This is a genomic window from Marinibaculum pumilum (assembly GCF_042646425.1).
Lineage (GTDB): Bacteria > Pseudomonadota > Alphaproteobacteria > Ferrovibrionales > Ferrovibrionaceae > Marinibaculum > Marinibaculum pumilum.
Window position 1 is genome coordinate 860,944 of record NZ_JBHRTR010000028.1, and the last position, 52,918, is coordinate 913,861.

Here is a 52,918-nt window from a genome sequence, read left to right on the forward strand (position 1 = left end):
TGTTCAGGGCGGTGCCCACCGACACCTGGTTGGCGTTCGCTGCCGGGGCGGCGAAGTTGCGCACGAAGCTCGTCTGCAGGCTGGTCCCGGTATTGACGAAATCGGCCTCCAGGAAGGGCGACAGGCCGATCACCTCATCGAAGGCGCCGGTCACCCGTGTGGCGGTGATCAGGCTGAAGCTCTGGCCGCCCAGCTTCGTCCCGTCGGGCACGTCGAGTTCCAGGCTGCCGTCCAGGCTGGCCGTGCCGTTGACGATCAGCTGGTCGGCCGAACTCTGGTCGATCTCCATCGACAGCAGGCTGTTGTCGGTCATCAGGAAATCGCCGTTGACGGTCAGGGTGCCGATCGAGGCGCCGGGCGCCACGGTGCCGGCATTGCTGACCGTGCCCGTGATGCTGCCAGTGCCGCCCAGGGTGGCCCCGGCGCCGACCGCGACATTGCCGGTCAGGCTGCCGTCGACCTGAAGCAGGCCGGCGGCAATCGTGGCGCCGCCGCTATTGGCCGCATTGCCCGTCAGGCGCAGGGTCGAGGCACCGGTCTTGGTGAAGGTGCCGGCACCGGACAGGGTGCCGCTGAGGGTCGTCAGGCCCAGGGTGTTGATGGTGCCGCCGCCGGCATTGACGGTGATCGCACGCGCCGAGGCGAAGGGGGCGGTCGTCAGGAGGGTGCCGCCGTTGAACACCAGACCGCCGGAAGAGGCGCCCAGGGCCGCGTCGTCGCTGACGCTGATCGTGCCGCCGTCCAGGTAGGTGCCGCCGGAATAGCTGGCGGCGCCGCTGAGGGTGAGGGTGCCGGAGCCCGATTTGCGCAGCAGCCGGGCGGCGCCGGTCGAGCCGTCGGTGAGGATCGACGCCGAGGGCGCGGAGTCGTTGTCCGCCATGCCGAAGCGGAGTTCCGCGACCTGGGTCGGGAACAGGGTCGTGCTGGCGTCATAGAGGGCGAAGGCACCGCGGCCCAGGGTGCCGATCAGCAGGACGTCGTCGGCGTCGGCATATTCCAGGCTCCAGATCGGCGCGTTCGGCAGTGTGCCGTTGATCGCCGACCAGGCGGTGCTGGCCCAGGTGCCGGTGCTGTCGTCCAGCACGGCATAGAGGTTGGAACCGCCGTCGACCGGCGCGGCTGCGCTGAAGCCGCCGGCCAGCAGGGCGCGGACGCCGTTGGCATCGACCACTTCCAGGGATCGCGGATCGCGAAAACTGTCCGGCAGTCCGTCGGCCATGTCCGACGGCGAGCAGCTCGCCCCGCCGACCGGGCAGTTCGCCGCGGTGAAGCGGTAGATCGAATTGTCGCTGGCGGCGAAGAACTGGTTGTCGACGCCGGGGTCGAGCTCCACCGCCTTCACCGCCTCGATCGACTGGGTCAGCGGCAGGCGGATCAGCCGGTCGTCGGGATCGGTGGCATCGGCGATGTAGTAGAGGCCGCCGGAGGAATCCGGGTCGATGCGGTCGCCATAGGTGCCGATCAGCAGGGTGTTGGTGCCGGCGGCCGTCGTCGTGCCGAAGTCCATCGCCGCCGCGACGCCGGAAAAGGTGACGCCGCTCTCCGAGGTCAGGGTGCGGTAGTCGTCGCTCTCCAGGACGCCGACATAGGCGTCCAGCTGAGGCACATATTCGCCCGGATCGTTCGGATCGTCGGTGAAGACGTAGACACCGGTCGTGCCGACAGCGATCCGCGTGGGATCGCTCCGGTTGAGGGTGATCGGCGAGTCGAAGGGAATCGACCGGCTGTTGTCGATCGTGATCCCGTCCAGGTCGATCAGGGTGGTGACACCCACCTGCGCATTGCCGCTGTCGAAGATCTGCCGGCGGATGTCGGTGTCGAGATTGCCGCTGCCCAGCGACTGCGTGGTGGAATAGACGATCGCCTGCCCGGCGGCGGCCTTGGTCAGGCCGTTGACGGCGACATTGACGCCGTCGCCCAGGTCGTTGATGCCGCTCCAGACCGCATTGCCCGGGCTGTCCTGCAGGAAGACGCCATTGTCCTGGGCGGCGCCGGCCGCCGTATGGCTGATCGGGTTCCAGGCGACCCGGTAGAATTCCGCGGTGCCGAACCCCCGGTCCAGGGAATACCAGGCGGCGGTCTCGGTCGGGCTGTCGGTGGCGTAGACGCCGCCATCGGTGCCGACGATCATCCGGCCCGCCGCATCGAAGACGATGCTGCGATAGTCCACATGCGGCTGCCCCAGCTGGGCGGAGATTCCGGAGACCCAGGTGATTTCGCCCGTCGCCGGGTCGCGGGTGCCGCGCCAGAAGCTGTCCGGGTCGCCGGCGGCATAGAGGATGTCCGGATCGTCGGGATTGACCGCGATCGCCATGTGCGGGTCGGCCTGGTTGGTGCTGGCGAACTGCTCCGGGATGTCGATTTCCGTCCAGGTGCCGGTGGCCGGGTCCCGGCGCAGGCCCAGCGAGATCCGCTCGCCGCGGCCGCCCGGGATCGCGATCAGGGCATAGGCTGCGCCGTCCGGCCCGACGGTCACCCGGGTATTGGCGGCCTGGTGGACGATGCCGGACAGGGTGCTTTCGGGCAGAGTGTCGGTCTCGCGGGTCCAGGTCGCGCCGGCGTCGGTGGAGCGGTAGATGCCGTTCAGCGTGCCGCCGTTGTTCACGCCGGCATAGACGGTGCTGCTGGTCACCGGGTCGACCGCCAGGGAGGAGACGGGCGCCACCCGGGCCAGGGGCTTGGACGGGTCGGTGCGTGCCGTTTCCAGGTCGACGCCGACCGGGGCGAAGCTGCCGCCCTCGGTCCGCCGGAAAAGCCCGCCGGTCGCCGAATAGGCGGTACCGTCGGTGGTCTGGTAGACGCCGCCGGCCAGCACGGTGGAGCCGGAGAAGACGACCGACGAGATGCCGGTCTCCTGGGCGGCGGACAGCCCCAGCTCCTGCAGCGGGATGCCGCTCCAGCTGGCGCCGCCGTCGCGCGTTTCCAGCAGGCCGGTCAGCGCGCCGCCCTGGCCGCCCGCGGTGCTGAAGCGGCCGATGCCGGCGACCAGGTGATCGGGGTCCGAGCCATTCATGGCAAGGCCGCCGATGGACAGCGATGACTGGCGGTCGGTGAGCGGGGTCCAGCTGTTGCCGCCGGTATCGGAGCGCCAGATGCCGCCATTGGCGGCGCCGGCATAGAGGATCGTGGAATCGGTGGGATGCGGCACGACGATCCGTGCCGCGCCTGCGGATTCCGTCCAGCCTTGCGACGCCCGGGTCTCAGCGCTGGTGGAGAAGGGGGCCGGCCCCAGCTCCTGGAAACTCTGGGCCCGCGCGGTCCCGGTCCCGGCGGCGCCCTGGCCCAGGCCGGCCAGCATGAAGGCGGCACAAGCCGCCGCCGATGCCCGCCGGACGGGCCGAATCCGAAATGTCATCCTGTTGCCCCCCTGGCGCACGGTCGAGAAAGATGCCGGCGGGGGGCCGTTCAGCGTTCGGCCACCGCGCGCCGCCTGTCGGGCATCACAGCGCAATGGCGCACCGGCAGGCAAGAACGGGCGCCGGACTGCGGCGCGGTTCTGGATGCCCGGCGGGAAAACCTGGACATCAGGTCAGGCGATTGCGTGGCCTCGGGAGGTCACGCCGCCTCCGGCATCCAGGCGTCGCGGGCGAGGCCGTCATACATGTCGAGCAGACGGTCACGCCAGGCGCGGACCGGGTCGTCCTCGTCCGGCAGCACCTCGACGGGGGCGGAGGTGCGTGCCCATTGCAGGCTGCCGAAGACGATGTAGTCGGCGTAGTTCGGTGCCGCGCCGGCGATATAGGGCTGGATCTTCAGGGTGTTGCGCAGCGGCACCAGGGCGCGGTCCAGCGCCTCGATCTGCGCCGGGCGGTCGGCGCAGAGCGCCTCCAGCGCCATGCCGAAGCGCTTTTCCCGGCTCTCCTTGAAATAGGCCTTGTCCTTGTCGTGGATCATGCCGAACAGGTCGACCAGGATGATCCGGCCGATCACCGGGTTCACCTGGGTTTCCACCCACTGCTTCACCAGCATGCCCTGGCCGCGCGCCTGCGCGCTGTCGAACAGCGGCTTCTGGGGATAGGTCTCGTCCAGATATTCGGCGATGTCCCAGCTGTCGTGCACGCTCTTCTCGCCATCGACCAGGACCGGCACCTTGTCCTGGCCGGAAAAGGCGATCGCCTCTTTCTCGGTAAAGCGCCAGGGCAGGGTCTCGACCTCCAGCGACTTATGGGCGAGTGCCATCCGCACCCGCCAGCAATAGGGGCTGAAGCGGTGGTCGTCCTTCGCGCCTGCCAGGTCGTAGAGCTTCATCGCCATATCCGGCCTCCCCCTCGGAGATTCATCTGGTTCTGGGGCTAGTGCTGGCGCACAGCCTGCAGCAGGCCGTTCGCGATGTCAGCCAGGACCGCCCGGTCCGGGCGGGTCTTTGCGACCAGCCGCAGGCCCTGCAGGCCGGCCATCAGGAGGCGCGCCAGGGCCACGGGGTCGCGCTCCGCGGGGATCTCGCCGCGGTCCTGCGCGGCGCGGATCTGCTGGGCAAAGGCGTCGGCGATGCGGGTGAAGGTGCGGTCCAGCCGGGCGGCGGCCTCTTCGTCGACAGCCGCCAGCTCCGCCGCGCAATTGCCCAGATAGCAGCCGCGTCCCTGCATGCCGTCCGGGCCGGATGAGGGCGCCCCCGCATCGGCGACGGCCATGTCGAGGAAGGCGGCCAGCGAGTCCCGGAAGCTGCGGCCGGCGGCAAAGGTCGCCCACATCCGCTCCATGGTCTCGTCGCCATAGCGGTCCAGGGTCGCCAGCAGCAGGTCGTGCTTGTTGCCGAAGCACTGGTAGAAACTGGAGCGGCTGATCCCCATTGCCCCACAGAGGTCGTCCAGCGAACTGGCCTCGTAGCCGCGCGTCCAGAAACAATCCATCGCCCGCTGCAGGACGTCGGCCTCGTCGAATGACCGGGGACGGCCCATCGGGACCTCCTCCTGGCTGGGCCCGGGCCGGCAGCCGGCGCAAGGGGCCGGGAGCCGCAGGCTGGGCGGCGCAATCGAATGCAACCGCGATCGGTGCACCAGGATATGGGGATTGCGGACCGGCTAGTCCAGAAGCTCTGTGATCGCCGCCCCACGCCGGCGGAGGGGGCCGGCCGGATGTCATGGGCCGGATGTCATGGGTTATGGCGCGCCGCGCCGGGCCGGTATAGTGAGAGGTTGGGACGGTGGGGTATCGCGTAGGATCATCTGTCATGCCTTTCCGCAAGTTCCTGACCCCTTGCCGCATGCGGCTGCTGCCGGCGGCGCTTCTCGCCGCCGGGCTCGCCCTGCTGGCCGCCTGCACGACGGCCACGCCCTACCAGCCGGCGGCGGGGACCGGCTACGGCTTTTCCGACCGGCGGCTGGAGGACAACCGCTTCCTGGTGGCGTTCGACGGCAATTCGCTGACCCCGAAGGAGGATGTCGAACTCTACCTGCTGTACCGCTCCGCCCAGATCACCCTGCAGACCGGCAACGACTTCTTCGTCCTGGTGCAGCGCGACACCGAGGCCAATACCCGCTACGTCGACAACACCACTTTCTACGGCCCACCGTACGGCAATTGTTGGGGCGGCTGGGGCTGGGGTCCGCGCTGGGGCTGGGGCCCGGCCTGGCGCGGCTGGGGCTATGGCTGCGGCGGCCCGACCTTCGCCACCACGAGCACCTATCCGGTCACCCGCTACAGCGCCCAGGCGGAGATCCTGGTCTATCCCGGCCGCACGCCGGGCGGCGATCCGAACGCCTACGATGCGCGGGAGATCGTCGCCAATGTCGGCCCCTACCTGAAGCTGCCGCCGGCCTGATCCCGCCCCGCCGGTCCGGGCCGTACCGGAACAATCCGGTCGTCCCATCCGTTTCCCTGATGCGCCGTCCCGGGCTGCCGGTCCGCGGACCGGCGCGACGGTTAGACGTGGGAGTAACGAAGATGGCAGACAGGAATGCCGTCGTCGGCAATGACGACACCCGCTTCGGCGGACAGCGCGACGAGCCCCGGATCGTGGAAAGCAAGACGGAGGCCCGTGCCGGAGACCGTCACCGGGAGAACCTCTACGCCCTGGTGTTCGGTACCATCGTGGCCGCGGCCGTCCTGCTCCTCCTCTATGCCTTCCAGGTGATCTGACCGGTCGCCGCAGGCCGGGCCCGGAAGCTTCCCGCCGGCCGGATTCCTCCCGCCGGTCCGCCCCGTTGTCGCATGGCCCTGCCGGCCATGTTGACGGGCGGGCCGGTTGCCAGCACCGTACATGCAACTTTCCTGACGCCGGCCGGGCGCACCACGCCCGGCCGCGCCATTTCCGCATGCAGAAGCGGTCGAGAACGAGGAGGAAGCCATGTCCGATGCCGTGACCCTTGAGCGCGACGGCACTGTCGGTGTCATCACGGTGCGCAACCCGCCGGTCAACGCGCTGAGCCAGGCGGTCCGGCAGGGCCTGAAGGACTGCGTTTCCGCAGCCGCGGCCGACGATGCGATCGAGGCGATGGTGATCCTGGGCGACGGCCGCACCTTCATTGCCGGCGCCGATATCCGCGAATTCGGCAAGCCGATGGCGGAGCCGGGCCTCCTGGAGGTCCTCGACATGATCGAGGGCAGTGCCAAGCCGGTGGTGGCCGCGATCCACGGCACCGCGCTGGGCGGCGGGCTGGAAGTGGCCCTGTCCTGCCACTACCGGGTGGCGGTGGACTCCGGCCAGGTCGGCCTGCCGGAGGTGAAGCTCGGCCTTCTGCCCGGTGCCGGCGGCACGCAGCGGCTGCCGCGGGTGGTGGGGCCGCAGATGGCGCTGGAGATGATCGTCTCCGGCAACCCGATCCGTGCCCGGAAGGCGGTGGAGGTCGGCGTGGTCGACGCCATCGTCGACGAACTGCAGGCCGGCGCCGTGGCCTTCGCCGCGGCGAAGGCGAAGGCCGGGGGGCCGCATCCGGTGATCAGCGCCGACGACAGCAAGGTGAAGGGCACCGACCCGAAGCTGTTTGCGGAGTTCCGCAAGTCGATCGAGAAGCGCGCCCGCGGCTTTTTCGCCCCCTGGCGCTGCATCGACTGCATCGAGGCGGCCTGCACCCTGCCCTTCGCCGAGGGCATGAAGCGCGAGCGCGAGCTGTTCGAGCAGTGCATGAACTCGCCGCAGCGCAAGGGCCAGATCCATGCCTTCTTCGCCGAGCGCGAGGTGGCGAAGATCCCCGACGTGCCGAAGGACACGCCGGTGCAGCCGATCGCGTCGGCCGGCGTGATCGGCGCCGGCACGATGGGCGGCGGCATCGCGATGAACTTCGCCAATGCCGGCATCCCGGTGACGATCCTCGATTCCAGCCAGGAGGCGCTGGAGCGCGGCCTGTCGATCATCGAGAAGAACTACGCCAATTCCGTGAAGCGCGGCGGCATGTCTCAGGCGCAGGCCGACAAGGCGCTGGGCCTGATCGGCCGCAGCCAGTCGATGGACGACCTGGGCAAGGCCGATGTCGTGGTCGAGGCGGTGTTCGAGGAGATGGAGCTGAAGAAGAAGGTGTTCGGCGAGCTGGACCGGGTGGCGAAGCCCGGCGCCATCCTGGCCACCAACACCTCGACCCTGGACATCGACGAGATCGCCTCGGCCACGAAGCGGCCGGAGGCGGTGATCGGCACCCACTTCTTCAGCCCCGCCAACGTGATGCGGCTCCTGGAGGTGGTGCGCGGCGCGAAAAGCTCGAAGGAGACGATCGCCACCGCGATGGACCTGGGCAAGAAGCTGCGCAAGGTCAGCGTGCTGGTCGGCAATTGCGACGGCTTCGTCGGCAACCGGATGCTGAATCCCTATACCCGGGAGGCCGCCTTCCTGGTGGAGGAAGGCGCGACCCCGTCCCAGGTGGACAAGGCGATCTACGAGTTCGGTTTTGCGATGGGACCCTTTGCGATGGGCGACCTGGCCGGGCTCGACGTCGGCTACCGGGTGCGCAAGGCGCGCGAGGGGAAGCGCGACAAGGCGATGCGCTACTCCCCCGTCGCCGACAGGATCGTCGAGATGGGCCGCCACGGCCAGAAGACCGGCGCCGGCTACTACAGGTACGAGGAAGGCAGCCGCACCCCGGTCCCGGACCCGGAGATCGAGAAGCTGATCCGCGACACCGCGAAGGAACTGGGCATCGAGCAGCGCCAGGTCAGCGACGAGGAAATCGTCGAGCGCCTGGTCTATGCCCTGGTGAACGAAGGCGCCCGCTGCCTGGAGGAGGGCATGGCGCTGCGCGCCAGCGATATCGACGTGATCTACTGCAACGGCTACGGCTTCCCGGTCTATCGCGGCGGGCCGATGTTCTATGCGCAGGAAGTCGGCCTGGACAAGGTGCTGGCCCGGATCCAGGAGTTCCAGGCCGTCCATGGCGACCTGACCTGGAAGCCCGCCGACCTGCTGGTGGAGAAGGCCAAGGGCAGCGGCCGCTGGGACAGCTGAGGCACGGCGCCACTGCTCCAGTGTCATTCTCGCCCTTGAGGCGAGAATCCATTCCGTAGGCCGAGCGGCGCCCCGTTGCCGGCGGAATGGGTTCCCGGGTCAGGCCCGGGAACGACGGTCGGGGCGGCGCTTCGCAAGCCGGCCGGTTGGGTGCTATAGCCTCTGCCGGAGATTGAGGGAGGAGAACATCATGCTCGTTGTCGAGACGCCGCAGGACCTGAAGGCGCATAAGGGCGAGGAGCTGGTCGGCGACTGGCTGGAGATCACCCAGGAGCGGATCAACCAGTTCGCGGAAGCCACCGGCGACCACCAGTGGATCCATGTCGACGTGGAGAAGGCGGCGAAGGAGATGCCGGGCGGCAAGACTATCGCCCACGGCTTCCTGACCCTGTCCTTGCTGCCGATGCTGGGCCAGCAGCTGTGGAAGGTGAACAAGACCAGCCGCGGCATCAACTACGGCTCCAACAAGGTGCGCTTCACCAACACGGTGCCGTCCGGCAGCCGGGTGCGGCTGATGCTGACCTTCCAGGACTTCGAGGACATGGAGGGCGATGGCGTGAAGATCACCGGCCGCAACATCATCGCGATCGCCGGCCAGGACCGCCCGGCGCTTGTCGCTGAGACGATCAGCATACTTTACGCTTGAGGCCATGATCTGCGGGGCGCCGGCCGCCCCGCACGGACGAGGGAAGGGACAGGCCATGGATCTGGCGTTCACCGAGAAGGACATCGCCTTCCGCGACGAGGTCCGCGCCTTCATCGACGAGGCGTTCGACAAGGAGATGCGGGAGCATTCCCGCCGCAGCCGCCACGGCTATCTGCCGAAGGACGACCATGTCCGCTGGCAGAAGCGGCTCTATGACAAGGGCTGGATGGTGCCGAACTGGCCGGAGGAGCATGGCGGCCCCGGCTGGGACCCCACCCAGCGCTTCATCTACGAGACCGAGATGGCCGCCGCCGGCGCGCCGCACGTGATCCCCTTCGGGCCGCGGATGGTCGCGCCGGTGATCATGAAGTTCGGCTCCGAGGAGCAGAAGAAGCAGTTCCTGCCGGCGATCCTGAAGAGCGAGATCATCTTCTGCCAGGGCTATTCCGAGCCCGGTTCCGGCTCCGACCTGGCCTCCCTGCAGATGCGGGCAGAGGACAAGGGCGACCATTATCTCTGCAACGGCTCGAAAATCTGGACCTCGGTCGCGCAATACGCGGACTGGATCTTCTGCCTGGTGCGGACCTCGAAGGAGGCGAAGCGCCAGGACGGCATCTCCTTCCTGCTGATCGACATGAAGACCCCCGGCATCCAGGTGGAGCCGATCATCACCGTCGACCTGCCGGAAAAGGGCTTCCAGGAGGTCAACCAGGTCTTCTTCACCGACGTGAAGGTGCCGAAGGAGAACCGCATCGGCGAGGAAGGCAAGGGCTGGACCTATGCCAAGTACCTGCTGGAGTTCGAGCGCGGCAACCCTTACGCCGGCGGCCTGAAGCGGGGCCTGCGCAAGATCAAGGCGATCGCCGCGGCCGAGCGCGCCGACGGTTCCGGCGCGCTGATCGAGGACGAGACCTTCCGCCGCCGCATCTCGCAGCTGGAGATCCAGATCGAGGCGCTGGAGATGACCGAGCTGCGGATCCTGTCGAAGCTCGCCGGCGGCCAGAACATGGGCCCGGAAAGCTCGCAGATGAAGCTGCGCGGCTCGGAGCTGCAGCAGGCGGTGACGGAGCTGATGCTGGACGCGGTCGGCCTGCAGGCCAACCCCTTCCCGCCGATGCATTTCGGCTCCAACGAGGAGCCGATCGGCCCCGACTATGCCGACGGGGTCGCCGCGCGCTACGCCAATATGCGCAAGACCTCGATCTATGCCGGCTCCAACGAGGTCCAGCACAACATCCTGGCGAAGCTGGTGCTGGGGCTCTGAGCCGCCGGATCGCTGTCATGTGCCGTCGTCCCCGGGCCTGACCCTACGGGGTTCACATATCTTGTTGCTTTGACGCGCCTCCCTGTTGCCGTCGCCCTCGGGCTTGACCCGAGGGGCACGACGGGACAGGGACGCCGCGCAACTTCACCGCCTTGCCGCGATCCTCGGCCAATGGCTCGGAACTCTGGGTCCGAGGACGACGGCGAAATTGGTTGGACTGTGAGGCTGCTTCCGGTCCGGCGGAATGGATCCCATGCTCAAGGCATGGGATGACGCGGCGGGACTGTCCGATACCGCTCACGGCAGCAGCGCGCCGGCGCCCCAGCCGGCCATCATCGCGCCGGTGACGGCGAGGCCGAGATAGAGCAGGAAGACCGGCAGACGGACCAGGGCGAAGACCGGAACGGCCGCCCAGGCGCTGGTGATGCCGCCGGCGACCAGCAGGGCCATGGCGGCGCCGGCCGGCAGCCCGGCATCCATCATTCCGCGCACCAGCGGCAGGGCGGCATGGCCTTCCAGGTAGAGCGGCGCGCCGAACAGGGCGGCCGCCGGCACCGCCAGGATGTCTGTGTCGCTCAGCAGCCCGCTCACCCAGCCTTCAGGCAGGAAGTGGCGCATCAGGTATTCCGCCAGGAAGGCCAGGCTCAGCCATTTCAGCATCAGCAGCGCTGTGTCGCGGAAGGTGCGCGCGAACTGTGCCCGCCGCGCCGGCTCTCGCCAGAACCGCCAGGCCAGCCGCCCGGCCGTGCCGCAGCGATCCGCTGCCGGGCAGCCGCCGCCGGCCGCCCGCTGCCAGTCGTCGCGCAGCGGCACCTGCAGCCGGCCGCGGCCAACCACGACCGCTGTCACGCCCCCGCCGTAGAGGCCGACCGCGAAGGCGGCCGCCGTCTTGCCCACGGCGAAATCGAATCCCAGGGTCGCGGCGGTGACGGCGAACATGCCGGGATCGGTGACCGGGGAGGACAGCCAGAACGCCATGACGGCGGCCAGCGGCACGCCGGCCGCCAGCATCGCTGCGACCAGGGGCAGCACGCTGATGCCGCAGACCGGCACCAGCGCCCCGGCCAGGGCGGCCAGCACCACCGCCCGCACCGGCCGGCCCCGGAAGGCCGGCGCGATGACTGCGCTGACGCCGCTGGCGGTCGCTGCAGCGCTGAGCAGCAGGCCGGCGACGATGGCCGGCGCGATGGACCAGAGGCTGTCCAGGGCGAATCCGGCGGCGGCGAAAGCCGTGTCGGGCGCGGCGGCTGCCCCTGCCGCCAGGCAGGCCAGGCCGGCAAGGCGCAGCGCCGTGCGCGGGCGCGGCAGGGACAGTGCGGGCAGGCCGCGGGGCCTGGTGAATGCGATGAGGTTCATGCCGCCAATCTGCCGGTATCTTCCATCACCACAAATGAATTGTTACGATCCAGGCATGCAGAAAATCGAACGCTATGCCGTGTCGCCGGATCTGTTGCGCGCATTCGTGGCGGTGGCGCAGCACCGCAACCTGACCCGGGCCGCGGAAGGGCTGGGCCGCACCCAGTCGGCGGTCAGCGTGCAGCTGCGGCGCCTGGAGGGCCGGCTCGGCGCGCGGCTGTTCCGGCGCGAGGCACGGGGCATGACCCTCACGGCGGACGGGCTGCGCCTGCTGCCGGCGGCGGAGCGCGTGCTGCGCGACCTGGAGCGGATCGGCGCCATGTTCCGGACCACACTGGCCGGACCGATCCGGGTCGGCATCCCGGACGATTACGGCACCGCGATGCTGCAGCGCATCCTGCGCCGCTTCGCCGACCGCCATCCGGAGGTGGAGGTGACCGTCCGCTGCGGCTTCAGCCCCACCTTCCCGCGCGCCGTCCGGGACGGCGACCTGGACCTGGCCGTCCATGCCTGCGCCCCCGACGAAGCCGCCGAGCCGGTGTTCGAGGAGGCGATGGTCTGGGCGGCGGCGGCCGACTGGCCGAAGGCGCCGGCACCGCCGGTGCCGCTGGCCCTGTTCGACCGCGACTGCTGGTGGCGCGACCTGGCGCTCGCCGCGCTGACCGATGCCGGGCTGGCGCACAATGTCGTGCTGACCAGCGAAAGCGCCTGGGGGGTGAAGGCGGCGATCTCGTCGGGCATGGCGGTCGGCATCCTGGGCCTCTCCACCCTGGAGCCCGGCATGCAGGCGCTCGGCCCGGCCGACGGCTGGCCGGCCTTGCCGGCCTCGCGGCTTGCCGTGCTGCGTAGCCCGCAGGCCGATGGCCGGATCGCCGCGGCGATGGAAGCGGCGATCCGCGACGGCTTCGGCGCCGCGCCCGCATGATCGACAATCCCCTGTTCTATGTCCTGGCGGTGCTGGCGGTGATGATCGCCGGCATCTCCAAGGGCGGCTTCGGCGGCGGGCTTGGCACCCTGGCGGTGCCGCTGATGGCGCTGGTGATCGCGCCGCAGCAGGCCGCGGCGATCATGCTGCCGATCCTCTGCGTCATGGACCTGATGGCGGTCTGGGCCTATCGCCGCACCTGGGACCGGCGGAACATGTGGATCATGCTGCCCGGCGCGCTCGCCGGCATCGCCGCCGGCGGCCTGACCTTTGCCTATCTGGATGCCGACATGGTGCGGGTCCTGGTCGGCACCCTGGCGGTCGGCTTCTTCGCCTTCGAGGTGGCGCGCCGCTGGATCTTCGACCCCGACCGCCCGCCGGCCCGCCCGGCGGCCTTGCGCGGCGGCTTCTGGAGCGCGGTGGCCGGCTTCACCAGCTTCATCGCCCATGCCGGCGGCCCGCCGGTGAACATCTACCTGCTGCCGCAGCGGATGCCGAAGACCCTGTACCAGGGCACCACGGTCATCTTCTATTTCATCATCAACTACGTGAAGCTGATCCCCTATGCCCTGCTGGGGCAGCTGTCGTTCGGCAACCTGACGACCTCCGCCGTGCTGCTGCCGATCGCGCCGCTGGCGATGCTGTCCGGCATCTGGCTGCACAAGCGGGTCAGCGACCGCATGTTCTACGTGATCTGCTACGGCCTGCTGCTGGTGACCGGGCTCAAGCTGCTCTACGACGGCATCGCCGGGCTGGCCGCCGGCTGACCCGTCATTCCTCCGGCGCCGCGCGGTCCAGCAGGTCCGGGCCGTCGCCGGCGCGGCGTTCCTCCTCCACCTTGCGGGCCACCGGCTCGGGCCGGGCGACGTCTGTCGCCGCTTCCGGTTCCGGTGCGGGCGGTGCGGACCGGCCCGCAGCGGGGCGTGTCGGTGCCGCCGCCAGGGCTTGTGCCGCCTCCGCGCCCTCCAGCCGCAGGCGGTAGATCGGCTCCGGCAGTTCGAATCCGCCCTGCTCCAGCGCTTCCTTGACCATGCGGATCGCCTCGCCCCGGGCGACGCCGAAATGGCTGTGCCGCTGGTCGACCCAGCCGCAGAAGAACAGCACCACGTTGGACTCGCCGACCTCGTCGATCCAGGCCTCCGCCGGCGGGTCGTCCAGCATGAAGGGCAGGGCGCGCAGCGCCGCCAGCCCGTCGGCGACGGCCGCCCGCAGGTCGGCATCGGCATTCACCCCCAGGCGGAACGAGAGCCGCCGCTCCGGATTGCGGGTGAAGTTCACGATCACCGCCTTGAACACGGCGGCGTTGGGAATGCGGACATGGTTGCCGTCGAAGCTGAGCAGGATCGTCGCGCGGCTGGTCAGGCGCAGGACATGGCCCTCATGCCCCTCGATCCGGACATGGTCGTTGGGGCGGAATGGCTGGCGGATGCTCAGCATGACGCTGGCCAGGTAGTTCTCGATCGTGTCGCGCACGGCGAAGCCGACCGCCAGGCCGACGATGCCGGCCGCACCCAGGATGGTGCCCAGCAGCGCGGTGGCGCCGGCGATGTCCAGCGCCAGCACCAGGCCGGCGACGAAGAAGACCAGCCGCACCGCCTGCCGGTACAGCCCCTCGACGAAGGCATTGGGGGCGACCCGGCCCCAGGGCCAGGTCCAGCGCGACACCCAGATGCCCAGCAGCGCCACGACCAGCAGGCAGCCGAGCGCGATGGCGAGCAGCGGCAGCATCTCCACCGCCTGCCGCAGGCGCAGCTCGACCCGGGCCAGTCCGGGCGAAAGCCGCCGGGTCAGGCTGTCGTCGAGCGCGATCTCGTTGCGCACCGTGGCGACATGCTCCACCCGGCCCGCCAGGCGGCCGGCAAGGTCGCGCGCCGACGGCTCCAGCACCGTGCCGGTCAGGGAGACCACGCCGTCGGTGACGGCGACCCGCACTTCCGACAGGCCGTCCACCGCCTCGAACAGGCTGGCCAGCCGGTTGCGGATCGCGTGGTCGGACACCGCATCGCCGCCAACGGCGATCGTCGGTTCTGCCGGGGCTGGCGGATCGGCCTGGGCTGTGGCGGGACCGGGCCCGGCCACCGCCCCGGCCAACAGGAGCAGAAGCAGCAGCAGGCCGGCGATGGCAGGCGTCCGGCCCGGGCCCCGGGTCATCGCCGCGCGAGGGCCGCTTCCGCTGACCGTCCCTCGGCCCGATCCTGCTGGTCCCGGCACTGGGCGATCAGCTCGATGGAGCGGCACCGGGCGTCATGGTCGAAGATGTCGGAGACGATCATCAGCTCGTCGGCGCCGGTCTCCGCCACCAGGGCATCGATGCCGGCGGCCACCGTGTCGGGTGCGCCGACGATGGAGCGGGCCATCATCTGCATCACCTGCTGCTTCTCCAGCGGCGACCAGTAGCTCTCGATATCGTCAATCGGTGGCTGGCTGAGGCCGCGACGGCCGCGCACCAGGCCGGTGAAGGACATCTGCTGCGTCGTCCAGAGCCGCCGCGCCTCGGCGTCGCTGTCGGCGGCGACGATGTTCACCCCGACCATGGCATGCGGCGCGGCCAGCTGGGCCGAGGGCTTGAACCGGCTGCGATAGATCTCCAGCGCCGGCAGCAGCTGCTGCGGCGCGAAATGCGAGGCGAAGGCGTAGGGCAAGCCGAATTCCGCCGCGACCATGGCGCCGAAATGGCTGGAGCCCAGGATCCACAGCGGCACCTGGGTGCCGACCCCGGGAATCGCGCGGATCGCCTGGTCCGGCTCCGCCGGCGCCAGCAGCGCCTGCAGTTCCAGAACGTCCTGCGGGAAATAGTCCGCGCTTTCCGGGGCGCGGCGCAACGCCCGCAGGGTCATCTGGTCGGTGCCCGGTGCGCGCCCCAGCCCCAGGTCGATGCGGCCGGGGAACAGATGCGCCAGGGTGCCGAACTGCTCGGCGATGATCAGCGGTGCGTGGTTGGGCAGCATGATGCCGCCGGCGCCGACCCGGATCGTGCTGGTGCCGGCCGCGATATGGCCGATCACGACGGAGGTCGCCGCGCTGGCGATGCTGGCGAGGTTGTGATGCTCCGCCACCCAGAAGCGGCGATAGCCCAATCGCTCCGCATGCCGGGCCAGGTCGCGCGCATTGTTCAGCGCCACGCCGGCATCGCTGCCTTCGGTGATGCGGACGAGGTCGAGGATCGAAAGAGCAGGCATGACCACCGGAATCAGCTGAGGGAAAGATGCTTGTCCAAAGATGCTTGTCCAAAGATGCTTGTCTGGGGGGCAATGTGGCGGGTAGGGCATGTCCGGGCAAGGCCCGGGCCGGCGGGCATGTGCGTGGCGCATGGCGGGCCCGGTCCAGGGAAGGAGACATGGTGTGCAGGACAGCCCCAACCGCGATCTGATCGGCCAGCCGGGCGGGCGGGACCGGCTGCAGACCCCCTGCCTGGTGCTGGACCTGGACGCCGCCGAGGCGAATATCGCCTGCATGGCCGCGCATGCGCAGGCGGCCGGCATCGGCCTGCGGCCGCATGCCAAGGCGCACAAATCGGTCGCCCTGGCGCGGCGCCAGCTGGATGCCGGCGCGACCGGCATCTGCGTCGCCACGGTGGGCGAGGCGGAGGCCCTGGCGGCCGGCGGGATCGGCGGGCTGCTGCTGACCTCTCCTGTCGCCGGTACCGCAAAGCTGCGGCGCCTGGCAGAGCTGGCGCGATCCGGCCACGCGGTGATGGCGACGGTCGACCATCCGGATGCGGTGGCGGGCCTGTCGGCAGCGATGACGGGCGGGGCGATGGCGGGCGCGTCGGCGCCGCTGACACTGCTGGTGGACATGGATGTCGGCCAGCACCGGACCGGCGTGCCGGATGCCGATACCGCTTTGGACCTGGCGCGGGCGATCGCCGATGCGGCGGGCCTCGCCTTCGGCGGCATCCAGGCCTATGCCGGCCATGTCCAGCATATTGCCGGCCTGGCGGAACGGCGCGCGGCGATGGAACGCCCCTGGGCGTTGATCCAGGCGGTCCGGCAGCGCCTGGCCGGTGCCGGGCTGGCGCCGGCGATCGTTACCGGCGCCGGGACCGGCACCCACGCGCTGGATGCCGGCGCAGGCCTGTTCACCGAGATGCAGACCGGATCCTATGTCTTCACCGATGTGCAGTACGACGCCGTTGTCCTGCGGGAGGCGGCGGCGACACCGTTCCGGCCCTCGCTGTTCGTGGCCTGCAGCGTGGTCAGCACCCACCAGGAGGGCTTCGTCACCACAGATGGCGGGCTGAAGCGGTTCGCCACCGACGGGCCGGCGCCGCGACCGATGCGCAATGCGCCCGCCGGCGCCGGCTTCCGGTTCTCCGGCGACGAATTCGGCGCGCTGCTGCTGAACGGCGCCCGGCCGCCGGCGCGCGGCACGGTGATCGAATGCCAGGTGCCGCATTGCGATCCCACCGTCGACCTGTACGACTGGTACCATGTCGTGCGCGGCGATGTTCTGGTGGAGATCTGGCCGGTGGAAGGGCGCGGCGCGATTTAGCGATTTGTTAGCCCTGTCCGGGGCATATGGATGGCCATGAGCAAAGGCGCCAACACACGCGAGACGATCATCGGGGAGGCCCTGTCCCAGGCCGTTGAACTCGGCCTGGAAGGTGTCACCCTCGGTGTGCTCGCCAGCAGGCTGAACCTCTCAAAGTCCGGCCTGTTCGCCCATTTCAAGTCCAAGGAAGCGCTGCAGATCGCGGTGCTGGAGGCGGCGGTCGACCGCTTCCGCGCGCAGGTCGCCACGCCCGCCTTCGCCAAGCCGAAGGGGCGCGGCCGCGTGGCGGCGCTGTTCGAGCACTGGCTGGCCTGGCTGGATGGCGGCGAGGCGGCGCCCGGCTGCCTGTTCGTCACCGCGGCGCAGGAATACGTCCAGCGTCCCGGCCCGGTGCGCGACCTGCTGGTCCGCTCGCAGGTGGAATGGCACGGCGCGCTGCGCTGGGCCACCGCGCAGGCGATGACGCAGGGCGATTTCCGGAAGGACCTGGACCCCGACCTGTTCGTGTTCCAGATGATCGGCATCGCGCTGGGCTATCAGCACATGCAGAAGCTGATGAACGATCCGGAAGCGCTGGGCCGCGCCCATGCGGCCTTCGACCGGCTGCTGGCAGATGCGGCACCCGCTGCTGCGGCTTCCGCCGGCTCCGCCCCGGACAGCAGCCCGATCCCCCCGAATCAGGCAGTCCCCGGCCAGGCAGCTCCCGGCCAGGCAGCCCCCGCACGGGCACCGCAGCACGAGACATCGGACAGCTGACAAGGGTTCCGGCGCGTGTTTGCGCCGGACTCTCTTCCCGATACCCGCCCGGAAGGAACGGCGGGGATTGCGGGTCGGGAAAGCATCCCTTGCCTTTTCTAAATAAAAGCACGATCGTTCGTATCCAAACGCGAACGGAGAAACCCGATGATCGCCGCCGAGTTCCTGCGCATCTTCACCGGCCCGATGAGCGTCTTCGGCGCCAAGGCCGTGATCGCCGCCCATGAGAAGGCGCTGGATTTCGAGACCGTCATGGTGCCGTTCTCCCTGCGAGACGGCTATGCGCCGAAGCCCGATGAGGTGCTGCAGGGCAATCCGAAGGGCCAGATTCCCGTGCTGCTGCATGACGGCCTGGTGCTGTTCGATTCGACCCAGATTTTCGAATATCTGGAGGATCGCTGGCCCCGGCCGCCGCTCTGGCCCACGGCCCCGGCGGAGCGTTCGCTGGCCCGGCAGGCGGAGCTGCTGGCTGACGAGGTACTGTTCCCGCGCGTGCTGACCCTGATGGGCCTGTGCCGCAGCGGTGCCGGGGCGCAGGCCTGCGCGCCCGCCGTGGCGGCGATCGGGGAATTGCAGCGCGACCTGGACCGGCGGCTGGCCGGTCGGGACTGGCTGGCGGGGCCCTATGGCTATGCCGATATCGCGACCTTCTGCGTGCAGATGATGGCATCGGCCCTGGGCGCAGACCCGGGTGCGGACATGTCGCGCCTGACAGCGTGGCGCGACAGGGTCGTTGCCCGCCCGGCGGTGGCTCGCACTTTGGCGCCGATGGCCGCCTTCATGACGGCCAACCGCATGGTTCTGCCGCCCTGGCTCGCCGCGATGGCGGCGAAGGCCGGGCCGCCGGAAGGGGCGATGGCCTCCTGAGCACCGCACCCTCGGTCCTGCACCCTCAGTCTTTACGGGCGCCCTTCGCGGAGCCAATCTGCCGCCACGCCAGGACAAGGACGCGGCCTGGGCGGGTGGCCCGGGAGGGCCGTCCTGCCCCGCCGCCACAGCGGGAGGAAGGCAATGGACCTCAAGGACGGCATTTTCGAGCTCAGCGACGGCGTCGCCACCTACACCATGAACCGGCCGGACATGCGCAACGCGCTGATCCCGTCGATCGTGGCCGACTACCAGACGGTGATCGCCCGGGTGCAGTCGGACCCGGAGATCCGTGCCCTGGTGGTGACCGGGGCAGGCGGGGCGTTCTGCGCCGGCGGCAACATCCAGCGCATGAAGGACGGCTTCTCCTCCGGCTCGGAAGTGCAGCAGAACTTCGTCGAGCTGCATGGCTGGCTGAAGCAGTTCTTCGACCTGCCGGTGCCGGTGATCGCGGCCGTGGACGGGCCGGCCTTCGGCGGCGGGCTCAGCCTGGCGCTGGGCTCCGACATCGTGCTGGCGACCCCGGGCGCGACCTTCTGCGCGGTGTTCCAGCGCATCGGCCTGGTGCCGGACATGGCGGTGCTCTATTCGCTGACCCGCGCGGTCGGCCTGCAGCGGGCGAAGGAGCTCTGCTTCTCCGCCCGCGTGATGTCGGCGCAGGAGGCGCGGGACATGGGCATCGTCCTGTCCCTGCACGACCCGCACGAACTGGTGCACGAGGCGCAGGCCGTCGCCCGCCGCTTCACCCATGCCAGCCGCGAGGCGCTGGCCCTCACGAAGTCGATCCTCAACCGTTCCCTGTCGGAGGATTATGACAGCCTGGCCGCGCAGGAAGGCCTGGCGCAGGCGATCTGCCTGCTGTCCGACTATCACAAGGATGCGGTGAAGAAGTTCCTGTCCAAGCAGCCGCTGCCCTTCAACTGGGAGCAGCTGTCGCAGGCCAAGGCCGCCGAATAGCGGTGGAGATGGCGGCGCCCGCCGTTCAGCCGGCCGGGACCGCGTCCATCGGCCGGCGCAGCGCCGCCAGCCGCTGCAGGGCGATGCGGTCGGCCACGGCCGCCGTATCGCCGTCTCCGGCGGCCTGGAAGATTTCCGTCAGGGTGTCGGCGATGGCGCGGACCTTGACCTCGACCGCGGCGCGGTCGTAGCGGCCGCCCAGTTCCGCGGCGACATTGATGATGCCGCCGGCATTGATGACATAGTCCGGCGCATAGAGGATTCCCCGGTCGGCGAGCCGCGCGCCGTCCTCGGCCGTTGCCAGCTGGTTGTTGGCGGAGCCGGCGACGATGCGGGCATCCAGGGCCGGGATGCTGTCGGCGTTCAGCACGCCGCCCAGCGCGCAGGGGGCGAAGATGTCGGCGCCGACCGTGTGGATCCTGTGCGGCGCCACCACCATCGCCTGGAAGCGCACCTGCGCCTGCGCCAGCCGCGGCCGGTCCAGGTCCGCAACGACCAGGGCCGCGCCGGCGTCATGCAGCCGCTCGCAAAGGCCCAGGCCGACATGGCCCAGGCCCTGCACCGCGATGCGGCAATCGGCCAGGTCGTCGCTGCCGGTGGCGTGGCGCGCCGCGGCGCGGATCCCTTCGAACACCCCCAGCGCGGTGAGGGGAGAGGGATCGCCGCTGCCACCCTCGGCCTCGCCGCGTCCCGCGACATGCGGGGTCTCTTCCGCCATCACCGCCATGTCGGCGGGGCTCATGCCGACATCCTCGGCCGCGATGTAGCGCCCGCCCAGCCCGTCCACCGCCCGGCCGAAGGCACGCAGCAGGCCCGGCGACTTGGCGGTCCGGGCATCGCCCAGGATCACCGCCTTGCCGCCGCCCAGGGCCAGGCCGGCCATGACATTCTTCAGGGTCATGCCGCGGCTGAGCCGCAGCACGTCGGTCAGCGCCTCCGCCTCGTTCGCATAGGCCCACATCCGCACCCCGCCGCAGGCCGGCCCGGCGGTCCGGTCATGCACGGCGATGATCGCCCGCAGACCGGAGGCCCGGTCGCAGGCGAAGGTGACGGCCTCATGCCCGTCATGCTCGGGATGATCGAACAGCTCCATGGACCTGATATGGGGCAGCACCGGCCGTATTGCACCACGCGCGGACGATGACCTAGGCTTCCGCGGGCCGCGCTGCAGAACGGGCGTTCGAGACATTGGCGGCCGCGGCAAGCCGAAATACGGGGGAGGAAGGCAAGATGGGCGGCACCGCCGCATCGTTCCGGGCGCGACGGCTGTCGCGCAGTGGCCGCGGAACCGCGGCCCGATGAAGCGCTTTTCCGCCGAAGGCGCCTATGGCCGCCTGTCGGGCGAGGTCGATCCCGATTTCACGGCCGTGGCAGACGCCTTCCGTGCCAATTTCGAGGATCGCGACGAACTGGGCGCCGCGCTCTGCGTGATCCGCGACGGCAAGGTGGTCGCCGACCTCTGGGGCGGCTTCGCCGATGCCGACCGCCAGACGCCCTGGCAGCGCGACACGATGACGGTCGTCTTCTCGGCGACCAAGGGCGTGACCGCGATCTGCGCGCACATGCTGGTGGAGGAAGGCGCGCTGGACCTCGACGCGCCCGTCGCCGACCTCTGGCCCGAGTTCGCCGATGGCGGCAAGGACGGCACCACCCTGCGGATGATGCTGGACCATTCCGCCTCGGTGCCCGCCTTCCGCGAGAAGCTGAAGGCCGGCGGCGTCTACGACTGGGAGTATATGACCGGCCGGATCGCGGCGGAGCCGGCCTACTGGCCGCCCGGCACCCGCTCCGGCTATCACGGCACCACCTATTCCTGGACAGTGGGAGAGATGATCCGCCGCGCCGCCGGCATGTCGGTCGGCCGTTTCTTCCGCGAACGAATCGGCGACCCCCAGGGCCTGGACTTCTGGATTGGCCTGCCGGAGGCGGAGGAAAGCCGGGTCGCGCCGGTGATCCCCTACCGCCACCCGGCGAACGCGCCGCTGCCGCCGTTCCTGCAGGCGGTGCTGCACGACCGCGCCTCGGTGGCGGCGAACTTCGTCTACAATTCCGGCAGCCTGCTGGGCGGCGCGATCAACAGCCGCGAGGCGCATGCGGCCGAGATTCCCGCCGCCAACGGCATCGGCACGGCGGCGGCCCTGGCGCGGATCTACGCACCGATCGCGCAGGGGGGCGGCGACCTGCTGCGGCCGGAGACGGTCACCCGGATGAGCCAGGTCTCCACCGCCACCGAGCGCGACGCGACCCTGGAAATGCCGAGCCGCTTCGCGCTGGGCTTCATGGTCTCGATGGACAATCGCAGCCGGGTGCCGTTCGACGGCCACAGCGCGATCCTGGGCCGCGGCGCCTTCGGCCATGTCGGGGCCGGCGGCAGCATCGGATTTGCCGATCCCGACCACGGCATCGCTGTCGGCTATGCGATGAACCGCCTGGGCGAAGGACTGCTGCTCAACGGCCGCGGCCAGTCGCTGGTCGATGCCGTCTATCGCAGCCTGGGCTGTACCTCTTCCGACGGCGGGGCATGGGTATAGAGATGGCGATCGCATTCGACCTGACCGACGACCAGCGCGCGATCCAGGCCTCGGTGCGCCGCACCGTCGACCGCTTCGGCGAGGAGTACTGGCTGGCCCGCGACACCGAGGGCGGCTTCCCGGAGGAATTCTACCAGGCGGTCGCGGAAGGCGGCTGGCTGGGCATCGCGATGCCGGAGGCCTATGGCGGCGCCGGGCTCGGCGTGACCGAGGCGGCGCTGATGATGGCGGAGGTGGCGAATTCGCCGGGCGGCATGGCGGCGGCCTCGGCGATCCACATCAACATCTTCGGGCCGCATCCGATCGTACAGTTCGGCACCGAGGAACAGCGCGAGCGCTGGCTGCCCGACCTGATCGCCGCCCGCGCCAAGACCTGCTTCGGCGTCACCGAACCCGATGCCGGGCTGGAGACCGGTGCCATCACCACCCGCGCGGTGCGCGACGGCGACCATTACGTGATCGACGGCCGCAAGATCTGGACGACGACGGCGCAGGTCGCCGACAAGATCATGCTGCTGGCCCGCACGACGCCGAAGGAACAGACCGCGAAGCCGATGCAGGGGCTGACCCTGTTCTACACCGACCTGGATCGCGCAGCGGTGGAGGTGCGGGAGATCCCGAAGATGGGCCGCAAGGCGGTCGATTCGAACATGCTGTTCATCGAGGGGCTGCGGGTGCCGGTGGAGGACCGGATCGGTGAGGAGGGGAAGGGCTTCAACTACCTGCTGCATTCCCTGAACCCGGAGCGGATCCTGATCGGTGCCGAGGCGGTCGGCATCGGCCGCCAGGCGCTGGACCGCGCCGCCCGCTATGCGCGGGAGCGGGTGGTGTTCGGCCGGCCGATCGGACAGAACCAGTCGATCCAGCACCCCCTGGCGGAATGCTGGATGGCACTGGAGGCGGCCTGGATGATGGTCCTGAAGGGGGCCTGGGCCTACGATTCGGGGCGCGACTGCGGCGCGGAGGCCAATGCCGCGAAATATCTGGGGGCGGAGGCCGGCTTCAAGGCCTGCACCCAGGCGGTGATGACCCATGGCGGCATGGGCTATGCGCGGGAATTCCATGTCGAGCGGCTGATGCGCGAGGTGATGATTCCCCGCATCGCCCCGGTCAGCCCGCAGCTGATCCTCTGCTACATCGCCGAGAAGGTGCTGGACCTGCCGAAGTCGTATTGAGGCAGGCGGGTCCAGAAGATCGGGACGAACCATCCCGGTCTGCCGCCGCCCGCAGGGTGAATCCGGCAGGCGGCGGCAGGGGGAAGCGTGTTCATTGCGGCGCGGCCGGGCGTCTGCGGCGGGCCCGCGCCTGGAATGATCAGGCGTCGGCGGGCGGTGCCAGGTCGACGACGACGTCGGTGGGCTGCGGCTGCACCGGGCTGAGCTGCTGACGGCTCTCGTCCGCCCAGGCGGCGACGAGATAGAGGCGCGCCGGGTCGTTGGCGCTGGTCTCTTCCTGGACCGGCTCGAACACCAGCAGGCCCCGGGCGTCGAGGTAGAAGGTGTGCTCGCCGAACGCCTGCTGCAGCTGCGGCATGGCAGGGTGGTCGGTCGGCACGGGGTCGGCCCCGAGGGCGGACTTTGCCACCTCCAGCTGGTTGACCGAGAGAATCATGGGCTATCCAATGCGGACAGAGGCGGGCCGCGGCATCGCGCCGTCGTCTCTCTTGCCGGCAACCCATCTTCAGGCGAATGCGGCGCTGCACCTGAGTCCTAAAGAACCGGGGCCGGCGATGCAACCGCCGGCCGGCCCGGGACCGGTCGCGGACCGGTCCGAGCGCAGCGGAACCGAAGCCGCTGGCGCGCTGTTCTTCCCCGGTTGCATCCGCAGGTGACAGACCGTACCTCTCGGCAGCCTTCACAGCGGAGCCGGTCGTTCGGGCGGGTTCCCTTCCCGCGGTTGCCCTTGCCGGCCAGGCAACCAACCAGGCCGGTTCCCCGGCACGCCATCGGAGTCGTCATGGACTACCTCCTGCACCTCGCCGCCGACCCTGCCGCCTGGGCGGCGCTCGCCACCCTCATCGTGATGGAGGTGGTGCTGGGCATCGACAACCTGATCTTCATCTCGATCCTGACGAACAAGCTGCCGGAGGCGACCCGCGCGCGGGCGCGGCGGATCGGCATCGGCCTGGCACTGGTCCTGCGACTGGTCCTGCTGGCCAGCGTGGCGTTCATGGTGCAGCTCACCGAGCCGCTGTTCGAACTGTTCGGCCACGGCCTGTCCTGGCGCGACCTGATCCTGATCGCCGGCGGCGTCTTCCTGATCTGGAAGGCGACGAAGGAGATCCACCACAATGTCGATCCCGCCGACGAGGATGAGGCGAGCGCCGCGAAGGTTGCCAGCCTGAGCTTCGGTGCCGTCATCTTCCAGATCCTGCTGCTGGACCTGGTCTTCTCCATCGACAGCATCATCACGGCGGTCGGCATGACCGACCATATCCCGATCATGGTCGTTGCCGTGGTGGTCGCCGTCACCGTGATGCTGGTCGCCGCCGGCCCGCTGGCGCGCTTCATCGAGGCGAACCCGACCATCGTGATGCTGGCGCTGGGCTTCCTGTTGCTGATCGGCACCATGCTGGTGGCCGAGGGCTTCGGCGCGCATATCCCGAAGGGCTATATCTACGCGGCGATGGCCTTTTCCGCCCTGGTGGAAGGGCTCAACATGCTGCGGCGCCGGGCGGCCCGCCGGAAGAAAGGGGCGGGCGACCCGGCCTGACCCTCAGGCGCCCGGCCTACAGCTGCACGCCGCGGGTCAGGGCGCCGTCAACCACCAGGTTGGTGCCGGTGATGAAGGAGGCGGCGGGGCTGGCCAGGAAGACGGCGGCATTCGCCATTTCCTGCGGTGTGCCCATCCGGCCGGTCGGGTTCAGCGCCAGCGCCTGCTGGAAGAAGTCCGGATTGCCGGTCTCGATCTGGTTCCAGACGCCGCCCTCGAAATAGGTATTGCCGGGGGAGACGGTGTTGGCGCGGATGCCCTGGCCGGCCAGCTTGTGGGCCAGGCCCTGGGTGTAGTGGACGATCGCCGCCTTGAAGGCGCCGTAGGGGCCGGCGGCGAAGTCGATCTCGCGGCCCGACACGCTGGAGATCGTGACGATCGCGCCGGCCGCGCTCTTCTCCAGGAAGGGCAGCGCCGCCTGCACCAGATGGACCGTGCCCATCAGGTCGGTCTTGAAGCCGTTCTGCCAGCCGGCCTCGTCATCGGCGATCGCCAGCGCGCTCACATTGGCGACGACGATGTCCAGCCCGCCCAGGCGGGACGCCATGTCCGCCACCCAGGCCTGCAGGGCGTCGCCGTCGGCGACATCGACGGCGCTGCCTTCGGCCTTGCCGCCATGGCTGCGCAGCGCCTCCAGCGCCGGCGCGATATCGCCTTCGGTGCGGGCGCAGATGCCGACATCCGCGCCTTCCGCAGCCAGGGTCTCGGCGATCGCCCGGCCGATTCCCTTCGTTCCCCCGGTGACGATGGCGCGCTTGCCCCGCAATCCCAGATCCATATCCCGCCCCTCTCGCTGCTCTGTCCCGTGATGCCGTCCCGCCGGCCGAATTCCGCCGTATGCCGCCGCTGCATGCTGCCGCCGTATGCTGCCGCCTGTTGCTTGCCGCTGGCAAGCGCATGGCGGTGCCGGCCCGCGGCGCTATAGTGCCTGCGCGCCGCCGCAAGCCCAGTCCAGATGAGAGCAAATCCAGAAGAGGGGAAGAGACGATGACGATCGCACGTCACGAGGTCAGCCAGCGTATGAGCCATGCCGTGGTCCATAACGGCGTGATCTATCTGGCCGGGCAGGTTTCCGACAATCCGGGCGACAAGTCGGTGGCGGAGCAGGCCGCCAATATCCTGGAGAAGATCGACCGCCTGCTGGCACAATGCGGTTCCGAAAAGTCGAAGCTGCTGCAGGCGCAGGTCTGGCTGACGGACATGGCCCATTTCCAGGCCTTCAACACCGTCTGGGACAATTGGGTGGCGCCGGGCAATCCGCCGGCGCGGGCCTGTGTCGAGGCAGCCCTCGCGCTGCCGGAATTCAAGGTGGAGATCATGGTGATCGCGGCCGTCTGACCGCGGAGATGGTGCGGTCCCGGCCGGTGCTTCCGGCCGGGATCGTTCGGAGCGCCCTGTGTCAGGCCACTTCCGGCATGATGGAGACTTCGGGGCGGCCATCGAGATAGGCACCCATCGCCTTGCCATGCTCGCCGTAGTGCGGCGACTTGCGATGCGCCTCCAGCGCGGCCTCGTCCTGGTAGCGTTCCATGAAGATGTAGGTGTTCGGCTCCTCGGCCTTGTACAGCCGGTACATCAGGTTGCCGGGCTCGTTGGCGTTCACCGCCTCCACCAGCAGCTTCGCCACCGCCTCGAAGGCATCGCCCTGGCCGTCCTTCACCTTCAGCTTCGCCATCACGCCGATCATCCACGTTCCTCCCGTTCCGGATCGTTGCAACTTGATGCGGGGCAGCGTTACAGGAACCCTGATCCCCCGTCCATGACGTTGCGCGGCCTGCCGCCACGCAGTGTCGCATGGGCCGTCCCGCATCGAGCCGGCGGGACCGCCCGCAACCGCGTCGAGCAGAATCCATGGACCCAATCCCAGGCGACATGTCCCCAGCTGCCGCGGCGGCGCCCGCGACCGGCCCGGAGATCCGTGCCTTCCTGAAGAGCCTGTTCGATGCGGCGGTGGCTGCGGCGCTGCCGCAGAACTGCCTGCCGCCGCACCTGCCGGAGCGGCCGGCGAAAGGCCGCACCCTGGTGCTGGGCGCGGGCAAGGCGGCCGCGGCGATGGCGCAGGCGGTGGAGGCGGCCTGGCCGGGCCCGCTGGAGGGCTGCGTGGTCTGCCCGCACGGTTCCGCCCTGCCGCTGCGGTCCATCGAATGCCGGGAGGCGGCGCATCCGGTGCCGGACGCGGCCGGTGCCGCGGCCGCGGCGCGCCTGCTGGAACTGGCCGGCCAGGCGGGCGAGGGCGACCTGGTGCTGGTGCTGCTGTCGGGCGGCGCCTCTGCCCTGACGCCGGCACCGCCGCCCGGCATCAGCCTGGCGGAGAAGCAGGAGATCAGCCGTGCCCTGCTGCGGCGCGGCGCCGCGATCGGCGACCTGAATACGGTCCGCAAGCATCTGTCGCTGTTCAAGGGCGGGCGGCTGGCGCGGGCCGCGGCGCCGGCGCGGGTGGTGACCCTGGCGATCTCCGACGTGGCCGGCGACGACCCGGCGGTGATCGGCTCCGGCCCGACCGTGGCCGATCCGAGCACTGTGGCCGACGCGCGCGCCGCCCTGGCCCGCTACCGGGTCGACCTGCCGCCGGCGGCGGCCGCCTGGCTGGACGATCCGGCGGCGGAATCGCCGAAGCCCGGCGATGCCGACCTCGCGCGCGCTGAACTGAAGATCGTGGCGACCGCCGCGGATTCGCTGCAGGCGGCGGCTGCGGTCGCGGAGCGGGCCGGGGTGCGGCCGCTGATCCTGTCGGACCGCTTCACCGGCGATGCCCGCGCGCTGGCGGCGATGCATGCGGAGATCGCGCTGTCGGCCGTCGCGCGCGGCCTGCCGGCGGCGGCCCCGCTGCTGCTGCTGTCCGGCGGGGAGGTCACGGTGGATGTCGGCGGCCAGGGCCGCGGCGGGCCGAACGGCGAGTTCGCCCTGGCACTGGCCCGCGCGCTGGATGCGGCATCAGCGGGTGCGTCGGACGCGGTGTCCCGCATCGCGGCCTTGGCCTGCGACACCGACGGCGCCGACGGGCCGTCCGGCCTGGCCGGCGCCTTCGTCCTGTCCGACAGCATCGCCCGCGCCCGCGCCGCGGGGATCGACCCGGCGGCGGCGCAGGCGGAGAACGATTCCTACGGCCTGTTCCTCGCCCTGGGCGATGCGCTGGAGACCGGGCCGACCCAGACCAACGTCAACGATTTCCGCGCGGTGCTGGTGCTGCCCCCGCAGGAGCGTGGCGCCTGACCCCCGTCCCTGACTCCCGTCATCCGGCGATCAGGTGGTGCAGGCTGAAATAATCGGCCTGGTCGGTCCAGCATGACTTCGCCTGCCAGCCGGCGCGGGCCGCCAGCGCCTGGAAGCCGTCGACGGAATATTTGTGCGAGACCTCGGTCAGGATGTATTCGCCATCGGCGAAGGGGATCCGGGCGCCGTCGATCCGCACCTCCTGCGGCCGCAGGCTGTAGAGCCGCATCTCGATCCGGCCCTTGTCATGGTCGTAGACCGCTTCGTGCCGGAACGCGTCCAGGTCGAAATCGGCATCGAGTTCGCGGTTGGCGCGTTCCAGCAGGTTCAGGTTGAAGGCGGCCGTGACACCCTTGGAGTCGTTGTAGGCTGCGCGCAGCACGTCCGGGTCCTTCCGCAGGTCCACGCCGATCAGCAGGCTGCCGCCCGATCCGACCGTGGCACGGACTGACTGCAGAAAGTCCAGCGCCTCGTCCGGCAGCAGGTTGCCGATGGTGGAGCCGGGGAAGAAGGCGACCCGGTTGCCGCCGTCCAGCTCCCCCGGCAGCGGGAAGGGGCGGGTATAGTCGGCGCAGATCGGCACCACCGACAGGCGCGGATATTCCGCCGCCAGGATCCGGCTGTTCTCCGCCAGCTGCTCGCGCGAGATATCGACCGGCACATAGGCCGCGGGCTCCTGCAGGGCGTCCAGCAGGATGCGGATCTTCACCGTCGCGCCGCTGCCGAACTCGATCACCATCGCGTTGCGACCCAGCGAACGCGCGATGTCGGCCGCCTGGGCGCGCAGCAGGCCGATCTCCGTGCGGGTGGGGTAGTACTCCTCCAGCTCGCAGATCTCCTCGAACAAGGCGGCGCCGCGCTCGTCATAGAGGTATTTCGGCTTCGTCTGCTTGGCCGCGCCGCTCAGCCCCGCGATCAGGTCGCGGCGGAATGCCGCGCTGTCATCGCCGTGATCGGCCACGTCCGGGGCGGGTTGCCCGGCGGGATGGGCGGCAGTCGCTCGGTCCATGGGTGGTCCCTCCCCCATTGTCGGTCCTTCACGTCCGACCCCCCGGCCGGCACTTGCCTTTCGGTCCGCCCGGCGGGACGCAACGGGTAACGTGTGCCCCGGTCGCCGGTTCCCGCCCGGCGGAGCGGGGAGCCGGCGGCGGAAGCGAACCGGATCGGCATCAAGCGCCTAATGTGGTCCGCCCGGCGGGACATGCAAGGCGCGCATGCTCCCAGGCCGGGCACACTTGCAAGCCGGGGGCCGCATCCCATAAAGGATGCATCCGGCCGGCCGCCCCGATCGCGGGCGTGGCACGGCCGCGGCTGGACCGGACCCGGGAAGGAATGAGCGGATGAGTGCGCGGATCGCGAAGCTGGTGCCCTATCGCCTGTCGATCTGCGGCCTGCATGAGCTTGACGGCTTCTGCGAGGACGGGGTCAGCCATGTCGTCTCCATCCTCGATACCGGCCACGGCACGGTCGAGGTGTTCGAGCGCTTCGGCCCGCACCACCGGGAGGATTTCCGGTTCGACGACGTCGTGGAGGAGCTGCCGGGCCGGCTGCTGCCGTCGGAGGACGAGGTGGCGCGCCTGTTGCGCTTCGGCGAGCGGCTGGCGGCGGACGGTGCGGACCATGTCCTGGTCCACTGCTTCATGGGCGTGTCGCGCTCCACCGCCGCCGCGGCGATCCTGCTGGCGCAGCACAATCCGGGCCGCGAGCCCGACGTGTTCGAGGCGCTGAACGACATCCGCCCCCGCAACTGGCCGAACCGGGCGATGATCGGCCATGCCGACCGGCTGCTGGGGCGCGAGGGGGCGCTGTTCCGCGCGATGGTCGACCAGCACCGCTCCGTCACCCGCCGCTATCCGGACATGGCGGACCTGATCCGCAGCGTCGGCCGCGGCCACGAGGTGCCGACCGACTGAGCGCGCGGCGCGTCCGCCGCGGGTGAGGCGGCGCTAGGGCGTTTCCAAGTTAGGTAGAAACTTGTCGTTCTCGGGCTTGATCCGTCCACGGGCTTCGCCCGTGAACCCCATTCCGCAAGCCATGACATCCCTCGGAGTTCGCGGAATGGATCCTAGGCTCAAGGCCTAGGATGACGGCTTGGTCTCGCAGCATCGTTTCTGCCATTTCTTGTAATGCTCTAGACCAGTCCATCGTCCTGCCAGCGCTGGCGCTTGCGGTAGATCGTCGAGGGATTGATCTCCAGCAGGGCGGCGGCCTTGGCGATATTGTCCTCGCAGAGCGACATCGCCTGCTCGATCGCATCCTTCTCCACCTGCCATAGCGGGCGGATGGCGGTGGCGGCGTCCGTACCGGCCCGCGGGCTGGCAGGGGTCGCCTCCAGGGCGGTCGGCGTCGCCCGCACCGGAGCGGGCTCGGTCGGCAGGGCCGGCAGCATGCCGGCCGTCAGCACATCACCTTCGTGCAGCACGACCGCATTGCGGATCACGTTCTGCAGCTGCCGCACATTGCCCGGCCAGTCATATTCGGCCAGGGCGGCCAGGGCCTGGCGGTCGAGGCGCCGGAAGCCGCGATTTTCCTCCGCCGCGAAGCGCTGCAGGAAATGCGCCGCCAGCATGCCGATATCCTCGTCGCGGCAGCGCAGCGGCGGCATCTCCACCGGCACCACGTGCAGGCGGTAGTAGAGATCCTCCCGGAAGCGGCCGGCCCGCACCTCCGCCGCCGGGTCGCGGTTGGTGGCGCAGACGAAACGGATGTCGGTGCGCTGCTCCTCCGCCCCGCCGACCGGGGTATAGGTGCCGCTCTGGATGAAGCGCAGCAGCTTGGTCTGCAGTTCCAGCGGCAGCTCGCAGATCTCGTCCAGGAACAGGGTGCCGCCATCGGCGCGCTCGGCGGCGCCGGCCCGGTCGCTGACGGCGCCGGTGAAGGCGCCGCGGCGATGGCCGAAGATCTCGCTCTCCATCAGGTCGCCGGGGATCGCGCCACAGTTCAGCGGCACGAAGGGGCCGTCGCCGCGCGGGCTCATGTTGTGGATCGCCTGGGCACAGAGCTCCTTGCCGGTGCCGCTCTCGCCGGTGATGAAGATCGTTGCCCGGCTGGGTGCCGCGCTTTCGATGATCCGGTAGACCGCCTGCATCTTCAGTGAGCTGCCCAGCATGCCGCCGAAGCCGCTGCGGTCGTAGGTCTCCCGGTAGCTGTCGACCAGGGCGGCGAGGCGGCGGTTCTCCAGCACGTTGCGCAGGGTGACGACCAGGCGCTCCGCGTCGAACGGCTTGGTCAGGAAGTCGATGGCGCCGTGGCGCATCGCCTCCACCGCCAGCTTCAGGGAGCCATGGGCGGTCACCACGATCACCGCGCAGGGCAATTGCCCGGCGTGGATGGCGCGCAGCACCTCCATGCCGTTCATGTCCGGCAGGTGCAGGTCCAGCAGCACCACGGCCGGCGTTTCCCGATGGATCGCCTCCAGCGCCTCGGCGCCGGTTTCGACATGGCTGACGGACAGGCCGTCGCGGCGGATCAGTTCCTGGTAGACCCGCGCCAGCGACAGCGAATCCTCGACCAGCAGGACATGGCCCTGCGGGCGCGACGTTCGTCCGCGCCGCCCGGACGGACGGGTCTCCGGCGTTTCGGCTACGTCGCCGAACCGAGCCGCTCTGTCGTCTGCCTGTGCTGCCATGACCACCAGTCGTCTAACCCATGCCCAATGTACGTAAACAGGCGTACGAAACGCGTCATTGAGCGAGATCACATTTCTGTCAGGTCTTTTGTCGCGAGGCCCGTCTGCACCGCGAATTCCGGCAGAACGTCAGGCCCACAGCCGATGTTAGAGCCATTGTGTTACCAAACAGGCAATAAACGTGCCTGTTCGATGCTGGCCATCGGCAGCCCGCCTGTCGATCATTGCGCAAGCTGGAGATCGTCGTCGGCGGCGGCGGCACCAGACAAAGGCAGGGGAGGCGCACGCGACGGCAGATGGATATCCGGCAGTTCGAATACCTTGTCGCCCTGGCGCGGGAGCGCAACTTCACCCGTGCCGCCCAGGTCTGCAACGTGACCCAGCCGACCCTGTCGAGCCGGATCCGGCAGCTGGAGGAGGAACTGGGCACGGCGATCGTCGCCCGCGGCAGCCGCTTCGTCGGCTTCACGCGGGAGGGGGAAGGCGTGCTGCGCTGGGCGCGTGAGATCCTGGATGCCCGCACCGCCATGCTGCAGGAGGTAGCGCGCGTGCGCGGCACGCCGCTGGGGATGGTGACCCTGGGGGTGATCCCCTCCGCCCTGCCGATGGCGGCCCGCCTGACCGGGCAGGCGATGGCGGTCCTGCCGGACGCCCGCTTCACGGTGCATTCCGAATCCTCCACAGCGATCCACCGGCGCCTGGCCGACCTGGAGCTGGATGCCGGCATCACCTACCTGGAGCCGGTCCCGGCGGAGGGGGCGGGGCGCCAGGGGGGGCAGCAGGGCGCGGCGCCGGCCACGGGCATGAAGGGGCCGCCGCTGCGCAGCGTGCCGCTGTATGAGGAGCGCTACTGCCTGCTGGTCGATGGCGGCCACGGGCTGGCGGAAGCCGATGCGGTCGACTGGGACGCGGCGGCGCGGGAACGGCTCTGCCTGCTGACGCCGAACATGCAGTACCGGCGCTTCATCGACCAGACCTTCGGTTCGCTGGGCCTGGCACCGGAACCGCTGCTGGAATCGGATTCCATCGTCAACCTGCTGGCCAATGTCCGCAGCAACGGACTGGCCAGCATCGTGCCGCGCAACTTCCTGGACCTGCTGGGGCCGATGACCGACCTGCGGATGGTGCCGCTGGTGGCGCCGGAGGTGCGCCATCAGGTCGGCCTGGTCGCCCTGGACCGGCAGCCGCCGCAGGCCCTGATCGCCGCCCTGTTCCGCGCGGCCGGCCAGCTGGCGGCCGAGTGACGGGCCGGGCGTTCCGCCGGCTGTCGTCTATGACACCATAGAGCCTTTGAATTGGGCCGATTCGGCGTTTTCGGAGACACTCTCCCGGTACCGGCGCATGTCCGGCGGTACGGGAGGAAGATGTGCCAGACCAGAGTGACGAGCCCGCACCGGTGCAGGCCGGCGATATCGGCGCAATCTGCCGCCGCTACGGCAGCCGTCCCGACGCGCTGATCGAAATCCTGCACGACGTGCAGGCGGCTTTGGGCCATGTCCCGCCCGACCTGCTGCCGGCCATTGCCGCGGAACTGAACCTGTCGCGGGCGGAGGTGTTCGGCACCTTCAGCTTCTATCACGACTTCCATGACCGGCCGCCGGCGGCGCGGGTGCTGCAGCTCTGCCGGGCGGAAGCCTGCCAGTCGGTGGGCTGCGAGGACCTCGCCCGCCATGCCGAGGCGCGGCTGGGCACTGTCGCCGGGGTCGAGCTGCGCACCGTCTACTGCCTGGGCAATTGCGCGCTGGGACCTGCGGCGATGCTGGACGGCCGGCTGCACGGCCGGCTCACGCCGCAACGGCTCGACGCGCTTCTGGACCTGCCGGCCGGTTCGAAGGCGGGGGAGGCGGCGGAATGACCGGCCCGGCGCTCACCCTGTACCTGCCGCGCGACGCCGCCGCCCGCTCCGTCGGGGCGGACGCGGTCGCCGCCGCCCTGTCCACAGAAGCGCGGCGGCGCGGGCAGGACCTGCGCCTGGTGCGCACCGGGACCCGCGGCGCGCTGTGGCTGGAGCCGCTGCTGGAGGTTGCGGTTGCCGACGGCCGGATCGCCTATGGCCCGGTGACCGTGGACGAGGTGCCGGACCTGTACGACGCCCTGCTGGCCGAGGCCGCCGGTCCCGCTGGCGGTGCGGCGCATCCGCTGCGGCTCGGCCCGCCGGAGGAGATCCCCTTCCTGGCCGACCAGCAGCGCCTGACCTTCGCCCGCTGCGGCGTGATCGACCCGCTGGACCTGGAGGACTACCGCCGCCATGGCGGGCTGGCCGGCCTGCGCGCCGCACTGGCCCTGCCGCCGGCGGAGATCGTGGAGCGGGTCGCCGCCTCCGGCCTGCGCGGCCGCGGCGGTGCCGGCTTCCCGGCCGGCATCAAGTGGCGCACGGTCCTGCAGGGCGAAGGGCCGAAATACATCGTCTGCAACGCCGACGAGGGCGATAGCGGCACCTTCGCCGACCGCATTCTGATGGAGGGCGATCCCTCCTTGCTGATCGAGGGGATGGTGATCGCCGGCCTTGCCGTCGGTGCGGAAGAGGGCTTCGTCTACATCCGCTCCGAATATCCGGACGCGATCGCGACCATGCGGGCGGCGATCGCGGCATGGGAGGCGGCCGGCCTGCTGGGCGGCGATGTCGACGGCCGCGGCCGCGCCTTCCGCCTGTACCTGCGGCGCGGCGCCGGCGCCTATATCTGCGGCGAGGAAAGCGCCCTTCTGGAAAGCCTGGAGGGGCGCCGCGGCCAGGTCCGGGCACGGCCGCCGATCCCGGCGACCGCCGGCCTGTTCGGCCGCCCGACGGTGGTCAACAACGTGCTGACCCTGGCCGCGGTACCGACCATCCTGGCCGATGGCGCGGCGGCCTATGCCGCGCTGGGTCGCGGCCGCTCGCTGGGCACCCAGGCCTTTCAGCTGGCCGGCAACATCGCCCGCGGCGGGCTGGTGGAACTGCCCTTCGGCGTCACCCTGCGCACCCTGGTGGAAGGCTTCGGCGGCGGCACAAGGTCGGGGCGGCCGCTGCGCGCGGTGCAGGTCGGCGGGCCGCTGGGTGCCTACCTGCCCGCCGGCCGGCTGGACCTGCCGGCGGACTATGAGGCGCTGGCGGCGGCCGGCGCGATGCTGGGCCATGGCGGCATCACCGTTTTCGACGACCGGGTCGACATGCTGGCCCAGGCGCGCTTCGCCATGGCCTTCTGCGCGGCGGAGAGCTGCGGCAAGTGCACGCCCTGCCGACTGGGGGCGCAGCGCGGTACGGAGGTCCTTGACCGCTGGGCGGCCGGCACCGACCCGGCCGGCCAGCGTGCGGTGCTGGAGGATCTCTGCGAGGTGATGCGCGACGGTTCGCTCTGCGCCATGGGCGGCCTGACGCCGATGCCGGTGCTGAGCGCGCTAGAGCATTTCCCGGAAGATTTCGGCGGAGAGCCCGGCCGGTCGGAGGAGGCGGCGGCATGACGACGGGCGCGGCCTCCCCGGCGGCAGCGCGACCGGAACCCGGGCCGGTCACCATCGCCGGCCTGATGGCTTTGTTCGTCTTCGCCGAGGCGGCGAACACCATGTTCGTGCCGGTGATGCCGGCAATGCGGGGCGAATTCGGCGCAGCCGACGCGGTCGTCCAGTACACCCTGTCCGGCTACATCCTGACCTTCGGCCTCGGCAATCTGGTCTGCGGCCCCCTGTCGGACCGCTTCGGCCGGCGGCCGGTGGCGCTGGCCGGCCTGGCCCTGTTCACCCTGGGTGCGCTGGTCGCCGTGCAGGCGACGGACATCTGGATCGTCATCCTGGGGCGGGTGCTGCAGGGTGCCGGCGCCGCCGCCGGCTTTGTCGTCTCCCGCGCCGCCGTCCGCGACCGTTTCCCGCCCGCCGCGGCGCCGCGCATCCTGTCCTACCTGTTCTTCGGCCTGGCCGTGATGCTGGTGCTGGCGCCGATCGCCGGCGGGCAGCTGGCCCACCTGCTGGGATGGCATGCCGTGTTCCTGGCGCAGGCGGCGCTGGCGGTATTGCTGTTTGCCGGCTGCGTGCCGCTCCTTGCCGGGGCAGGTCAGTCGCCCCGGGGGCAGGGGATGCGTCCACCGCAGGTGGTGAGCGCCTATGCCGGGCTGCTCCGCAACCCGCGCTACCTGGCCTATCTGGTGCCCCATGCCTGCGCCTATTCCGCGATCATCGCCTTCCTCGCCGGCGGCGCCTTCGCTCTGTCGCAGCAGGCGCTGGACCACCGGGAGCTGGGCCTGGCGCTGGGCATCGGCATGACCGGCTACCTGCTGGGTGCGATCGCCTCGGCACAGGCGCACAGGCGGCTGGGCTGGGGGATCGACCGGCTTGTCTGGATCGCCGCCCTGTGGATGACATGCGCCACCATCGCCCTGCTGGCCCTGCGCCCCGGCTACGGCCTTTCCGCCGCCAGCTTCCTGGGCCTGCAGATCGCCATCATCTTCGCCGCCGGCCTGATGTCGCCGAACACCGCCGCCGGCGTGATGGCCCAGCAGCCGCAGAGGGCCGGCCTGGCGGCGGCGCTGCTGGGCTCGGTGCAGAAGGCGGCGGCCGCGGCGGTGACGGTGATCGTCGTCCTGATGCTGCCGCTGATCGGCGGCATCGTGGTCCCGGTCAGCCAGTTCGTCCTCGGCGTCACAGCCGTCCTCTCCTTTCATGACCTGCTGCGGCGAGGCGCCGCGCGCGCCGCCGCCGAGGAGCTTCCGTCATGACCCCAGCCACATCCGGCATCGCCCGCCAGCCCGATCTCGGCACCCCCGCCCGCGACGGCGAGGCGGTCGAGCTCACCATCGACGGCCGGCCGGTGACGGTGCCGGCCGGCACTTCGGTGATGCGCGCCGCCGCGCTGGCCGATGCCAGCATCCCGAAGCTCTGCGCCACCGACAGCCTGGAGCCGTTCGGCTCCTGCCGGCTCTGCCTGGTGGAGATCGAGGGGCGGCGCGGCCTGCCCGCCTCCTGCACGACGCCGGTGGAACTGGGCATGCAGGTGCGGACGCAGAGCGACCGGCTGGCGCGGGTGCGGCGCGGGGTGATGGAGCTCTACATCTCCGACCATCCGCTGGACTGCCTGACCTGTGCGACCAACGGCGATTGCGAACTGCAGGACATGGCCGGTGCGGTCGGCCTGCGCGACGTGCGCTACGGCACGGACGGTGCGTCCCACCTGGGCCAGGCGAAGGACGAGAGCAATCCCTATTTCAGCTTCGACCCGTCCAAGTGCATCGTCTGTTCGCGCTGCGTGCGGGCCTGCGCCGACGTCCAGGGCACCTTCGCCCTGACCATCGCCGACCGCGGCTTCGCCTCCAAGGTGGAGGCCGGCATGGCGGAGGCCTTCATGGGCTCCGAATGCGTGTCCTGCGGCGCCTGCGTCGCCGCCTGCCCGACCGCCACCCTGGTGGAGAAGGCGGTGGTCGACCATGGCCAGCCGACCCGCGCGGTGGAGACGACCTGTGCCTATTGCGGGGTCGGCTGTTCGTTCCGGGCGGAGCTTCAGGGCGACCGGGTGGTGCGCATGGTGCCGTCGAAGTCCGGCGGCGCGAACGAGGGCCATTCCTGCGTGAAAGGCCGCTTCGCCTGGGGCTATGCCACCCATGCCGACCGGGTCACCGTGCCGATGGTGCGCGACAGCATTCATGAGCCCTGGCGGGAGGTCGGCTGGGACGAGGCGATCGCCTTCGCCGCCGCGCGCCTGTCCGCCATCCGCGACCGGCACGGGCCCGGCGCGCTGGGCGGCATCACCTCGTCGCGCTGCACCAACGAGGAGGTCTTCGCGGTCCAGAAGATGATCCGCGGCGCCTTCGGCAGCAACAATGTCGACACCTGCGCGCGGGTCTGCCATTCCCCCACCGGCTATGGCCTGAAGCAGGCCTTCGGCACCTCCGCCGGCACGCAGGACTTCCGCTCCGTCGACCGGGCCGACGTGGTGCTGGTGATCGGCGCCAACCCGACCGATGGCCACCCGGTCTTCGCCTCCCGCCTGAAGCGGCGGCTGCGGGCCGGCGCGAAGCTGATCGTGGTCGACCCGCGGCGCATCGACCTGGTGCGCATGCCCCATGTCGCCGCTTCCCACCACCTGGCCCTGCGGCCCGGCACCAATGTCGCCGTGATCAACGCCATGGCCCATGTCATCGTGACCGAGGGGCTGGTGGACGAGGCTTTCGTGGCGGCGCGCTGCGAAGCCGACAGCTTCGCCGCCTGGCGCGCCTTCGTGGCGGAGCCGGAGAATGCGCCCGAGGCGCTGGAGGCGGCGACCGGCGAGATGGAGGCCGACCTGCGGGCGGCCGCGCGCCTCTATGCGACCGGTGGGAATGCCGCGATCTACTACGGCCTGGGGGTGACGGAGCACAGCCAGGGCTCCTCCACCGTGATGGCGATGGCGAACCTGGCGATGGCGACCGGCAATATCGGCCGGCCCGGGGTGGGGGTGAACCCGCTGCGCGGCCAGAACAACGTGCAGGGCGCCTGCGACATGGGCTCCTTCCCGCACGAACTGTCGGGCTATCGCCATGTCTCCGATCCGGACGCCCGCGCCCTGTTCGAGCGCGCCTGGGGGGTGGCGATCGACCCGGAGCCCGGCCTGCGCATCCCCAACATGTTCGCCGCGGCGCTGGACGGCTCCTTCCGCGGCTTCTTCGTGCAGGGCGAGGACCTGGCCCAGTCGGACCCCGACACCCGCCATGTGGAGGCGGCGCTGGCGGCGATGGACTGCGTCATCGTGCAGGACCTGTTCCTGAACGAGACGGCGCGCTTCGCCCATGTCTTCCTGCCCGGCACCTCCTTCCTGGAGAAGGACGGCACCTTCACCAACGCCGAGCGCCGCATCAACCGGGTGCGGCCGGCGATGGCGCCGGTGCCCGGCCTGACGGAATGGGAAACGGTCTGCCGGCTGGCCACCGCGCTCGGCTATCCGATGCACTACGACGATGCCGCCGCGATCATGGACGAGATCGCCGCCCTGACGCCGACCTTCGCCGGGGTCAGCTTCGCCCGGCTGGATGCGGCCGGATCGGTGCAATGGCCCTGCACGGCGGAGCGCCCCGACGGCACGCCGATCATGCATGCGGACGGCTTCGTGCGCGGCCGCGGGCATTTCGTGGTGACCCGCTACGTGCCGACGGAGGAGCGCGCCAATCGCCGCTTCCCGCTGATCTTGACCACCGGCCGGATCCTCAGCCAGTACAATGTCGGCGCCCAGACCCGGCGCACGGCCAACATCCTCTGGCATGCCGAGGATGTGCTGGAGATCCATCCCCACGACGCGGAGGAGCGCGGCATCGCCGACGGCGACACGGTCAGCCTGTCCAGCCGCAAGGGCGCCACCTCCCTGCGGGCCCGGATCTCGGACCGGATGCCGCAGGGGGTCGTCTACACCACCTTCCACTATCCGGTGACCGGCGCGAACGTGGTGACGACGGAGAATTCCGACTGGGCGACCAACTGCCCGGAATACAAGGTGACGGCGGTGCAGGTGACCCGCGCCAATCGGCCGGCCGAAGCGGAGCTGCCGGCCGGTGAACTGGAGGCGCCGCTGACCGCGGCGGAGTGACGATCATGGCTCGCCCCCTTCCGGAACAGCGCCCGGCCGGATCCGGCGGCGCCGCGGCGCCCGAGGTCTGCGGCAGCCCGGCCGACCTGCCGCGCCCCGCCCGCCAGCGCCGGGTGCGCCTGCTGCAGGCCGACGGCACCGCCGTCGACGCGCTCTGGGGCCTGGCCGCCGAGGTGCCGGTGGAGATCGGCCTGAACGGCCGGCCCTGGACGGTGATGATGGCGACCCCGGCCGACCTGGAGGATTTCGCCACCGGCATCGCGGTGAGCGAGGGGCTGGTGCGGGACCCGGCGGCGATACGCGGCATCGCCATGGCCGTGCGCGACCGCGGCATCGCGCTCGACCTGGCGGTCGACCCGCAGGCCCTGGCGCCGCTGCCGGCGCGCAGCCTTGAGGGGCGCACCGGCTGCGGCCTCTGCGGCCTGGAAAAGCTGTCGCAGCTGGCCCTGCCGGGCCGGGCTGCCGCCCCGGCGGCCGCGATCCCGCTGGCCGCCGTCGCCCGTGCCCTGGACGGGCTGCAGGCGGCGCAGCCGCTGAACCGCGCCACCCGCAGCGTGCATGGCGCCGCCTTCTGCGGCCCCGACGGCGCGATCCGCCTGGTGCGGGAGGATGTCGGCCGCCACAACGCGCTGGACAAGCTCTTGGGCGCCCTGCTGCGGGCGGGCATCGACCCCGCCTCCGGCTTCGTCGCGATGACCAGCCGCTGCTCCTTCGAGCTGGTGCAGAAGGCCGCGCGCCTGGGCGTACCGCTGCTGGCCACCGTCTCCGCGCCGACGGAGATGGCGCTGCAGGTCGCCGCCCGTGCCGGCCTGACCCTGGCCGCCTGCGGGCCGGAGCGCAGCCTGGTGGTGTTCGACCCCGACCCGGCGGAACGCTGAGGGGGACATGCGATGCAGGATGCCGAGCTGATCCGCATGGCCAACCAGATCGCCGCCAACCTGGCGGCCCTGCCGGAGGCCGAGGCCCGCGCCGGCATCGCCGACCATCTGCGCCAGTTCTGGGACCCGCGGATGCGCGGCCAGTGGCAGCGCATCCTGGCGGCCCGGCCGGCGGGGCTGCATCCGCTGCTGGTGCCTGAGGGCCGCTGAAGGCGGTACCCCCGCCGACGGGGCGCCGGTCAGGTCTGGGGAATGCCGGCCGGCAGGATCCTGAAGCCGGCTAACTGGTCGTGCATGGGCGCGGGCGCGCGCATCGGCTGTGCGATGCTGCGCCGCTCATCGATGGTCGCGGTGGCGCCGGTGGCGGCAGCCTGGCCGGTCCCGGCAAACAGCGCGGCGGACAGTGCGGCTGCGGCGACGGTCCTCGTAAAGCTCCTGGCCATTGCGGTATCTCCCTTGTCGGCTGCGCGGCGGCGCCCGTTGCGCCCTGCCATGAAGCGGATATGCGCCTGCCCCCGGCGGAGCACGAGTGACCGCGATCACAGGCGCCGGATGTCCCGGATGTCCGAATATGTCAGGCTGTCGCCGCCGGACCCCGCCCGTCCGGTGCCGCCGGCAGGAGGAGTGTCATGACCGCAGCCGAAGCCCTCAGGGGTGGATCGCGACCCGGCGCCGGGCGGCGATAGGTCATGTTCCGCCTGTTCGCCCAGCTGGGCCGGTCGCGCGAGCTGCGGCTGCTCGACGCCGAACTGCAGGCCGCGGGCCTGAGCGCCGCCCTCGTCCCGGAGGCGGTGAAGCTGACCATGGTACGGCTGCTGAAGGCGGAGGGGCGGATGGATGCGGCCGGCTGTGCCGCCCTGTCCGACCTGCTCGCCTTCTGCCTGCTGGGCCCCGAAGGGCATGCGGACGCGATGGGCGTGGAGGCCGCCGAAGCGGCCGCGGCGCGGCTGGAGGCGGCTGCCGCTGCCGGCGACAGCCTGGATGCCCGTATGGTGCTGCTCGCCCTGCATGCCGGGCTGGTCCGGCAGGAGGTGATCGACACTTTCGGGCTGGAGGTCGCCTGAGAATGAAGCGGCCGGCGCGCATCGCCCGCGCCGGCTCCCGCTGCTGCCTGCGCCGCGGCCTGCTGTCCCTCCTGGTCCCGGCCTTTCTGGCCATTCTTCCGGCGGCGCCCGCCGCGGCGCAGGACCGGATCTGGATGAACACCAAGACCCTGGCCGCCTGGTGCGGCGGCGATGCCGATGCCGACCCGGCCATGGCCTTTGCGCTGGACCGTGCCTGCGCCGGGATCCTGCGTGGCTATCTGCAGACGGTGCGCTTCTATTTCTCGGGCAGTGCCACGCCGCCGTTCTGCGCACCGGCGGAGGTCACCGTCGAGATCGCCCGCGAGACCTTCCTGGACTGGGCCCGCCGCCATCCCGAAAGCGGCCACCAGTCGGAGATCCTGTCCCTGCACCAGGCGATGGCGAAAGGCTTCCCCTGCAGCCGCTTCCGCCGCCTGGCGGAGTGAGACGGGGCGGCTTTCCGCCGGGCAGGGACTATGCCTTCGGAAACGTAGCGGAGACTTGGCGTCCCGCCCTGCGCCGACCTGGGTTGCAACTTTATCGGGCTTTTTAACCTTGCATAAATCCGTTCCCGCAACCTTGGTGTTACATGCTGGATGCATCCGCACACGACTTCCGAGCCGGTCTCACGACCGGCGCGGCCGTCGGGCGGCGGGCGCGGCAGACGGAGTGCATCGCAACGGAGCAGGTTCATGCTCTACGCCTATGTCCGGGACGCCGAAGGCGTCCTGCACCGCGAATGGGTGATCGGCGGCGAGGATCTTGCCGCGCTGCTGCCCGCGCGCACGACGGCCGGCTCGATCTGGCGCGACCTCGTCGTGCCGGAGGACCGGGTGCTGATCGACCGCCGGGAGGGCCGGCTGCGCGCCGGCCGCTATTCGGAGGAGGAGGTGCGGATCCGCACCGGCAGCGGCCTGCGCCGGCTGCGCCTGCTGGGCTATCCGAAGCGCTACCGCGACGGCCGGCACCGCATCGTCTGCGCCGCGGTCGACCTGACGGCGGCCGAAGCGCCGGGCGGCTTCGGCGACCGCGACCCGTTGACCGGCCTGGCCAATTATCCCGCATTCCAGGATGCGCTGGAGGCGGCCATTGCCGGTCATGCCGGCGCCGGCGAGGCGGGAACCGCCATCGCCGTGCTGTTCATCAACCTGAATGCCTATAACGAGATCGCGCAGAACTTCGGCGTGCCGGCCGCCGATTCCGCCGCCGTGGCGGCGGCGCAGCGGCTGCGCGAGATCGCCCCGGGCCAGGCGCGGCTGGGGCGGATCCATACCGACGAATTCGTCTGTTTCATGCCCGACCTGCAGGAGACGGCGCTGCGGGACCTGGTGCATGGCTTCGAGGCGGCACTGGACAGCCCGCTCGACGTCGAAGGCATCGACGTCTCCGTCGAGCCGGTGATCGGAATCGCCTGCTTTCCCAATGACGGCGACCGGCCGCGCCACCTGGTCCGGCGCGCCGCCATCGCCGCCGCCGTGGCCCTGCGCAGCGGCCAGTCCTGGCACCTGTTCGCCGGCGAGCGCGATGCCGTGCGCCACAACCTGACCCTGATGCAGGACCTGCGGCGCGCCCTGCGCAGTGACGGCGATGCCGGTGACGGCCTCTGGCTCGCCTACCAGCCGCAGCTGGACCTGGCCAGCGGGCGGATCCGTGGCGTGGAAGCGCTGCTGCGCTGGCGGCACCCGGTGCTGGGCGCCGTGCCGCCGGGCGATTTCCTGCCGCAGGCGGAGGCGACCCGGCTGATCCACGACATCTTCCACTGGACCCTGGCACAGGGCCTGGCGCAGCTGGCGCGCTGGCGCAGCGGCGAGGACAGGGAGGCCGGCGGCCTGGTGCTCGCCCTGAACCTCTCCGCCCGCAACCTGGCCGATCCCGGGCTGGCGGAGGATGTCCTCGCCGCCCTGGCGGCCGCCGGCCTGCCGCCGCAGGCCCTGACCCTGGAGGTGACGGAGACCGCTCTTTTCGTGAACGAGGCCGGCACCGGCCAGCTCGCCACCCTGCGGGCGGCCGGCCTGGGCATCTCGATCGACGATTTCGGCACCGGCTATTCCTCGCTCGGCTACCTGCAGCGCCTGCCGGCGACCGAACTGAAGATCGACCGCTGCTTCACCGCCGAGATCGAGCGCAGCCCGGCCAACCGCCGCCTGGTCTCTCTCGCCGTCAACGTGGCGCAGGGCTTCGGCATGGCCACGGTGGCGGAAGGGGTCGAGAGCGCGGCGGCGCTGGAGACCCTGCGCGCGCTGGGCTGCGACCTGGCCCAGGGCTTCCACCTCTGCCGGCCGCTGGCGGCGGGGGACCCGGCGCTGGAGCGGCTGCTGGCGGGCGACGCAGCGGGGCCGGCGGCGGCGCGGGGGATGTGAGGCGACAGGGGCGACTACCCACCATGCCACACAAGAAAATGCCTGTGTGGTACGCGACAGGGTCTGCGCATCGGGTATGTCGGCGCCGTTGGATAACCCTGGAGGGGCAATTTGGATGGGGAGAAATGGTGCTGCAGAGAGGAATTGAACCTCCGACCCCGTCCTTACCAAGGACGTGCTCTACCCCTGAGCTACTGCAGCATCCGGTGCGGGGCGCCCCAGGCTGACGCCCGGCCATGCGACCCCCGCGAGGCGGCGGAACCTGCCACAGGCCGCGCCGGCTTGCAAGCGCTGCGCGGCGGAATTACGCAAGGACCATGAGCGAGGACGAGAAAGGGTCGGAAAAGGTGCCGCCGGCACGTGCCGGAACCGCCAAGGCGGAGGCGCGTGCCGAGCGCCAGGCGCGGCTGGCGGCGGCCCTGCGGCAGAACCTGCGCCGCCGCAAGGCGCCGGCCGATTCACCCGGCACGGATGTCCGCACCCCGCCCGATTCATCGCAGGACTGAGCGCCCGGCCCGTCGCGGCCGGCCGCAGGGCCGCGCCCCGAGCGGCTTTCCGAGACTCTTGCCGGTGCCGGGGCAATCGGGATAGTGCAGGCGCAGTGTCTGCGGGTGACACGGAACCGTCACGACGGTCGCCGCTTCGCCTGCTGCCAACCGTCTTCCGCAAGCCCAGTTCCGCCGCCTTTTGGGGAGTATGCCGCCGTGGCGATCATGTCCGACCGCTGGATCCGCCGGATGGCGACCGAGCACGGCATGATCGAGCCGTTCGTGGAGGCGCAGAAGCGCGAGGGCACGATTTCCTACGGCCTGTCCTCCTACGGCTATGACGCGCGGGTGTCGCCGCAGTTCAAGATCTTCACCAACGTCAATTCGGCGACCGTCGACCCGAAGGCCTTCTCGTCGGAGAGCTTCGTGGACCGGGAGACCGACGTCTGCATCATCCCGCCCAATTCCTTCGCGCTGGCCTCCACGGTGGAATATTTCCGCATCCCGCGCGACGTGCTGGTGATCTGCCTGGGCAAATCCACCTATGCCCGCTGCGGCATCATCGTGAACGTCACCCCGCTGGAGCCGGAATGGGAGGGGCATGTCACTTTGGAGTTCTCCAACACCACGCCGCTGCCCGCCCGCGTCTATGCCAACGAGGGCGCCTGCCAGTTCCTGTTCCTGCAGGGCAACGAGCCCTGCGAGGTCTCCTACAAGGACCGGGCGGGGAAATATATGGGCCAGCGCGGCGTGACCCTGCCGCGGCTCTAGGCAGGGAGGGCGCGGCGGTGCGGCGGCAAATCCGGCAAAATTGCGGCGCTGCCGAACTCTTGCCGCATTTCTCCGTTGTAAAGCGCAGCGGGGCAGGCGCAGTGCCGCCGGCGGTGGAGCCGAATGCGCCCGGCACCGGGCACCGTCGCGGCGGCCGGGCAGGGGTACCGGGTAGTCGGCGGCGGCAGCGCATCAGTTTGGGGCCAGCCTTCAGTTTGGGGATCAGGGGTTCATGCGTCAGTTGGAACAGCCCGAAGGCGCGGCCGGCATCGGCCGCGGCGAAACGATGGACAAGATCCGGATCGTCGGCGGCACGCCGCTGAACGGCACGATCCGGATCGGCGGCGCCAAGAACGCCGCGCTGCCGCTGATGGCGGCGGCGCTGCTGACCGACGGCGCGCTGGTGCTGGAGGATGTGCCGCGGCTGGCGGATATCCGCTCGATGTCGCAATTGCTGATCCAGCACGGCGTGCAGATCGACGGCGCGGAGGAGGAGGGCGAGGCCCCGCCCGCCGCCGACGCCCCCGGCCAGACCCTGGTCCTGAACGCCGGCAATGTGCACAACCTGCGCGCGCCCTACGACCTGGTGCGGAAAATGCGCGCCAGCGTGCTGGTGCTGGGGCCGCTGCTCGCGCGCTTCGGCCGGGCGGAGGTCAGCCTGCCGGGCGGCTGTGCGATCGGCACCCGGCCGGTGGACCTGCACATGCAGGCGCTGCAGGCGCTGGGCGCCCAGCTGCAGGTGGAGGCCGGCTATATCAAGGCGGAGGCGCCGGACGGCCTGGTGGGTGCGGAGGTGCGCTTCCCCTTCGTCTCCGTCGGCGCGACGGAGAACATCCTGATGGCGGCGGCGCTGGCCCGCGGCGAGACGGTGATCCGCAACGCCGCGCAGGAGCCGGAAGTGGTCGACCTGGGCCATTGCCTGATCGCCATGGGCGCGGAGATCGAGGGCCTGGGCACGTCGACGGTCACGGTGCGCGGCCGCGACAGCCTGCACGGCGCCCGCCATGCGATCCTGCCCGACCGGATCGAGAGCGGCACCTATGCGGTGGCGGTGGCGATGGCCGGCGGCGACGTGCTGCTGCAGGGCGCGCGGGCCGACCTGATCGCCACCACGACCGAGGTGCTGACCCGCGCCGGGGTCGAGGTGATCGACGAGACGGGTGCCGCGGTGCCCGGCGTGCGCGTCCGCCGCAACGGCAACGGCCTGACCGGCGTCGACATCATGACCGAGCCCTATCCCGGCTTTCCCACCGACATGCAGGCGCAGATGATGGCGCTGATGACGGGTGCGGAAGGTGCGGCGATGATCACCGAGACGATCTTCGAGAACCGCTTCATGCATGTGCCGGAACTGGCCCGGATGGGCGCCAACATCACCGTGCACGGCGCCTCCGCCCTGGTGCGCGGGGTGGCGGAGCTGAACGGCGCGCCGGTGATGGCGACCGACCTGCGCGCCTCCGTCTCCCTGGTGCTGGCGGGCCTGGTGGCAAAGGGGGAGACCCTGGTCAACCGTGTCTACCACCTGGACCGCGGCTATGAGCGGCTGGAGGAAAAGCTCGGCCGCTGCGGCGCGCGGATCGAGCGGGTCTAGGCCGGGCGGGCGGCGGTCATGGCGGCACGTCTGCAGGCGCAGGACCTCGAGGACCTGGCGGTGATCTCCGCCCTGCTGCAGGACGCCGCGGTGCGGGTCGGCGATATCGCCTGGCTGCCGAAGCGGCGGCGCTTCGCCTTCGGCGGCAGCCGCTTCCAGTGGGAGCAGGCGGCCGCGCCCGACGGCGGAAAGCCGGCGCGGATCGGCTTCGGCGCCCATGTCGACAGCGTGCTGTCGGTGGCCAGCCGCGGCATCGCGCAGGACCGGCCGGACGACATCCTGGTCCTGCTGGCGGTCACCGCAGACTTTCCCGCCGGGACGGCGGATGAGGGCGGCCCGGACGATGAGGGCACAGGCCCGGCCGGGGAGGGGGCGATCAGCTTGATTTTCGCAGGCGGGAGTGCCATCACCCTGCGCGTCGAGTGTATCGACATGTCCCTGGCGGATCTGGGCGCCCCCTATGCCACGCGGCTGACCCCGGACCACGATCTGGACAAGGGTTAGGCCCCGGCGGCGCGGTTCGGCCCGGGGCCCGGCTCCGGCAGGGGAGGATTCCGGACGGCCCGGCCCCGTGCATGCGGGATGCAGGGTCCCCATATCGTCAGGCGGACCCATGCCAGGCCGTCGTCGCCGCAGGACAGCTTCCGGACTTGTTTGCTCCGGGGCGGGTCCGGCGACCGCCCGGCACCGCCCGCTGCCATCGGACCTGCGCATGATTGCCAACGCCCCGCTTGTCTTCGCCCTGCCGAAGGGCCGCATCCTCGACGAGGTGATGCCGCTGCTGCGCCAGGTCGGCATCGAACCGGAGCCCGCCTTCGACGATCCGCGCAGCCGGCAGCTGCGGTTCAAGACCAACCATCGCGACCTGGACCTGATCCGGGTCCGGTCCTTCGACGCCACCACCTTCGTGGCCTTCGGTGCCGCCCATCTGGGCATTGCCGGCCGCGACGTGCTGATGGAATTCGACTATCCGGAGGTCTATGCCCCGCTGGACCTGAATGTCGGCCATTGCCGCCTGGCCGTCGCCGAGCCGGTGGAGATGACGAAGGACGACGATCCCGCCCGCTGGAGCCATGTCCGGGTGGCGACCAAGTATCCCAACGTGACCCGCGCCCATTTCGCCGCCCGCGGCGTGCAGGCGGAATGCATCAAGCTGAACGGCGCGATGGAGCTGGCGCCCTCCCTGGGGCTGTGCCGGCGCATCGTCGACCTGGTCTCCACCGGCGCGACCCTGAAGGCGAACGGCCTGGTGGAGGTGGAGACGATCGCCGAGGTCACCTCCCGCCTGGTGGTGAACCGGGCGGCGCTGAAGATGCGCCCCGTGCAGGTCAATGCCTGGATCGACCGCTTCCAGGAGGTGCTGGATGCCGCTTAGGCTGGATGCCGCCGCAGAGGGCTTCGAGGCGGATTTCGCCCGCCTGGTCGGCGACAAGCGGGAAAGCGACCCCGATGTCGGCGCCACGGTGGCGGAGATCATCGCCGAGGTGCGCGCCCGCGGCGATGCGGCTCTCTACGACTATACGGAACGGTTCGATCGGGTCCGCCCCGCCGCCCTTGCCATTGGCGAGGCGGAGCGCGCGGAAGCGGTGGCCACCGTCGCGCCCGAGGTGCGGGCGGCACTCGAAGTGGCGGCGGAGCGGATCCGCGCCTTCCACTGGCGGCAGCTGCCGAAGGACGACCAGTTCCGCGATGCCGCCGGCGTGCGGCTGGGGCAGCGCTGGCGGCCGGTCGCCGCGGCCGGCCTGTATGTGCCCGGCGGCAAGGCGGCCTATCCTTCCTCCGTCCTGATGAATGCCGTGCCCGCCTGGGTGGCCGGGGTGCAGCGCCTGGTGATGGTGGTGCCGACCCCCGACGGCGTGCTGAACGGCGCCGTCCTGCTGGCCGCGGAACTGGCCGGGGTGTCGGAGATCTACCGGGTCGGCGGCGCGCAGGCGATCGCCGCCCTGGCCTATGGCACCGAGAGCATCGCCCCCGTCGACACCATCGTCGGCCCCGGCAATGCCTATGTCGCCACCGCCAAGCGCCAGGTGTTCGGCCAGGTGGGCATCGATTCCATCGCCGGCCCGTCGGAGATCCTGGTCGTCGCCGACGGCGACAACGACCCGGCCTGGATCGCCGCCGACCTGCTGAGCCAGGCCGAGCATGACGAGGTGGCGCAGGCGATCCTGGTCACCGACGATGCCGGCTTCGCCGATGCCGTGGCCGCCGCGGTGGAGAGCCACCTGGCGGCCCTGCCGCGGGCGGAGATCGCGGCGCAGAGCTGGCAACGCTACGGCGCCCTGATCACTGTGCCCGACCTGGCGGCGGCGGTGCCGCTGGTGAACCGCCTGGCGCCGGAGCATCTGGAACTGGCGGTGGCGGAGCCGCAGCCGCTGCTGGACGGCATCCGCAATGCCGGCGCCATCTTCGTCGGCCGCCACACGCCGGAGGCGGTCGGCGACTATGTCGCCGGGCCGAACCATGTCCTGCCGACCGGCCGGACGGCGCGCTTCTCCTCCGGCCTGTCGGTCTATGACTTCCTGCGGCGCAGCGCGGTGATCGAATGCGATGCCGCGGCGCTGTCAGAGATCGGCCCGGCGGCGATGACCCTGGCCGAGGCGGAGGGCCTGCCGGCCCATGCGCTGTCGATCGGCATCCGCCTGAACCGGCGGGCCTGAGGCGGGGCGGGGCGATGCCGGGCAAGGGCGGGTCAGGCGGCGCAGGAGCGGGATCGACGGCACCGGATCGCGGTTTCCGGATCGACAACCTGACCCTCGACGCGGCGACGGTGCTGCGCCGCAACGCCGATATCGAGCATGAGCGGAAGGTCGCGATCTTCGACCTGCTTGAGGATAACAGCTTCCAGCCGATCGGTTCCGACGGCGGGCCCTATCACCTGCGCCTGGGGATCGAGGATGGCCGCCTGGTGTTCGACATCCGGGTCGACGGCGACGCGCCGCATGGCCGGATCATCCTGGCGCTCAGCCCGTTCCGGAAGATCGTGAAGGACTATTTCGAGATCTGCGACAGCTACTACCAGGCGATCAAGACCGCCACGCCGTCGAAGATCGAGGCGATCGACATGGGCCGCCGCGCCATCCACAACGAAGGCTCCACCCTGCTGAAGGAGCGGATGGCCGGCAAGGTCGATATGGACTTCGACACCGCGCGCCGGCTGTTCACCCTGATCTGCGTCCTGCATATCCGCTGAGGGTGCAGCCTTTGGACCGTCCCGGTGCCGTCCTGTTCGCCTGCACGGAGAACGCCCTGCGCTCGCCGATGGCGGAAGGCATCGCGAAATACCTGGTGGGCCACCAGATCTTCATCGACTCCGTCGGCGTCAGGAAGGGCGAGCTCGACCCCTTTGCCGTCGCGGTGATGGACGAGATCGGCGTCGACATTTCCGGCCACCGGGCGAAGAGCTTCGACGACCTGACGGATTCCAGCTTCGACCTGATCCTCAGCCTGTCGCCGGAGGCGCAGCACCGGGCGGTCGACATGACCCGGATGTTCGCCTGCGAGGTGGAGTACTGGAACACCTTCGACCCGTCGCTGGTCGAGGGCAGCCGCGAGCATCGCCTGATGGCCTACCGCCAGGTGCGGGACGGTCTGATGGAGCGGATCAAGGACCGGCTGGTCCGGCCGCTGCCCGCCAGTCCCTGACAGCCAGGTCTCAGCGATCGGGCTCCGCTGGCCGCCGCCGATGCGACAGGCAGCCATGCAACCTTCGCGACTTGCCTTTTGGCGAGCGGCGCAGCATGTTCCGCCACATCCGCAAAGAGGAGGACAGATGGCGAAGGAAGAACTTCTGGAGTTTCCCGGTGTCGTGACGGAACTTCTGCCGAATGCGATGTTCCGTGTGCAGCTGGAGAACGAGCATGAGGTGCTGGCGCACACCTCGGGGAAGATGCGCAAGAACCGTATCCGGGTGCTGGCCGGCGACAAGGTCATGGTCGAGATGACTCCCTATGACCTCACCAAGGGCCGCATCACGTTTCGCTTCAAGTAGGCTGGCCGCTTCGCCCGCCCCGGGCTGCGCACCTGTTCCGCCGCAGCCCATCCTGCGCGCCGCCCGCTGCCAGCCAGGGCAAGGCCGGGCCATCGACGCCGGGCCATGACGGCCCGAACCGTCGCTGCGGCCGCGCAACCGAGACCCCGCCATGACGCCTGACGAGCAGATGCACGCCGCGGCCGCTCCGGCTGTCGCGCCGCGCCTGGTGCTGGCCTCTGCCAGCCCGCGGCGCCGCGACCTGCTGGCGCAGATCGGCGTCCGGCCGGATGCGGTGCGCCCGGCGGAGATCGACGAGACCCCGCGCCGCGGCGAACTGCCGCGCCAGCTGGCGGAGCGCCTGTGCCGGGCGAAGGCCGCCGCGGTTGCCGGCCTGGAGCCGGGCGCCTTCGTGCTTGCCGCCGACACGGTCGTCGCCTGCGGCCGCCGCATCCTGCCGAAGGCGGAGACGGTCGACGAGGCAGCGGACTGCCTGGCGCTGCTCTCCGGCCGGCGGCACCGGGTGACGACCGGGCTCTGCCTGGTGGCACCCGACGGCCGCCAGGTCTGCCGCCTGGTCACAAGCATCGTCACCTTCAAGCGGCTCGATGCCGCGGAGCGGTCGGGCTATCTCGCCGGCGGCGAGTGGCAGGGCAAGGCCGGCGGCTATGCGATCCAGGGCCGCGGCGCGCTGTTCGTCGCCGATCTCGGCGGCTCCTATTCCAACGTGGTCGGCCTGCCGCTGTTCGAGACCGGCGCCCTGCTGCGCGGCCTCGGCTTCCCGCTCTGGCCCTGACCCGGCCGGAGCGGCAGGCTGGCGGGCGGGCAGGCAGGCACCGGAGCGGAGATGGCGCAGATCCTCCTGGAGATGAACCCGCTGGAACTCCGCGCCGCGCGGCTCGAGGGCGGCCGGGTCGTCGACCTGCAGGTGGTGCCGGCCGGCGACGGCCAGCCGCAGGAGGGCGATGTCTTCCTGGGCCGGGTGCGCCGGGTCGACAGCGACCTGCAGGCGGCCTTCGTGGAGATCGGCGCCGCGCGCGACGGCTACCTGGACGCGTCGGATGCCCGCCCCCGCAGCAGGCGCCCGCTGCAGCGCCGCCTGCAGGAAGGCCAGGCGATCCTGGTCCAGGCGCGTCACGGCGCCCTGGCGGACAAGGGCGCCGGCCTGACCATGGCCGTGCAGCTGCCCGGCCACCGGCTGGTGCTGACCCCGACCGACAGCGACCTGACGGTCTCCCGCCGCATCGCCGATGCGGCCGAGCGGCAGCGCCTGCGGGGCGTCCTGGCGCGGGAGGCCGGCGATCCGGATGGCGGATATGCGGCACAGGGCCCGGCCGGCTGCATCCTGCGCACGGCGGCCGCCGGTGCCGCCCCGGCCGCGCTGCTGGACGAATACGACCGGTTGCGCCGCGCCTGGCAGCGGCTGCAGGCGGCGACGGAGGTCGGCCGCCTGCTGGCAGCCGACCCCCTGCCGGCCCTGCTGCGCGACTGGCTGCAGCCCGGCGATGCGGTGCTGGCGCTGGACGGCACCGCCCTGGCCGCGGCGCGCGGCTGGCTGCAGGACTTCGCCCCCGACACCGGCCTGCGCCTGGCCGGGCCGGCCGACGCTGACGCATCCGAGGCATTGGAGGAGGCGGTGCAGCAGGCGCTGGAGCCGCTGCTGCCGCTGGCCTCGGGCGCGCGGCTCAGCATCGTGGAGACCCCGGCGCTGACCGCCATCGACCTGGATTCCGGCAGCGCGCGCGGCGGCGCGTCGGGCAGCGGCGCGCTGCGGCTCAACCTGGAGGCGGTGACCGAGATCGCGCGCCAGCTGCGCCTGCGCGCCATCGGCGGGCTGGTGGTCATCGACTTCCTGCGGATGCGCGACCCGCGCCACCAGGCGGAGATGCTGGCCGCGCTGCGCGATACCCTGGCCGCCGACCCGGAGGTCGGGCAGGTCCTGCCCTTCTCGCCGCTGGGGCTGGTGGAACTGGTGCGCCGGCGCCGCGGCCCCTCCCTGGCGGAGCGCCTGCTGGAGCCGGCGGCCCCGGTGCTGCGCCCCGCGGCGGCGGCGGCGCTGGCGCTGCGCCGGCTGCGGGCCGAGCAGGCGGCGGTGCAGGGCCGCCCGCTGACCCTCGCCTGCCCGCCGGATGTCGCCCGCCTGCTGCCGCCCGATCGCCTGGCCGCGGCCGGCGTCAACGCGACCGTCACCGTCGATCCCGCCATTCCCCGCCATGCGCCAGGGATTGTGCCGGCCTGACCTGCGGAGGCCTCCAGGTTCCGGCCCCCAGGTTCCGTCTGGACACCTTCCGGCAGATCGATTATACCGCCCTTCCTTCGGCGTTCGCCGTCGCGGCCCGGGTCGCATCCCGGCCGTTCCGGCCCGCCCGCCGGACCGCCCCATCGTCGGATCGCTTCCGTCGCCGGGCAGGTCCCGGAGCCCAGGTAGCTCAGTTGGTAGAGCAGCGGACTGAAAATCCGCGTGTCGGTGGTTCGAATCCGCCCCTGGGCACCACCGCCTTTCTAGGCGGTTGATTTTACATTGTTTTTCGCGCTGATTGTCTCACCCGGGGCGCACTCC

Annotated in this window: 51 protein-coding genes and 2 tRNA genes (1 of these 53 cut by a window edge); 39 read left to right on the plus strand and 14 right to left on the minus strand. The window is 70.7% G+C overall.

Annotation, left to right across the window (positions count from 1 at the left end; all coding sequences use genetic code 11):
* The 3 genes from ACFOGJ_RS16655 to ACFOGJ_RS16665 form a co-directional block, all read right to left on the minus strand.
* Positions 1-3,355, minus strand: partial view of an autotransporter domain-containing protein gene (locus ACFOGJ_RS16655; RefSeq protein ID WP_379902403.1) — the 5' portion only. 1,190 nt of this gene lie to the left of the window's left edge; 3,355 of the gene's 4,545 nt are visible here — the first part of the coding sequence; its start codon is at positions 3,353-3,355; its stop codon lies off the left edge, out of view.
* Between the two features lie 200 nt (positions 3,356-3,555).
* On the minus strand, positions 3,556-4,254 hold the full coding sequence (locus tag ACFOGJ_RS16660; RefSeq protein ID WP_379902405.1) for a glutathione S-transferase family protein: 699 nt from the start codon (positions 4,252-4,254) through the stop codon (positions 3,556-3,558).
* 38 nt (positions 4,255-4,292) lie between these two features.
* The gene (locus tag ACFOGJ_RS16665; protein WP_379902408.1) at positions 4,293-4,898 is read right to left on the minus strand and encodes a TetR/AcrR family transcriptional regulator; all 606 of its coding nucleotides are present in this window, start codon (positions 4,896-4,898) and stop codon (positions 4,293-4,295) included.
* Between the two features lie 272 nt (positions 4,899-5,170).
* Between ACFOGJ_RS16665 and ACFOGJ_RS16670 the strand changes: the two genes are divergently transcribed.
* From ACFOGJ_RS16670 to ACFOGJ_RS16690, 5 genes are all read left to right on the plus strand, one after another.
* Entirely contained in the window at positions 5,171-5,761 is a 591-nt protein-coding gene (locus ACFOGJ_RS16670; protein WP_379902410.1) for a CC0125/CC1285 family lipoprotein, read from the plus strand.
* A 122-nt stretch (positions 5,762-5,883) separates the two neighbouring features.
* Positions 5,884-6,078: a hypothetical protein gene (locus ACFOGJ_RS16675; RefSeq protein ID WP_379902412.1), complete on the plus strand. Its 195-nt coding sequence runs from the start codon at positions 5,884-5,886 to the stop codon at positions 6,076-6,078.
* A 208-nt stretch (positions 6,079-6,286) separates the two neighbouring features.
* The gene (locus ACFOGJ_RS16680; protein ID WP_379902415.1) at positions 6,287-8,374 is read left to right on the plus strand and encodes a 3-hydroxyacyl-CoA dehydrogenase NAD-binding domain-containing protein; all 2,088 of its coding nucleotides are present in this window, start codon (positions 6,287-6,289) and stop codon (positions 8,372-8,374) included.
* Between the two features lie 190 nt (positions 8,375-8,564).
* Entirely contained in the window at positions 8,565-9,020 is a 456-nt protein-coding gene (locus ACFOGJ_RS16685) for a MaoC family dehydratase (RefSeq protein ID WP_379902417.1), read from the plus strand.
* 55 nt (positions 9,021-9,075) lie between these two features.
* Positions 9,076-10,284 (plus strand): acyl-CoA dehydrogenase family protein, encoded by a 1,209-nt coding sequence (locus ACFOGJ_RS16690; RefSeq protein WP_379902418.1) that lies wholly within the window; start codon positions 9,076-9,078, stop codon positions 10,282-10,284.
* A 297-nt stretch (positions 10,285-10,581) separates the two neighbouring features.
* Here ACFOGJ_RS16690 and ACFOGJ_RS16695 read toward each other — a convergent pair whose 3' ends face one another.
* Positions 10,582-11,640 (minus strand): permease, encoded by a 1,059-nt coding sequence (locus ACFOGJ_RS16695; protein WP_379902420.1) that lies wholly within the window; start codon positions 11,638-11,640, stop codon positions 10,582-10,584.
* Between the two features lie 55 nt (positions 11,641-11,695).
* On the opposite strand from ACFOGJ_RS16695, the gene ACFOGJ_RS16700 reads away from it, so the two are divergent.
* Positions 11,696-12,565, plus strand: coding sequence for a LysR family transcriptional regulator (locus ACFOGJ_RS16700; protein WP_379902422.1), 870 nt, complete (start codon positions 11,696-11,698; stop codon positions 12,563-12,565).
* Positions 12,562-13,332, plus strand: coding sequence for a sulfite exporter TauE/SafE family protein (locus ACFOGJ_RS16705; protein ID WP_379902424.1), 771 nt, complete (start codon positions 12,562-12,564; stop codon positions 13,330-13,332). The genes ACFOGJ_RS16700 and ACFOGJ_RS16705 overlap by 4 nt, the downstream gene beginning before the upstream one ends.
* A 4-nt stretch (positions 13,333-13,336) precedes the next feature.
* On the opposite strand, the gene ACFOGJ_RS16710 is transcribed toward ACFOGJ_RS16705, so the two are convergent.
* Both ACFOGJ_RS16710 and ACFOGJ_RS16715 read right to left on the minus strand, forming a co-directional pair.
* Entirely contained in the window at positions 13,337-14,563 is a 1,227-nt protein-coding gene (locus ACFOGJ_RS16710) for a mechanosensitive ion channel domain-containing protein (RefSeq protein ID WP_379902427.1), read from the minus strand.
* A gap of 149 nt (positions 14,564-14,712) precedes the next feature.
* A complete protein-coding gene (locus ACFOGJ_RS16715) occupies positions 14,713-15,744 on the minus strand; it encodes an LLM class flavin-dependent oxidoreductase (protein ID WP_379902430.1) in 1,032 nt (343 codons plus the stop codon).
* Positions 15,745-15,907: 163 nt separating this feature from the next.
* On the opposite strand from ACFOGJ_RS16715, the gene ACFOGJ_RS16720 reads away from it, so the two are divergent.
* The 4 genes from ACFOGJ_RS16720 to ACFOGJ_RS16735 all read left to right on the plus strand — a co-directional run bounded on the left by ACFOGJ_RS16720 (position 15,908) and on the right by ACFOGJ_RS16735 (position 19,636).
* Entirely contained in the window at positions 15,908-17,056 is a 1,149-nt protein-coding gene (locus ACFOGJ_RS16720) for a DSD1 family PLP-dependent enzyme (protein ID WP_379902433.1), read from the plus strand.
* Between the two features lie 36 nt (positions 17,057-17,092).
* Positions 17,093-17,812, plus strand: a complete 720-nt coding sequence (locus ACFOGJ_RS16725; RefSeq protein WP_379902435.1) for a TetR/AcrR family transcriptional regulator — start codon at positions 17,093-17,095, stop codon at positions 17,810-17,812.
* A gap of 147 nt (positions 17,813-17,959) precedes the next feature.
* Positions 17,960-18,679: a glutathione S-transferase family protein gene (locus ACFOGJ_RS16730; RefSeq protein WP_379902438.1), complete on the plus strand. Its 720-nt coding sequence runs from the start codon at positions 17,960-17,962 to the stop codon at positions 18,677-18,679.
* A 144-nt stretch (positions 18,680-18,823) separates the two neighbouring features.
* The gene (locus tag ACFOGJ_RS16735) at positions 18,824-19,636 is read left to right on the plus strand and encodes an enoyl-CoA hydratase/isomerase family protein (RefSeq protein WP_379902440.1); all 813 of its coding nucleotides are present in this window, start codon (positions 18,824-18,826) and stop codon (positions 19,634-19,636) included.
* Positions 19,637-19,661: 25 nt separating this feature from the next.
* Here the strand turns inward: ACFOGJ_RS16735 and ACFOGJ_RS16740 are convergent, their stop codons facing one another.
* Entirely contained in the window at positions 19,662-20,729 is a 1,068-nt protein-coding gene (locus ACFOGJ_RS16740) for a Glu/Leu/Phe/Val family dehydrogenase (RefSeq protein WP_379902443.1), read from the minus strand.
* Positions 20,730-20,934: 205 nt separating this feature from the next.
* Here ACFOGJ_RS16740 and ACFOGJ_RS16745 point away from each other — a divergent pair, with 205 nt between their 5' ends.
* A complete protein-coding gene (locus tag ACFOGJ_RS16745; RefSeq protein ID WP_379902445.1) occupies positions 20,935-22,167 on the plus strand; it encodes a serine hydrolase domain-containing protein in 1,233 nt (410 codons plus the stop codon).
* 2 nt (positions 22,168-22,169) lie between these two features.
* Positions 22,170-23,342, plus strand: a complete 1,173-nt coding sequence (locus ACFOGJ_RS16750; RefSeq protein ID WP_379902448.1) for an acyl-CoA dehydrogenase family protein — start codon at positions 22,170-22,172, stop codon at positions 23,340-23,342.
* 139 nt (positions 23,343-23,481) lie between these two features.
* Here the strand turns inward: ACFOGJ_RS16750 and ACFOGJ_RS16755 are convergent, their stop codons facing one another.
* Positions 23,482-23,778 (minus strand): hypothetical protein, encoded by a 297-nt coding sequence (locus tag ACFOGJ_RS16755; protein WP_379902450.1) that lies wholly within the window; start codon positions 23,776-23,778, stop codon positions 23,482-23,484.
* 345 nt (positions 23,779-24,123) lie between these two features.
* Between ACFOGJ_RS16755 and ACFOGJ_RS16760 the strand changes: the two genes are divergently transcribed.
* Entirely contained in the window at positions 24,124-24,879 is a 756-nt protein-coding gene (locus ACFOGJ_RS16760; protein ID WP_379902453.1) for a TerC family protein, read from the plus strand.
* 16 nt (positions 24,880-24,895) lie between these two features.
* Here ACFOGJ_RS16760 and ACFOGJ_RS16765 read toward each other — a convergent pair whose 3' ends face one another.
* Positions 24,896-25,657, minus strand: coding sequence for an SDR family NAD(P)-dependent oxidoreductase (locus ACFOGJ_RS16765; protein WP_379902456.1), 762 nt, complete (start codon positions 25,655-25,657; stop codon positions 24,896-24,898).
* Between the two features lie 209 nt (positions 25,658-25,866).
* On the opposite strand from ACFOGJ_RS16765, the gene ACFOGJ_RS16770 reads away from it, so the two are divergent.
* On the plus strand, positions 25,867-26,217 hold the full coding sequence (locus ACFOGJ_RS16770) for a RidA family protein (RefSeq protein ID WP_379902459.1): 351 nt from the start codon (positions 25,867-25,869) through the stop codon (positions 26,215-26,217).
* Positions 26,218-26,278: 61 nt separating this feature from the next.
* On the opposite strand, the gene ACFOGJ_RS16775 is transcribed toward ACFOGJ_RS16770, so the two are convergent.
* Positions 26,279-26,566, minus strand: coding sequence for a putative quinol monooxygenase (locus ACFOGJ_RS16775; RefSeq protein WP_379902462.1), 288 nt, complete (start codon positions 26,564-26,566; stop codon positions 26,279-26,281).
* A 185-nt stretch (positions 26,567-26,751) separates the two neighbouring features.
* Between ACFOGJ_RS16775 and ACFOGJ_RS16780 the strand changes: the two genes are divergently transcribed.
* Positions 26,752-28,092 (plus strand): glycerate kinase type-2 family protein, encoded by a 1,341-nt coding sequence (locus ACFOGJ_RS16780; RefSeq protein WP_379902465.1) that lies wholly within the window; start codon positions 26,752-26,754, stop codon positions 28,090-28,092.
* A gap of 19 nt (positions 28,093-28,111) precedes the next feature.
* Here ACFOGJ_RS16780 and egtD read toward each other — a convergent pair whose 3' ends face one another.
* Positions 28,112-29,101, minus strand: a complete 990-nt coding sequence (gene egtD, locus ACFOGJ_RS16785) for an L-histidine N(alpha)-methyltransferase (protein ID WP_379902467.1) — start codon at positions 29,099-29,101, stop codon at positions 28,112-28,114.
* Positions 29,102-29,432: 331 nt separating this feature from the next.
* Between egtD and ACFOGJ_RS16790 the strand changes: the two genes are divergently transcribed.
* A complete protein-coding gene (locus ACFOGJ_RS16790) occupies positions 29,433-30,005 on the plus strand; it encodes a tyrosine phosphatase family protein (RefSeq protein ID WP_379902469.1) in 573 nt (190 codons plus the stop codon).
* A 218-nt stretch (positions 30,006-30,223) separates the two neighbouring features.
* Here the strand turns inward: ACFOGJ_RS16790 and ACFOGJ_RS16795 are convergent, their stop codons facing one another.
* Complete coding sequence (locus ACFOGJ_RS16795) at positions 30,224-31,720, minus strand: sigma-54-dependent transcriptional regulator (RefSeq protein ID WP_379902471.1); 1,497 nt, start codon at positions 31,718-31,720, stop codon at positions 30,224-30,226.
* Between the two features lie 296 nt (positions 31,721-32,016).
* Between ACFOGJ_RS16795 and ACFOGJ_RS16800 the strand changes: the two genes are divergently transcribed.
* The 7 genes from ACFOGJ_RS16800 to ACFOGJ_RS16830 all read left to right on the plus strand — a co-directional run bounded on the left by ACFOGJ_RS16800 (position 32,017) and on the right by ACFOGJ_RS16830 (position 40,327).
* Entirely contained in the window at positions 32,017-32,964 is a 948-nt protein-coding gene (locus ACFOGJ_RS16800) for a LysR family transcriptional regulator (RefSeq protein ID WP_379902474.1), read from the plus strand.
* Between the two features lie 122 nt (positions 32,965-33,086).
* Positions 33,087-33,575: an NAD(P)H-dependent oxidoreductase subunit E gene (locus ACFOGJ_RS16805; RefSeq protein WP_379902477.1), complete on the plus strand. Its 489-nt coding sequence runs from the start codon at positions 33,087-33,089 to the stop codon at positions 33,573-33,575.
* The gene (locus tag ACFOGJ_RS16810; RefSeq protein ID WP_379902479.1) at positions 33,572-35,158 is read left to right on the plus strand and encodes a formate dehydrogenase beta subunit; all 1,587 of its coding nucleotides are present in this window, start codon (positions 33,572-33,574) and stop codon (positions 35,156-35,158) included. Before ACFOGJ_RS16805 ends, ACFOGJ_RS16810 begins: the two co-directional genes overlap by 4 nt.
* Positions 35,155-36,405: an MFS transporter gene (locus tag ACFOGJ_RS16815; protein WP_379902482.1), complete on the plus strand. Its 1,251-nt coding sequence runs from the start codon at positions 35,155-35,157 to the stop codon at positions 36,403-36,405. The genes ACFOGJ_RS16810 and ACFOGJ_RS16815 overlap by 4 nt, the downstream gene beginning before the upstream one ends.
* Positions 36,402-39,239, plus strand: a complete 2,838-nt coding sequence (gene fdhF / locus ACFOGJ_RS16820; RefSeq protein ID WP_379902485.1) for a formate dehydrogenase subunit alpha — start codon at positions 36,402-36,404, stop codon at positions 39,237-39,239. Before ACFOGJ_RS16815 ends, fdhF begins: the two co-directional genes overlap by 4 nt.
* A 5-nt stretch (positions 39,240-39,244) precedes the next feature.
* Positions 39,245-40,117 (plus strand): formate dehydrogenase accessory sulfurtransferase FdhD, encoded by an 873-nt coding sequence (fdhD, locus tag ACFOGJ_RS16825; protein WP_379902487.1) that lies wholly within the window; start codon positions 39,245-39,247, stop codon positions 40,115-40,117.
* A 12-nt stretch (positions 40,118-40,129) separates the two neighbouring features.
* The gene (locus tag ACFOGJ_RS16830; protein ID WP_379902490.1) at positions 40,130-40,327 is read left to right on the plus strand and encodes a formate dehydrogenase subunit delta; all 198 of its coding nucleotides are present in this window, start codon (positions 40,130-40,132) and stop codon (positions 40,325-40,327) included.
* A gap of 29 nt (positions 40,328-40,356) precedes the next feature.
* Here the strand turns inward: ACFOGJ_RS16830 and ACFOGJ_RS16835 are convergent, their stop codons facing one another.
* Complete coding sequence (locus ACFOGJ_RS16835) at positions 40,357-40,611, minus strand: hypothetical protein (RefSeq protein ID WP_379902493.1); 255 nt, start codon at positions 40,609-40,611, stop codon at positions 40,357-40,359.
* 195 nt (positions 40,612-40,806) lie between these two features.
* Between ACFOGJ_RS16835 and ACFOGJ_RS16840 the strand changes: the two genes are divergently transcribed.
* The 3 genes from ACFOGJ_RS16840 to ACFOGJ_RS16850 all read left to right on the plus strand — a co-directional run bounded on the left by ACFOGJ_RS16840 (position 40,807) and on the right by ACFOGJ_RS16850 (position 43,541).
* On the plus strand, positions 40,807-41,181 hold the full coding sequence (locus ACFOGJ_RS16840) for a hypothetical protein (RefSeq protein ID WP_379902496.1): 375 nt from the start codon (positions 40,807-40,809) through the stop codon (positions 41,179-41,181).
* Between the two features lie 2 nt (positions 41,182-41,183).
* Positions 41,184-41,627 carry a Rap1a/Tai family immunity protein gene (locus ACFOGJ_RS16845; RefSeq protein ID WP_379902498.1) on the plus strand — a complete coding sequence of 148 codons (444 nt, stop codon included), beginning with the start codon at positions 41,184-41,186 and terminating at the stop codon, positions 41,625-41,627.
* Between the two features lie 246 nt (positions 41,628-41,873).
* The gene (locus tag ACFOGJ_RS16850; protein WP_379902502.1) at positions 41,874-43,541 is read left to right on the plus strand and encodes a putative bifunctional diguanylate cyclase/phosphodiesterase; all 1,668 of its coding nucleotides are present in this window, start codon (positions 41,874-41,876) and stop codon (positions 43,539-43,541) included.
* A gap of 126 nt (positions 43,542-43,667) precedes the next feature.
* On the opposite strand, the gene ACFOGJ_RS16855 is transcribed toward ACFOGJ_RS16850, so the two are convergent.
* Positions 43,668-43,742 (minus strand) — tRNA-Thr (locus ACFOGJ_RS16855).
* A gap of 116 nt (positions 43,743-43,858) precedes the next feature.
* Between ACFOGJ_RS16855 and ACFOGJ_RS16860 the strand changes: the two genes are divergently transcribed.
* The 12 genes from ACFOGJ_RS16860 to ACFOGJ_RS16915 all read left to right on the plus strand — a co-directional run bounded on the left by ACFOGJ_RS16860 (position 43,859) and on the right by ACFOGJ_RS16915 (position 52,852).
* Positions 43,859-44,047, plus strand: a complete 189-nt coding sequence (locus ACFOGJ_RS16860) for a hypothetical protein (RefSeq protein ID WP_379902504.1) — start codon at positions 43,859-43,861, stop codon at positions 44,045-44,047.
* A gap of 207 nt (positions 44,048-44,254) precedes the next feature.
* A complete protein-coding gene (dcd, locus tag ACFOGJ_RS16865; RefSeq protein ID WP_449288591.1) occupies positions 44,255-44,800 on the plus strand; it encodes a dCTP deaminase in 546 nt (181 codons plus the stop codon).
* Between the two features lie 286 nt (positions 44,801-45,086).
* On the plus strand, positions 45,087-46,391 hold the full coding sequence (gene murA / locus ACFOGJ_RS16870) for a UDP-N-acetylglucosamine 1-carboxyvinyltransferase (RefSeq protein ID WP_379902557.1): 1,305 nt from the start codon (positions 45,087-45,089) through the stop codon (positions 46,389-46,391).
* Between the two features lie 18 nt (positions 46,392-46,409).
* Complete coding sequence (locus ACFOGJ_RS16875; RefSeq protein ID WP_379902508.1) at positions 46,410-46,895, plus strand: DUF2948 family protein; 486 nt, start codon at positions 46,410-46,412, stop codon at positions 46,893-46,895.
* 208 nt (positions 46,896-47,103) lie between these two features.
* Complete coding sequence (gene hisG / locus ACFOGJ_RS16880; RefSeq protein ID WP_379902511.1) at positions 47,104-47,766, plus strand: ATP phosphoribosyltransferase; 663 nt, start codon at positions 47,104-47,106, stop codon at positions 47,764-47,766.
* On the plus strand, positions 47,756-49,048 hold the full coding sequence (hisD, locus tag ACFOGJ_RS16885; RefSeq protein ID WP_379902513.1) for a histidinol dehydrogenase: 1,293 nt from the start codon (positions 47,756-47,758) through the stop codon (positions 49,046-49,048). Before hisG ends, hisD begins: the two co-directional genes overlap by 11 nt.
* Before the next feature lie 14 nt (positions 49,049-49,062).
* Entirely contained in the window at positions 49,063-49,581 is a 519-nt protein-coding gene (locus tag ACFOGJ_RS16890; protein WP_379902515.1) for a UPF0262 family protein, read from the plus strand.
* A gap of 2 nt (positions 49,582-49,583) precedes the next feature.
* On the plus strand, positions 49,584-50,033 hold the full coding sequence (locus tag ACFOGJ_RS16895) for an arsenate reductase ArsC (RefSeq protein ID WP_379902517.1): 450 nt from the start codon (positions 49,584-49,586) through the stop codon (positions 50,031-50,033).
* A gap of 127 nt (positions 50,034-50,160) precedes the next feature.
* The gene (infA, locus tag ACFOGJ_RS16900; protein WP_379902520.1) at positions 50,161-50,379 is read left to right on the plus strand and encodes a translation initiation factor IF-1; all 219 of its coding nucleotides are present in this window, start codon (positions 50,161-50,163) and stop codon (positions 50,377-50,379) included.
* A 151-nt stretch (positions 50,380-50,530) separates the two neighbouring features.
* Positions 50,531-51,154 (plus strand): Maf family protein, encoded by a 624-nt coding sequence (locus tag ACFOGJ_RS16905; RefSeq protein WP_379902523.1) that lies wholly within the window; start codon positions 50,531-50,533, stop codon positions 51,152-51,154.
* 51 nt (positions 51,155-51,205) lie between these two features.
* Entirely contained in the window at positions 51,206-52,597 is a 1,392-nt protein-coding gene (locus ACFOGJ_RS16910; protein WP_379902526.1) for a ribonuclease E/G, read from the plus strand.
* Positions 52,598-52,776: 179 nt separating this feature from the next.
* Positions 52,777-52,852 (plus strand) — tRNA-Phe (locus ACFOGJ_RS16915).
* Positions 52,853-52,918 lie beyond the last annotated feature (66 nt).

Excerpts from the sequence above, each read along its gene's own strand:
- ACFOGJ_RS16760 (WP_379902453.1), top strand. The coding sequence starts at position 24,124 with ATGGACTACCTCCTGCACCTCGCCGCCGACCCTGCCGCCTGGGCGGCG.
- ACFOGJ_RS16840 (WP_379902496.1), top strand. The coding sequence starts at position 40,807 with ATGTTCCGCCTGTTCGCCCAGCTGGGCCGGTCGCGCGAGCTGCGGCTG.
- ACFOGJ_RS16905 (WP_379902523.1), top strand. The coding sequence starts at position 50,531 with ATGACGCCTGACGAGCAGATGCACGCCGCGGCCGCTCCGGCTGTCGCG.
- ACFOGJ_RS16680 (WP_379902415.1), top strand. The coding sequence starts at position 6,287 with ATGTCCGATGCCGTGACCCTTGAGCGCGACGGCACTGTCGGTGTCATC.
- ACFOGJ_RS16750 (WP_379902448.1), top strand. The coding sequence starts at position 22,170 with ATGGCGATCGCATTCGACCTGACCGACGACCAGCGCGCGATCCAGGCC.
- ACFOGJ_RS16715 (WP_379902430.1), bottom strand. The coding sequence starts at position 15,744 with ATGCCTGCTCTTTCGATCCTCGACCTCGTCCGCATCACCGAAGGCAGC.
- ACFOGJ_RS16755 (WP_379902450.1), bottom strand. The coding sequence starts at position 23,778 with ATGATTCTCTCGGTCAACCAGCTGGAGGTGGCAAAGTCCGCCCTCGGG.
- infA (WP_379902520.1), top strand. The coding sequence starts at position 50,161 with ATGGCGAAGGAAGAACTTCTGGAGTTTCCCGGTGTCGTGACGGAACTT.
- ACFOGJ_RS16745 (WP_379902445.1), top strand. The coding sequence starts at position 20,935 with ATGAAGCGCTTTTCCGCCGAAGGCGCCTATGGCCGCCTGTCGGGCGAG.
- ACFOGJ_RS16700 (WP_379902422.1), top strand. The coding sequence starts at position 11,696 with ATGCAGAAAATCGAACGCTATGCCGTGTCGCCGGATCTGTTGCGCGCA.
- ACFOGJ_RS16740 (WP_379902443.1), bottom strand. The coding sequence starts at position 20,729 with ATGGAGCTGTTCGATCATCCCGAGCATGACGGGCATGAGGCCGTCACC.
- egtD (WP_379902467.1), bottom strand. The coding sequence starts at position 29,101 with ATGGACCGAGCGACTGCCGCCCATCCCGCCGGGCAACCCGCCCCGGAC.
- dcd (WP_449288591.1), top strand. The coding sequence starts at position 44,255 with ATGTCCGACCGCTGGATCCGCCGGATGGCGACCGAGCACGGCATGATC.
- ACFOGJ_RS16775 (WP_379902462.1), bottom strand. The coding sequence starts at position 26,566 with ATGATCGGCGTGATGGCGAAGCTGAAGGTGAAGGACGGCCAGGGCGAT.
- ACFOGJ_RS16665 (WP_379902408.1), bottom strand. The coding sequence starts at position 4,898 with ATGGGCCGTCCCCGGTCATTCGACGAGGCCGACGTCCTGCAGCGGGCG.
- ACFOGJ_RS16795 (WP_379902471.1), bottom strand. The coding sequence starts at position 31,720 with ATGGCAGCACAGGCAGACGACAGAGCGGCTCGGTTCGGCGACGTAGCC.
- ACFOGJ_RS16860 (WP_379902504.1), top strand. The coding sequence starts at position 43,859 with ATGAGCGAGGACGAGAAAGGGTCGGAAAAGGTGCCGCCGGCACGTGCC.
- ACFOGJ_RS16730 (WP_379902438.1), top strand. The coding sequence starts at position 17,960 with ATGATCGCCGCCGAGTTCCTGCGCATCTTCACCGGCCCGATGAGCGTC.
- ACFOGJ_RS16770 (WP_379902459.1), top strand. The coding sequence starts at position 25,867 with ATGACGATCGCACGTCACGAGGTCAGCCAGCGTATGAGCCATGCCGTG.
- ACFOGJ_RS16780 (WP_379902465.1), top strand. The coding sequence starts at position 26,752 with ATGTCCCCAGCTGCCGCGGCGGCGCCCGCGACCGGCCCGGAGATCCGT.
- hisG (WP_379902511.1), top strand. The coding sequence starts at position 47,104 with ATGATTGCCAACGCCCCGCTTGTCTTCGCCCTGCCGAAGGGCCGCATC.
- ACFOGJ_RS16690 (WP_379902418.1), top strand. The coding sequence starts at position 9,076 with ATGGATCTGGCGTTCACCGAGAAGGACATCGCCTTCCGCGACGAGGTC.
- ACFOGJ_RS16725 (WP_379902435.1), top strand. The coding sequence starts at position 17,093 with ATGAGCAAAGGCGCCAACACACGCGAGACGATCATCGGGGAGGCCCTG.
- ACFOGJ_RS16790 (WP_379902469.1), top strand. The coding sequence starts at position 29,433 with ATGAGTGCGCGGATCGCGAAGCTGGTGCCCTATCGCCTGTCGATCTGC.
- ACFOGJ_RS16660 (WP_379902405.1), bottom strand. The coding sequence starts at position 4,254 with ATGGCGATGAAGCTCTACGACCTGGCAGGCGCGAAGGACGACCACCGC.
- ACFOGJ_RS16845 (WP_379902498.1), top strand. The coding sequence starts at position 41,184 with ATGAAGCGGCCGGCGCGCATCGCCCGCGCCGGCTCCCGCTGCTGCCTG.
- ACFOGJ_RS16815 (WP_379902482.1), top strand. The coding sequence starts at position 35,155 with ATGACGACGGGCGCGGCCTCCCCGGCGGCAGCGCGACCGGAACCCGGG.
- ACFOGJ_RS16685 (WP_379902417.1), top strand. The coding sequence starts at position 8,565 with ATGCTCGTTGTCGAGACGCCGCAGGACCTGAAGGCGCATAAGGGCGAG.
- fdhF (WP_379902485.1), top strand. The coding sequence starts at position 36,402 with ATGACCCCAGCCACATCCGGCATCGCCCGCCAGCCCGATCTCGGCACC.
- ACFOGJ_RS16800 (WP_379902474.1), top strand. The coding sequence starts at position 32,017 with ATGGATATCCGGCAGTTCGAATACCTTGTCGCCCTGGCGCGGGAGCGC.
- ACFOGJ_RS16890 (WP_379902515.1), top strand. The coding sequence starts at position 49,063 with ATGCCGGGCAAGGGCGGGTCAGGCGGCGCAGGAGCGGGATCGACGGCA.
- ACFOGJ_RS16765 (WP_379902456.1), bottom strand. The coding sequence starts at position 25,657 with ATGGATCTGGGATTGCGGGGCAAGCGCGCCATCGTCACCGGGGGAACG.
- ACFOGJ_RS16810 (WP_379902479.1), top strand. The coding sequence starts at position 33,572 with ATGACCGGCCCGGCGCTCACCCTGTACCTGCCGCGCGACGCCGCCGCC.
- ACFOGJ_RS16875 (WP_379902508.1), top strand. The coding sequence starts at position 46,410 with ATGGCGGCACGTCTGCAGGCGCAGGACCTCGAGGACCTGGCGGTGATC.
- murA (WP_379902557.1), top strand. The coding sequence starts at position 45,087 with ATGGACAAGATCCGGATCGTCGGCGGCACGCCGCTGAACGGCACGATC.
- ACFOGJ_RS16830 (WP_379902490.1), top strand. The coding sequence starts at position 40,130 with ATGCAGGATGCCGAGCTGATCCGCATGGCCAACCAGATCGCCGCCAAC.
- hisD (WP_379902513.1), top strand. The coding sequence starts at position 47,756 with ATGCCGCTTAGGCTGGATGCCGCCGCAGAGGGCTTCGAGGCGGATTTC.
- ACFOGJ_RS16695 (WP_379902420.1), bottom strand. The coding sequence starts at position 11,640 with ATGAACCTCATCGCATTCACCAGGCCCCGCGGCCTGCCCGCACTGTCC.
- ACFOGJ_RS16850 (WP_379902502.1), top strand. The coding sequence starts at position 41,874 with ATGCTCTACGCCTATGTCCGGGACGCCGAAGGCGTCCTGCACCGCGAA.
- ACFOGJ_RS16735 (WP_379902440.1), top strand. The coding sequence starts at position 18,824 with ATGGACCTCAAGGACGGCATTTTCGAGCTCAGCGACGGCGTCGCCACC.
- ACFOGJ_RS16705 (WP_379902424.1), top strand. The coding sequence starts at position 12,562 with ATGATCGACAATCCCCTGTTCTATGTCCTGGCGGTGCTGGCGGTGATG.
- fdhD (WP_379902487.1), top strand. The coding sequence starts at position 39,245 with ATGGCTCGCCCCCTTCCGGAACAGCGCCCGGCCGGATCCGGCGGCGCC.
- ACFOGJ_RS16910 (WP_379902526.1), top strand. The coding sequence starts at position 51,206 with ATGGCGCAGATCCTCCTGGAGATGAACCCGCTGGAACTCCGCGCCGCG.
- ACFOGJ_RS16835 (WP_379902493.1), bottom strand. The coding sequence starts at position 40,611 with ATGGCAGGGCGCAACGGGCGCCGCCGCGCAGCCGACAAGGGAGATACC.
- ACFOGJ_RS16670 (WP_379902410.1), top strand. The coding sequence starts at position 5,171 with ATGCCTTTCCGCAAGTTCCTGACCCCTTGCCGCATGCGGCTGCTGCCG.
- ACFOGJ_RS16675 (WP_379902412.1), top strand. The coding sequence starts at position 5,884 with ATGGCAGACAGGAATGCCGTCGTCGGCAATGACGACACCCGCTTCGGC.